Origin of the sequence: Rhodococcus sp. JS3073, assembly GCF_026810085.1 — a bacterium.
Lineage (GTDB): Bacteria > Actinomycetota > Actinomycetes > Mycobacteriales > Mycobacteriaceae > Rhodococcus_F > Rhodococcus_F wratislaviensis.
In genome coordinates, this window is sequence record NZ_CP113952.1 from 807,021 (window position 1) to 862,232 (window position 55,212).

Below are 55,212 nucleotides of genomic sequence, written 5' to 3' on the forward strand. Positions count from 1 at the left end.
AACTCGACGGTGTCCCGCAGCTGGGTCAGCGCCGCACTCCGTATGTCGGACCTGGGGCGTCCTACTGCAGAAACGACCGGATGATGAACTGGCAAGCTATCTGTCTTCATCTGATGACTTTCGATATCAAGCACACGGACGGATTGTCGTTCGATGGCACGGCCGGCTAGCTGAGGAGGGTGCTGTCCGGCAGGGACTCGCCAGCGAGATTCGCAAACTGCATGTGGAGATCACGCGGGGTCAGGCCGACCATCTTCTCCTTGTCGAAATCCAAGAGGATGCGGCCCTCGTGCATCATCAGCAACCTGTCCGCCCGTTCGAGGGCGTGATTCATGTCGTGGGTGACCATCAGCGTGGTGATGTTCTTGGACCGAACCAGTTCCTCGGTGATGTCACTAACTTTTCGAGCACTGTTCGGATCCAACGCAGCTAAATGCTCGTCGAGCAGGAGCACGGCCGGGTCCCCGATGGAGGCCATCGTGATCGCCACAGCTTGGCGTTGACCACCTGACAGGGTGCCGGTCACCGTGGAGAGCCTGTTCTCCAGACCCATTCCCAGCGGCTCGAGCAATTCGGCTGCCTTAGCACGAATCTGCGCACCACCAGCACGACGTAGACGGAAGCGCCTTTCGCGTCGTGCGACCGCGAGCGCAAAGTTGTCCTCGATGGTCAGCGGCGAGAGCATGTTGTGCTCAGGATTCTGGCGCACACGTGCGACGACGTGGACTCGCTTCCATGACGGCGAATAGGTGATGTCCGTTCCGCGCGCGTAGATCTTTCCGCATTCGGGGAGCGACGTTCCAGCGATGAGGGACAACAGACTTGACTTGCCGGCGCCATTGGAACCGAGGATGCCGACAACCACACCACGGTCGACGGAGAGTGACAGATCGTTCACAGCAGTGACCATCTGTTTGCCGGCTCCGACAAATCTCTTCGTACAACCCTCGACGACCAGGTCAGGCATTTCAGATGAGACTAGCAACGCGGTCCTCCTCGTAGAATTGGTTTTGTTCGGCCTGCCGACTCCTGCGCGAGCCACTGCCCGCCTTCTTGAAGCGGTGGAGATTGACTCGGGCTGCAATGATCACGATCACGATCAGGGCGACCAGTGCTTGCAGGTAGTTGGCATTGAGTCCCAGATCGAGCGCTGCGGAGACGACGATTCGGTAGACCAAGATTCCAAGGACCACGCTGATGAGGGTGGGCAGCACGCGACTGGAGTGCACGATGCTTCGTCCGATCATCACGGCGGCAAGGCCGATGACGATAATGCCATTCTGGATGGATACATCCATGAATCCCTGCTGCTGCACGACCAGCCCGCCACTGACACCGGCGAGACCGTTCGCGATCATGAGCCCGACCTTCTGGCGCTGCTCGGTTCGGATGCCGAGGCCGCGTGCAGTCTGGATGTTTTCGCCCGTTGCTCGCAGGGACAGGCCGTACTCTGTCTTGAGGAACCAGTTCAGGCCCAGAGTGATCATGGCGGTGATCAGAAGGCCCATGAGCAGCAAGGCGGTCGAGGACGAGAGGCCGAGATCGTGGGCCCAGGTGAATATCGTGTCCTGACCGAGCAAGGTGATGTTTCCGCTGTTCATAATGATCAGGCAGATCGAGTATGCCGCGGTTGTCATCACCAGTCCGGCGATGAGCACATTGAGCCTGAGCCGGAGATGCAAGAGCGCGGTTGCCAGTCCGGCGAGTGCGCCGCCTACGGCGCCAAGCGCCAGGCTGAGCACCGGAGAGAGCCCCGAGACTATGGACTGTGCGGTAATAGCGCCACCGATTCCGAACGACCCTTGGAGGGTGAGGTCTGGAAGGCTCATCACGCCGATCGCGATGTAGATGCCCAAAGCGAGCGGTGCATACAAAAGCCCTATCTGGGCTCCCACTTGGATGATGTCAAGCATGGTTAAAGTCCTCAGATCAGTACTTCTCGGTGGCTTTTTGCAGGATCGAGTCGGGGATCGTCAGCCCCAAACTCTTCGCCGTTGACAGATTGACCGCGTACCCGCTGATTGGCGGCAGAACGACGGGTGTGGTGGCCGGGTCAGCACCGGCGAGGATCGCGAGCGCGAGGTTGCCCGCCTCTTTACCGACTTCCTTGTAGTCGTATGTGGCGGCGAGGAGAGCACCCGCTTCGACAGCGCCGCTGGTGCCGCCAAACACGGGCAGTTCGATCTCGTTGGCAGCCTTGACCACGCCGCCGGCCGAGCCGATGACCGTCGTATCTCCCGGGATCTGGACAGCATCGGCTTTTCCTTGGAGAGAGCGCACCGCCTGGGTCACGTCAGCGGCGCTTTGGACCTGTGCGTCGACTGATCGAATCCCCTTGCTGTCGAGGTAGCGTTTCGCATCTTGCGATTGGGAATCCCCGGACGCGTCGCCCAGCTTCCAGACGACACCCACGCTCGCTATCGAGGGATCGATCTCGAGCATGGCGTCGATCTCCTCGGTCACCGGCAGTGCGTCGGACACGCCGGTCACATTCCCGCCCGGAGCGCTCGTCGACTCCACGAGACCGGCCTGTACCGGGGTGGACGAACCAGCGAACACCACGGGGATCTCGTCGGTCGCGTTCGCATGCAATTGTGCTGCGGCTGTACCTACAGGGATGAGGACATCACAACTCGAGCTGATGAACTGCTGGACGATGGTCGCCTCCGTTCCCGCGTCCCCCTGAGGGTTCTTCACCTCCAGCTCGAGTCCGTTGCGTGTCGCGTTGCCCAGGGCTTCGCGAAGCCCTTCCACAATTGATTCGGTGGGGGCTGCAGAAACGTACTGATCGACGCAGACCGTCTTGCCCGAGAACTCGCCACTGCCCGTGGTGGTGGAGTCCGTGCAGCCTGCGACGACTAAGGTCAGCGACGAGATACTCGTGGCCGCGATCAGGCGCGTGCTTTTCATGAACGGTACCTCTGGCTTCTAGTTTTTCGCTGAAAGGTTGTTGAGGACTTCGTCGAGAGAGAGCTGGATCGCCTCCACGGTCTGATCCAGCTGAGCTCTCGTGAAGGTGAATATCGGCGTCACACCGAATCGATCGCCCGACAGTCCGTCGCCGTTGTCGGTGAAGGTCGGGTTGACGAGAACGCCGCGCGAGCGGCACGCGGCCGCAAGACGCTTGGAGATCGCCACCTCCTTGGCAAACGGGCGCTTGGTCGTGCGGTCCGCGACCAGTTCGATTCCGAGGTGCATTCCAAGACCGTCGATTTCGCCAACGAGTGGATGCTCACCGAGCTGATCAACCAGGTTCTTCTTCAGGTAGTCACCGTTAGTGGCCGCCTGCTGGACCAGGTCTTGATCTTGGAGGCAACGCAGAACAGCGAGCCCCACTGCGCACGAGAGAGGGTTGCCTCCGTAGGTGAATCCGTGCTCCCATTGCCCGGTTCCCTCGCTCACCGCCTCCCAGATCTTGCGACGAGCAATCACTGCGCCCAGGGGGGTGTACCCGCTGCCGATTCCTTTCCCGCTGGTGATCATGTCCGGGACAACTCCCCAGTGGTCGACAGCGAAGTTGCGTCCGGTCCTGCCCATTCCTGTCATGACCTCGTCGGCGATGAGCAGGATGTCGTGTTTGTCGCAAACCTCGCGTAGGCGCGGCCAGTAGTCCGGGGGTGGCGTTGTGCCCATTGATGCGGCGCCGACGACGGGCTCGGCGATGAACGCTGCGATCGAGTTCGAGCCCTGACTGGCGATCACTGACTCAAGCTCGGCCATTAGGTGATTTGTGCATGTTTCGCCAGCTGCGCATTGTTCGCAGCGGTACCGATACGGGGCGGAGACATGAGGGAACGGCACCAAGAGCGGCTCGTACTCGGTGCGACGCCCTCGATGCCCAGTCGCCGACAGTGCGCCCAGAGTGTTGCCGTGGAAACCACGGTGACGTCCGATCACCTTCCACTTGTCCGGCTTGCCCGCCTCGACGAAGTACTTGCGAGCAAGTTTGATCGCGCTCTCGTTCGCCTCGGACCCACCCGAAGTGAACCGAACGTAGTCCAGGTCCCCAGGAGCAAAGTGGGTCACCTGAAATCCGAGCTCTTCCTGGGGCTGACTTGTGAAAGCGGCGGAGAAGCACGCCTGCGCGGCTTGCTCCTGCATTGCTGCGAGCACGCGCGGCACCGAGTAACCCACATTGACGACAACGGATCCGCCTGCCGTCGCATCCAGGTACTTGTTTCCCTCTGTGTCCCAAATGTATTCGCCAAAGGTTCGATCAACCGAGGGCCATTGATTCTTGAGGTCTCGGTGGAAAACACGGGTCTGGGTCACTCTCGGTGAGATCACGGTCTGTCTCCTCATGGTGGTGATTGGCGCGACGAGCAGCACCGCCAAGTGGTGTACGGAGCGTGTAAACCGGACGCTCCCGCGCTCCAACTCGCCATTGAGGACGAGTGAAGTGGTTCACAATCGCGGAGTCAAGGAGGCCGCATAAAACCCAAGGTTGAAGTTCCGCAATGTGGACTCATGTCGACGGTATGGCGGCCCCGCGCCCCGGCTACGCGCGGGATTTATAGGGCGTATGGTGCATATATTGACAGTGAAAGTCACTAGTAGGGGGTTTCATATTGCGAAATCACGAACTCGATGAAGCTGGGGAGCAGGGAGGCGCTGCCCTGCGTGGATCGCAGAGCGTCCGACGCGCGTTGGATTTACTCTCCCTGCTGGCATCCTGGGATCGATCGGGCGGCCTCTCGTTGTCCGCAATGGCCGACGAGTCGGGCCTGACCAGGCCGACCGTCCACAGGCTGGTAGCGGAACTTGTGAACGCCGGGTATGTGGAACAAGGCGACGACAAGCGGTACCGGTTAGGCACCCAAAGTCACACCGTCGGCAGAGCCGCGGAGCACAGACACGGGCTCAAACAGCAAACCCATGAATCGGTAGTACGGATAGCAAAGCTGTCGGAAGACTCCGCATTTGTATCGGTCCGAAGTGGCACACACTCCGTGTGCCTCCACCGTGAGGAAGGCGCCTGGCCAGTTCGGAGCCACGTGCTGCAGGCCGGCGACCGCCACCCCCTTGGTATCGGCGCTGCGGGACTGGCCTTGTTGGCTGCAGTCCCTCGCAACGTCGCGGCATCGCTGATCGCCGCGAACGAAGCTGAGATCCGACGGAGATACCCGCAAATCACCCGCGCCTACCTGCTCGACAAGTACGACGAGACCCGGCAGAACGGTTTCGCCCTCAACGAAGGCATGGTCGTCCAAGACTCATGGGGCATAGCAGTTGTAGTCCCGGACGCAATGGGAGAACCCACGCTGTCACTGAGTATCGCGGCCGTGGCGTCACGAATGACTCCAGAGCGACAGCCTCGTCTGGTATCGATCTTGCGGGAGGAGGCTCGCCGAATAAACAACCAGATCAAAGCCTGATCCCCGCATAAGCCGTATCCACTTTCCCACCAATCGGCGATCCTGCGGATGCCGAATTGCTTCATGGGGCGTACCTGTCTGGTGCTACGGTCGCTTCGACTGGCGGCTTGCCCCACAGTATCTGCCAGATTTTGGGTGGCGCCTTCGCGCTTCCTCGCACCGAGACGCACGCAGTCCTGCTTCCGTCGCCAGGGTCTAGGCGAGGCGCCCCGGTCGATGACTCTTGGCGGTGGATTCGGCGGTGCTGGCCCGCAGCACTGTGGCGGCGAGGTCGAAGGATGCCGTCGCTCCGGTGACGGGGCCGTAGACCGCGAAGTGGTGCAGTAATTTCTCCGGTCCATGGCACGCCAGGTCGGGACGATCAAGGTCTGGCTGAGCGGGGCGCCGCCGACGAAGGCCGTCGTGATGGCAACCGTGGCGGTGTCGATGGTGCGGGTTGCGTCCAAGAGCCGCTGGTCGACGAGAAAGAGTGATCCGTTTGGAGGCCAGGGCGATGCGGCGACTCCAAATCTGTTGCACCCGAACGGTTTGGGTTGGTGCGGGTGATTGACGATTGGTTCAGATGCTGGCTGCGCTCGGCCGCGGTGGCAATGTCGTCGCCGTGTTGGACGCGACGTTCGGCGAGGAAAACGTTGACGCATTGCTCGGTCCGATCGCTGTCGCGCGAACGCAGCACGTCGGTCGTGTGTTGCCGTATTTGGGTGGCCGCCGACGGCCCCATGACAGTCTATTGCTTCGGCGGCGTTCTCGATCGCGGATGGTGTTCGTGCAGGTCAGGTCGCGGACCAGGACGGGTGGTGCTTATGCTCGATTTCGGGAGTGTCGCCGAGCGAAGAAGAGGTGCAGCAACATGGCCCGAAACAGCGGCAATCGGCCGGTCGGTGGCCCGGAGTTGACGGTCGGTGTCCGGGTGCTGGTCCGCAGGAGCGCCGGGGCCGATCTCACCGGTGAGGTGGTCGAGGATTATGCGGCGGTGACCGATCCCGGCGGTGGTGGGCACGAGTGGCCGCCGGTGCATCGGTGGGCGGTCGCGCTCGACGACGGGCGGCTGGTCTTCGCCGACACGGAAGACCTGACGATCGATCCGGGCTCCTACCACTCCGCCCCGGACCCGAGCTCGGGCCCGGGTTCGGGTTCGGTCGTGTGGACGCCCGGCCGACACCGGGGAGAGTGATCGGCGGCAGCCGCCTCGTGGCAAGTTCTGGGCGGCGTCAGGCATCGTGCGCACGAATTTTGCTAGCAGTCAGTCGATTATATGAATGACGCGGGTGAGGTCGAAGGGGTACGTCGATCGCACCGCATGATTTGTCGGGGATGCCTCAGTCGTGGCATTGCGGCACCGGAGGTGTTTGCGCTGTGGTGTTGTTCGGAACTGATGTTTCGGGCTTACCGTGTCCGGTATGAGAGGTGATGAGGCTCGCGTGGCCCGGGACTTCGCGGGGTGGTTGTCGTCTCAGGGGTGGGTGGTCCGTACCGAGGTGGATTTCGTCGACATCGTGGCCGAGAAGGACGGCCACCTGCTTTACGCTGAGGTCAAGGGTGCGTCGACCGCCGAGCCGGGGTTGGATGTCGATACCGCGATCGGGCAGCTGGTGAGGCGGATGCCGAGCGAGCCGGATCAGGCGGTGTCGTTTGCGTTGGTGGTTCGTGACGAGCGGCGGTCGGTGGAGGCTGCGGTGCGAGCGCCTCAGCGGGTTCTCGATCTGTTGGGGATGGCGCTGTATGCGGTCGACGAGGACGGTGGCGTGCGGCAGATCTTCGGCCGCATCTGAGGCTGTTCCCGGCACAGGCGGGGGCCACCGGCCAGCGGGGTGGGTGGCAGGCAGCATCACCACGCCCCACGATGGTGGGGGTAGTGCCGGGTGATGGGGCGGTAGCTCAGTCGGTGAGAGCCGTGGACTCATCATCGGTTGGTCGCGGGTTCGAGCCCCGCCCGCCCCACCGCGTTCATCGCCAGCGCGCCCGAAAAGTTGAATGAACGCGGTCAGGTCAGCCGTACCGGCAGATCGAGTGTGCGCGAGACGGCGAAGGTTGGTCCTCCGTTCGGGGGGTGGCGCCGGAGGATCGCACCGTGTCTATCGGAAACGTCCGAGTCGTCGGCTGCTCCGGCGTTTTAGGCGCAGTCCCGGCAGATCCGCTGCGCGGGGTCCGCGAGTCGGCTGCGGTGATGGACGAGGAAGCAACTGGTGCAGGTGAATTCGTCCGCCTGCTTGGGGAGGACGCGGACGGTGAGTTCTTCGCCGGACAGGTCGGCGCCGGGCAGTTCGAAGGATTCGGCGGTGTCGGTGTCCTCGACGTCGACAGCGGGGGACTGGGTGTCCTTCCGGCTGGCGGTCAGCTGTTCGAGGGACGCGTCCGTCGACTCATCGGATTCGGTGACTCTCGGGGCGTCGTAGTCGGTGGCCATGCCTGCTGCTTCCTCATGTTCTGGGTTCTCGGACCGCCACCCTAGAGGGTCCGGCGGCGCGACACGCTCTAGGGGTCTGGCGTGCGGTGGACTCAGGCTCCTGGGGGTGCCGGCGGGCACGGTCCACACAGGGAACCGTCCCCGGAGTGTGTCCGGGGACGGCGGGACGGCGAGGTGTTGTGTCACTCGGGGACCGCTTATGAAGCCAACCGTTCGGCTGCCTGCCGGGCTAGCGTCACGACTTCGGCGGTGTCGCCGTCGAGCAGGGCCTGTCTCGGGGTGCGGTCGTCGAATTCCGGTTGTGGACTCGACATCCACGAGGCGATGGTCCAGGCCTGAAGGCGTCGGCGGACGCCCACGCCTTCAGGACGTCTTTGATTCCCACGATCGGGACGTGCGGCGCGGTGTCGGTCAATCCGCCCGACCAGTAGCCGATCGTCCAGTCGGCGGCCTCGAGACGCAGAACCCGGGAGTCCCTGACGGCTTGGCTGAGGGCCTGCTTCGTCCAGTCGGTGGCGTCGACGGCCTGCTTGTGGGTCAAGATCGCGCCGATGTGGTTCTCACAGGCGCGACGGGCCTTGAGGTTCGAGAGCACGTTCTTCACGCCCGCGGCGACGTATTTGGCGTCGACGTCGTCGAGTTGCTCCGCGGCCATCCCACTGGCGGTGAGCTGGTCGTCGACGACCTTCTTCAGTGATGTGCTCATGCCCCCATGACCCTCGGTCAAGCAGGTCAAGTCAAGAGGTCAAGTAAATCGCTGTGCGGCAGGGCCCCAGTGATCTGAGCAGGGAGTTCTTCAGAAACAGCGGGTGGGGGGAGTACGGGCAGGGTGAGGTGCACGCTCAGAAGCGCCGTCCACAAGCACCGTCGCGTCCCTTGCACGGTGGGAGGCTGTTCGTTCCGGCCCACTTCCGCTCCCGCCGTCGTTCACGATCCGTAGGCCTTGCTGATCCGCGCTGAGGGACGAGTCGTCGTCGAGGGTCCATCCGGTGTGACCGATGATCAGTCGATACGGCTCAGTGACCCGTTTGGCCGCGGGGTCGCGTCGACCGGTGTGGAGGGTGACGACCGTGCGGTCGGCGGTTTCGTCGGGCCGGTCGAAGATGCGCAGGGGTGCGTAGAAGACAGGGCGGTGCGAGCAGATGGGAATCCGATCAGGCAGTGTCGGTGGTCTCGGCGCCGATTCCTGCGCCGTGCGTCTGCATTGCGGCGTGGACGGAGATCCGCTGGGGCGGGACGTGCTTCGGCGCTCCGGTGAGCCAGGGTGGTTGGTCTGCGCCTGCCAGGAGCAGGTGTGCGTCCCGTTGTCCCATACAGATTGCGGCGTTGATGAATCCGCGGTCGAAGAGCAGGTAGCTGAGGAGGTCTCCGCGGCGGGCACCGTCGCCACCGAGCAGTCGACCCAGGAGCAGTAGGTCCGGATTGCGAAGCATGCGCCATGCGCCGGCCGGCCACCGGGTCCGGTCGTCGAATGCCTCGGCGGCGAGGGCGCCGAGACAACCGCGCGTCTCCGGGCCGAAGAACAGGTAGGGCACATCGACGTAGTGGTGGTGCCGGCCGGCGCCGGTCCGGCGACCATCGGCGACGAGCTCGTTGATCTTGCCGAGCGTGCGCAGATCCTCGACCATCCGATCGACCAGAGCGGCATCGAGCACCCGCACGACCATGTCGTCGACATCCGGTGGTCCCGGCTCCTCGCCGGTGTTTGGCATTTGGGGGTAGACCGCCGGGTGGGTGGCGACGACGACCAACTTGTGCGCGCCCAGGGACAGCGCCGGTTTGAGTGGGGCGTTGAGCCGGATCCCACCGTCCGCGTACCAGCCTCGCGCATCGTTGGGGGTGGATATCTCGACCGCGGGGAACAGTGCCGGAATCGCGGCGGAGGCCCGGACGTGCTCGGCGGTGACACGCACATCGCGGTAGTCGATCGCGCGGTTGGCGTCCGGCAGCGGGAGCGGGTCGGCACCGTTCCTATCGACGAAGACCACCGTCCGGTTGTTGGCGGCCGAGGTAGTCACCACCGCCAGCGACGTCCGTCGGTCGTCGAGGTTCGCTGCGAGCTGTCGCCAGTCGACCAATCGGTGTGCGGTCCGGGCCAGTGGCGTGGTGTCGACCAGACTCGTCAGGCGAATCCCCGGTATTCCGCAGAGCTGACCGGCCCAGCGTGCGATCGTGGCGGGTCCGCTGTACATCAGTGGCCGGAACACGTCGTCGATGTCCACGCTCCGCCAGACCGCGAGGGCGGCGGCGGCCTGCTCGTCGGCTGGCAGGTGGGCACCGGCGGCGAACAGCGTCGCATTGATCGCTCCGGCGCTGGTGCCGATGAACAGATCCGGTGTGATGCCGCCCGCGCGCAGGAATGGAACGGCGACGGACAGAACGCCGGCCTCGTAGGCTCCGCGCGCTCCGGCACCGGCGACCACCACGGCGACCCGGGACGGATCGGGGCCTGGCCCTGGATTGAGGTTGTGCGGTTCGTGCGGTTCCATCGTCGATCCCCTTCGTCGTGCTGATTGTCCGGTCTGTGCTCGAACGGTCGGTGCGGCGAGGCGCGGCACCGGACGGAGTGGGGCGCCCGGCTGCCTCTGCCGTGTCGGTCTGGCCGTCCGGGTCGGGGATGACCGCTGGGGCGACATTTAAACCCTGACCCGTCCCGGCGGGCCGGCAACACCTTCTCCCTCAGCGCAGCCGATCTCGCCGCGCGGCGGACTCTGTGCGCCACGCAGTTGATTCTGTTAGGTGGCGCGGCCCAGGAAGTTCAGCAGCTGGGTCTGGGCGTCGGCGTTGTCTGTGGGTGCCACCTTGGCCCCGAAGGCGTGGGGGAGCCGGATCCGGTCGTCTTCTGCGACCAGAAAGGTTCGGGCCAGCTCGACTGCCTCGGGATCGAGGTGTTCGTCCTGCCCGGTGGCGCGCGCGAAATCCCAGGTATGTATCAGCGTGTCGGCGCACGCCATCCGCCGGACGAATTGCTCGAATGGCAGGTTGCCGAACTCGGCTCCCAATGCCTGCTGGGCGGTCGCCTTCGACTGAAGGGCGGCCTGTACCTCGGCCGTCGCATCCAGCCATGCGGCCACCACGTCCTCCCCAGCGGTTGGCACCCGGGGGTCATTTCCCGTGAGCCCTGCGCAGGCCCGTCGGTGGTTGCCCACCACATGGGCGGCGACGTCCCAGGCGGTCCAGCCTGGGCAGGGGGAGGCCGAGTTCCAGCGGTCCTGCGGGCAGCCCAGGAGACGATCGGTGAAGTCCTGCGCCACGCGCGCGTACAGACTGGTGATGGGCGATCCCATCCCCACACCGTACGTCAACCGCACCTCACCGAATCTGTGCTGGTAGAGGGCATTCATTGCGCACGCGGCGACCCGCACCGGCCGCCGCTGCGCCTGAACCGGGAGATCTTCCGCTCCCGACACGGGGGCTTCGGGGCCGGGTGCCGAGTCGTGACGATGTGCCCCGAGGCCTTGTCAGCGCTGGAGGGAACAGGTGCGATGGGGGCTGACCGCGGTGTATGTCGGTCTGTTCGTCGGCGCCGTGGTTGCCGAGGGAATACCGCGCGGCCAGGACATCGCACCGGACCTGATCATCCGCACGCGACCGTTGGCCGACAAGTCGTGGACGGAACTGGTGCTCGACGAGGATGTCGAGGTGGCGGTCCTGCGGTGGCCAGCGGAACATCATCGGGCTCGGCCAGGACGCCTAGCTGATGGCGTGCACGTGGGTGGGACTACGCGCTGACCCGCCGAACCGCGACCGACATCGTGACCCGCACGATCGTCGCACGGGGGCCTGCATGACGAGTGCCGGCACGGATGCAATGAACTCGCGCTCATGCTGGTCGACGGACGAAGAACCACCGAGGCTGATGGTGGTGCGGTCGGCGCCGCTCGATGCGGACGGGTGGGCCCGAGAGATGGTGCTCGCCTCGCTCGGTCACGATTGTCGATCTGACATTGGGATAGCGCGGCGACGTACGGGCTGACGCCAGCTGATCGGAGGGAGCTCCCGCGGTTTCTCGGTCGGCGCGCGCCCCACTGTTGTCGCGAGGGGTGGCCGTCCCGGTGCCTGTTGATCGTCGCGGTGTGGTGTCGAGTTGTCTCCGCTCGTGTGCACGGTGCCGCAGTCGGTTTCGGGTGAACTGTGTGTGAGTACGGTGCGGAAGAGAATGATGCCGGCTGTGGGTGACCGCACTCCGAATGTGGTGGCACGGCCACGACGGCGTTCTCCGGGCTGCTGGGGATGTGGCCGGCGCGAGGCCTTCGCGAGGTAAGGTTCGGTGCCGCTGTGGCCCGAGTCCGGGAGGCGCTGCACCGCCGGAATTGCGGCACAGTCTTCGGTGAGCAGGTGGTGGGCCGTCAGGCGCACACCCTGCTCGGCATCGTGAACACCGAATTCGTCAATGTCGACAACTTCAATGCCGCAGCTGCCGAGGCAATTTCGGGATTCCGGTGGAGAATAGGCCCTGTCGGGGTGAGTCGTGCTCGTCCTGCATGAAGCTCGGTGCGATGTGATTTTGGGCTCGAAGAGGATCGTGTGTGGTCTGTCCCCATGGACAATGTGTTGAGACGTTGAATTGTTAGTTCGGTGAGCTTCCTCATTTCCGGGACCAGCCTGCCGTTACTGTGTGCGTTCGACGATTGCCCTGACGTAGAAGGAGAGCACGATGGCGGTATCACCGAGAATTTCCCAAGGTTCGGCGAAGGGGACAACCAAGGAGATCCGCGAGTGGGCGATTGGAGAGGGTCGCGAAGTGTCTCCCCGCGGCCGGATTTCGGCCGAGATCGTGCAAGCTTTCCGTGACGCGCAGGCGACGAAGGCTCAGGCAAAAGCGGCGCCGGCGAAGAAGGTAGTCGCGGGGAAGGCTCCCGCGAAGAAAACGGCCGCCAAGAAGTCTCCGGCGACGACGACAGGGCCGAAGAAGACGGCTGTGAAGAAGGCGGCGGCGGGGAAGTCGCCGACGACGACGGCAGCGGCGAAGTCGACGTCCGCGGAGAAGATAGTCGCCACGAAGGCACCGGCGGTGAGCCAGACTCCGGCGAAGACGACGACCAAGGAGATTCGCGAGTGGGCGATCGGAGAGGGCCGCGAAGTGTCTCCCCGCGGCCGCATCTCGGCCGAGATCAAGCAAGCTTTCCATGACGCTCAGGCAACGAAGGCTCAGGCAAAAACGGTGCCGGCGAAGAAGACGGCCACGAAGGCTCCGGCGAAGACGGCCGGGCCGAAGAAGACGGCTGCGAAGAAGCCGTCTGCAGGGAAGGCTCCGGCGAGGACGGCAGGGGCGAAGTCGACGTCCGCGGAGAAGATTGTCGCCACGAAGGTTCCGGCGGTGGGCAAAGCTCCGGCGAAGACGACGACCAAGGAGATTCGCGAGTGGGCGATCGGCGAGGGTCGGGAAGTGTCTCTTCGAGGCCGGATTTCGGCCGAGATCGAGCAAGCTTTCCATGACGCTCAGGCAACGAAGGCTCAGGCAAAAGCGGCGTCGGCGAAGAAGACTGCCACGAAGAAAATAGTCGCGGGGAAGGCTCCGGCGAAGACGACAGGGCCGAAGAAGACGGCTGCGAAGAAGACGGCTGCGAAGAAGACGGCCGTGGAGAAGGTCGTCGAGAAGGAGGCTCCGGTGAAGGGAGCGGCGGCGGGTACGGCTCCGGCGAAGACGGCCGCGGAGAAGGCTCCGGCGAAGAAGGCGGCTGCGGGGAAGTCGCCGGTGAAGATGGCAGGGGCGAAGTCGACGGCCGCGGAGAAGATTGCTGCCACGAAGGTTCCGGCGGTGGGCAAGGCTCCGGCGGTGTCGACGATCAAGGATATTCGCGAGTGGGCGATCGGAGAGGGTCGCGAAGTGTCTCCCCGCGGCCGGATTTCGGCCGAGATCGAGCAAGCTTTCCATGACGCTCAGGCAACGAAGGCTCAGGCAAAAACGCTGCCGGCGAAGAAGACGGCCACGAAGAAGGCTCCGGCGAAGAAGACGGCCGTGGAGAAGGCTCCGGTGAAGAAGACGGCAGCGGGGAAGACGGCAGGGGCGAGAACGACAGGGGAGACGACGGCCGTGGAGACGACGGCCGCGGAGAAGGTTGTCGAGAAGGAGGCTCCGGTGAAGGGAGCGGCGGCGGGCAGGCTCCGGTGAAGAAGACGGCCAAGGAGATTCGAGAGTGGGCGATCGGGGAGGGCCGTGAAGTGTCCTTCCGCGGTCGGATTTCGGCCGCAATCGTGCGTGCCTTCCATGACGCTGCGGCGAAGTTGCCGGCTGTGGGCGGCTGAATCGAGTGGTGTCCACTCTTGAGCGTGACCCACCGACTCCGGGGTGCCGGGTTCTCTGAATCCGGCGGACGTTCGGTGGACGAACCCTTGCCTGTCTCTTCGAAGCCAGGCTCACCGAAGATGAGCGCGCCGGTGTCACAGCCATGAACGCGGGCGGACGGTCGGTGCGAGTGGTACGGGAGGGTGCATTCACGAGCGCTGGTCGACAGTGTGCACCGAGTGGCCGATGGGAGTTCCGCTGGCACCTGCTGGGTGAGTGTCGGTGCCGAGAACTGTCTCCCGTACCAAAACGGCGACCATCGGTGGCCGAATCGCATTGACGGCGACGACGCTCTGATCGATTCGGTTCTCGGCGCCCCGGGGACTTACCCGTTCCACTGCAAGCTGGAACGTCTCGTCTTGGTCGAGTCCTGAATTAGCCAAAAATACGCCCTGAGCTGCGCAGATGACACGTTCCTCTTTCGGGGATGATTCTCGGCGGTGCAGGCCGGTGACCGGATCGCGGATCTGGGCGTGCGGCTCGGTGTCGAGGCCACGGCCTTGGGGCCGATTTCGGCCTCGGCGCGAGGTTCTCCTGGAGCGGTGTCGAATACCGCACCGCGAATGTCCTTACGGCGCTGAGTGGCTACTTGGGTTTGTCCTCGGACGCCTGGTCGTTGTCGCCGGGCGATCCTGACGCACGGCACTGGTGACCGGGGTCTGGCCTGCGTGGGTCACCTCGCCGCCGCGGGTTGTGCCATGCTGGGAGCACAGAGTCGAAGTCGGGGGACAACATGACTGTTCATACGTTGGTGCGTTCCACAGGCAGGCGCGGCTGGACGTTGCGGTGCGATGTGTGCGAGCACACCTTCGTCGCTGCCGTCGCTAGCAGGCCCGAGGCGGTGGCCTTCGCCGAGACGAACGGGTGGATCGTCGGCGAGCGCACGTGGTGCCCGATGTGCGCGGCGACCCACACCGCCCGCCGCACCGCCTGAATCGCCAATCCACGGCCCCGCCCCGGAACACCGGGTGGGTTGCCGGGCTGTGAGGATGGACTCGAACATTTGTCGTCTTGCGTTGAAGGGAACAGGGTCTGATGGGGGAGCTGGCCGCGGCGAGCAAGGTCCACGTGATGGTGTCGTACTGGTGGAGCCGCGGCGACGGCCTCGCCAACCACCAGCTCGGCCAGATCCTCACCCGCGCAGCAGGTGTGGACCAGGTTAATCTGACCGATTCGCAGTCGATCGACCGGGCCTTACGTGTCGCAACCGCCGATCCCGCGGCGCTGGCCGAGCTGGACCAGTGGTGGCAGATGGTCGAAACCCGGCGGGCCGGCAACAGCACCCGTAAACCGGTTCTGGGCCTGGAGAGGTCGATTCGGTACCTGATGGACCGGCTCGACGCCGCCACCATCACGCCGGAGGCGCTCGGCGAGTGCCGCCGGCAGGTCGCTGCCGTCGATCAGACGATCACCGGTGCGAAGGACCTCCGCGAACTCGCGCACCCGGACGCCGAGATGCTCGACCTCCTCGCCCGCTACCTGGAGGCACGCTCCCGGGTTCTTGCTCTGGCGTGAGCGCACCGGGTGAGCTGGGTTGGCGCGGGTATCCGGAGGAAGCGGAAACGCCGTTCTTGCCTGTAATGCTTGGATGTCTGCCTGTGTTGGTGGGTGCGCCGATCACGCGGGGACGTGTCGTTCCCGCTGGTAGGCGCGGTATTGGGTCGGGTGGTTCAGAGGTTCCAGAGTTGGAGCAGAGCGGTCCGCAGGCTGGGGGAGGCGATGCGGTGGTCGACCTGTAGCCGGGGATTGGGGTGTCCGAGGTCGGCGAGGGTGTGTTCGGCGTCCGGTACCGGGATGGGGGAGAGGTCCGCTCGGCTGCGCAGGAGGTGACCGATGGCGCCGTGGGCGTGGAGGATCGTGATCGCCTCGGAATCCACCACGGCCGGTGGGTAGATCCATTCGTTGTCGGCGGTGACGAAGATCAGGACAAGCCGGTGGAATTGCATCTGATGCAACATTGCGCAACAGGGCGGACACGAGCATCAGCGCTGTTCGAGGCATCGTAGCGCGGTTCTGTCACGAAGAGGATCCGAGTGGTGATCTGCGCGAATTCACGTACGCATCATTGATGCATCTGATACAACAGACTGGTGAACGTGCCACTTCCGGGTTCTGCGCGTCTTGTGTTGGCGGATAACGTTGTCCATTTCGATCCTGAGCCGGCGATCCTGGCGGCGATGTTGGAGGGTTGGCGGCGGCAACAATCCGCTCGGTTTCTGCGAGAAAGCACCATGCTGAGGCGGCGACGATTGATCAGCCGACTTGTCGAGTTCAGCGGTTTGTACCCCTGGCAGTGGACGCCGGCCGAGGGTGAGGCGTTCGTCGACCATCTGCGGAATCTGGACCCGCCGCGTGCGGTGTCGACAGCGCGGAACTACGAGGTCGAGATCAATCTGTTCCTGGAGTTTCTGCTCGATCCCCGTTACGGGTGGGCCAGCGCATGTGAGGAACGATTCGGTGAAGTGCCGCAACAGATTTTCCATGACGGCAACTCAATCGTCCATCGAAGCGAGTACGAGGGCGATCCCCGCCGGCGCCCCCTCACCTACGACGAGATCCAGGCGTTGTTCGACGCCGCCGACGCTCGGCCGGGCAAGATCGTCGGCCGGGGTGTGAAGGGTGGTTTGGGCGTTGCACGGGACGCGGCGGTGCTGAAGTTGGTATATGCGTTCGGCCTGCGGCGTACCGAGGCCTCGAAGCTCGACCTGGTCGATCTGCGTCGCAATCCGAGGATGGCGCAGTTCGGTCGGTTCGGCAGCGTGATGGTGCGCTTCGGCAAGTCGTCGAAGGGATCTGCGCCCAAGCGGCGGTCGGTGTTGCTGGTTCCGGAGATGGACTGGATCATCGAGGTGCTCGAGCAGTGGCTGACCGAGCTGCGGCCGCGGTTCTCGCCAGGTGCGCATCCGGCGCTGTGGGTCACCGAGCGGGTGGGCCGGTTGCAGCCTCGCTCGATCAACGACGCGTTCGTTGCGGCGAAACGGGACGCGGGCTTGGACGAACATCTCGACGTCCATTGCCTGCGTCATTCGGCGGTGACACACTGGACCGAATTCGGCTATCCCGCAAAGTTTTCCCAGGAGCAGGTGGGGCATTCGCATGCGGCGACGACCGCGATCTACACCGGGGTGTCCAACGAATTCCGCAACCAAATGCTGGTGGCTTCACTGAAGGGCCGGCTCGGCACCGACTGGGATGTGACGTGATGAACAAGAAGATGGGTTACCGCTGGCGGCTGCGGGATTTGATGGCCGATCAGCAGATGTTCCAGACCTCGAATCTGGTGCCGCTGCTCGCCGAGCGTGGCATCACCTTGTCCCGAGAACAGGTCTATCGGCTGGTGACTCAGCCTCCGCAACGGCTGAGCATGGATGTGCTGGTCGCGCTCTGCGACATCCTCGGCTGCACGCCGAACGACCTGATCGAACCGGAGGTCGTCAACCAGCAGATCCGTAAAACGGTTGGTGCTGAATCCGATTCGATCAGTATCGAACCACGTCGAAGCGTGATCCGAAGGCCTGGTCGAAAGTGACGCCCCGGTCTACTCGGAGCGGCGAACTGTTGTCCGAAGTTCGGGAGCGCTTGATCTGGGTGCTACGGGAGGTCGCCGGACCGGGTATGTCCGCCGAGATTGCGCAACGTCTGCTGCAGCAGGCTCATGCATGGGAAGTGGCGAACGCCGGCGAGCTGGACGTGTACCTCAGCGAACACCGCGACGCGTTCATCGCACCGTCGCCGCATTGTCCGCTGACGGTGCTGAGGTTGTTGACTCTACTGACCGACAACGGGTTCGGCGACAAGGTGGTCCTGCTCGGATGTGTCCGCTGTGGCCGCACCGACAAGCTCCTCAAACGCCGCACACCCGAGGGCAGGTGCTGTGAGCGGTGCATGGAACGGGTCGAGCGGCGAGCGTGCGCGCGGTGCGGCCAGATCGGCAGGATTGTCGCCCGCCGCCAAGAGGGCCGGATCTGCCGCGCGTGTTACAACCTCGAGCCTGCTCGGCGGAGCGAGTGTTCACGGTGCGGTAAGTCGGCTGAGATCATCAGCCGCAGCGAGGACGGCTCACCGCTGTGCAACCGGTGCACCTCACGTCCGAAAAAGCCGTGCGTGTACTGCGGCCGAGTACGGATTGTCTGTGCCAACACAGACAAGGGACCCGTGTGCAAGAACTGCCACACCAGCGCGCCTCGACTGTGTGGAATCGGTGGACAAGTACGCACGATCGCGCGTCGCGGTGACGGCAAGGGCCGTCCTGATGTGTGCCAGCGCTGTAGTCGCGAGGTCGGCGAATGCGCGGGGTGTGGTCGGCAGCGTTCCGGGGTGCGCTACCGCGGCGGCCCGTTCTACTGCAGCACCTGCTACCCGAAATCGAAGCGATCGTGTGCGATCTGCGATGAGATGAAAACGGTGTCGGCGGTGTGGCCCGTGGGCCCGGTCTGTCAGCGGTGCTACCGAACCCGATTGGAACTACCTGACACCTGCGCAGAGTGCCAGGCCACCCGGATCCTGGTCTGTGTCAACGAGGCCGGTGATGCTGTGTGCACCCGATGTGGTGGAGTCGATCTGAATTTCGCCTGCAGAAGCTGCGGCGAGGAGGGCCCAGGGTTCCGTGACGGCCGATGCGATCGGTGCCTGGTGCTCGCGAAGATCACCACACTCCTCGGCGACGAGGGGTCGGTGCCTGATGCCCGCATGAAGCCGATGTTCGACGCGCTCGCCGCGGTAAGCCCGGGCAGTGTCCATACCTGGGCGGTCAACGACGGGTCGGTGACCGGATTAGCCGAGCTCGTACGAGCGGGCCGCGGTATCACCCACGAGGAGATCGACAAACTCCCGCAGAACGCTCGAACCCACCACATCCGTGCGGCATTCGTCGCCGCCGGAGTTGTGCCGCAGCGCAACGAGGCGTTGGCTCAGCTTCAACTCTGGGTCGATCGCATCGTGCCCACGCTCCCAGCCCAGCATCAGCCCGTCATCCGCGCCTACGCCGAATGGCACATCGTGCGCCGCGCCCGTCTCCGGTCGGCCCGCCGACCCTTCCGCCCGGGCGCGGATGCCGCGAATCGGCAACGGATCCAGTGCGCCATCAACTTCCTGAGCTGGCTCGCCGATGCAGGGTCCTCAATCGGAACCCTGGCCCAGCACCACGTCGATACCTACTTCGCCACCGGCCCCTCCAACGCGAGAGCGTTGGGCACCTTCCTGGCCTGGATGCAGGCACGGCGCCTGATCACGGGGATCGAGATACCTCGCGAGAAGGACGGCCTCCCGCAACGATTCCAGGATTACGAGGACCATGCCGAGCAACTTCGGCGGTGCCTGACCGACGACGAGCTGCCGCTCGAGGTTCGCATCGTCGGCGCTCTGATCCGGCTCTACGCCATGCGGGTGACCCGTATCGTCGAGCTGACCTGTGACCGCTTCCACCGCGACGACACCCACGCCTATCTGGTGATCGAGCAGAACGCGGTCGTTCTTCCCCCGTCGCTGGCCGCCCTGTTCGACGAGCTGATCCGACGAAGGCGATCCGGCGGCCGGGCGTACTCGGGTCCGGGGGTGCCAGCCTGGATGTTTCCCGGCAGGCCGCCGAGTCGACACCGCAACACAACGGCCCTGCAAAGAGACCTGACAAAGTACGGGCTGCCGACGCTGACTGCCCGCAACTCGGCGATGATCGCCAACATCAGCGACCTGGAACCAGTCGTGGTCAGCGATCTGTTCGGTGTGGCTGCGAAGACCGCACACAAATGGGCCCAATTCGCTCAAGCCAGCTGGGCCACCTACCTCGCCGCCCGATCCGCCGACACCCAATCTCGGCGACCGCGGGTCAGCGCTTCCCCCCTCCATCCGCAGTCACCCTGCTGACGGTGTTCGAACACGCCCCGCTAGACACAACGCGCAGAGATAATCCCGGAATAGCGCATCAATTGAATACCTACCCTCCGCCAGATGTCACCACGCTCGAGGCGGCTGTCGGACTTGTCGTGGCGGAACCATTCGAGCTGGTACTTCGCTGCCGGCCCGGCAGGGCCGCGGCGGTGGCGGGCCTCGGCGGCCCAGGCGTGGTGTTCGGTGGGGCCGGGTTGGTAGTCGACGATGTGCCGCAGAAACATCCGGGGGATGGTCGCGGGCAGGAACCCGGGGTCGGCGCGCCCGCGGCTCGTGACCCCGGGCAGTGGTACCGCCCGGCCGATCTGCCATTCGGCGGTGGCGTTGTCGAGGAAGGTCTGATCGACCTCGGTGATCTCGTCGATGTCGTCGATGAACCTGCGGACGGCGGCGACGATGTCGGGGTCGTCGGTGATGACCGCGGCCTCGTCGGCGAGGGTGGAGCTGTGGGAGGCGTTGGCGGAGCCGATGGCAGCCCGCCGGTCGGTGGCGATGACGTTGGCGTGCAGGTTCGGTGACGACAGCACCCGCACCCCGGCGTCGACGTAGTAGGCGAGCGCGATCGGGGAGGTGGCGTGCGCGCGCACGGCGGCGCGGGAGGCGTTGACGATCAGGACGTCCCCGGCCCGCAGCGGCAGCAGGGTGGGCGCGTCCTGGCCGAGGTGGGCGATCGCGGCACGGCGGGGACCGCGCGTGCGGATGGCGCGGGTGATGTGCGGCCACGGACTCGGCCCGTGGAAGGCGGTCCCCATAATCAAATACGGTAGCGGGTAAGAACGCCGGGTTTGGTGGATCCCGAATCGCGGGGCATCGGTGGCCGTCATGTGTGAATGACCGTATGCAGTCGTGTGACATGCGTGTGTGCACGTGCGGATTAACCTGTGCAGCTGTCACGTCCCGGGTCGGCACCTCCCGCGCTGACGGGGCCTCGTTAGTGTGGTGCTACACCCAATATTGAGGGTATGCACTCCGATTTCGATGTCCTCTCGGATTCGCTTCCGAGTCCGGCCACGCCGCGCTCTCCGGGGTTGGCGGGCAAGCTCATGTGATCGCGTGGTTTGGGGGTGTCCCGTCATCGGGGGTACGTGTTCAGTGTTGTTGCGGCAGCGTGGTCGACGATCGCGGGTTGGCATTGTCTTCGAGACCGCGTACCCAGCTCGGGCGATGACACGGGCGCGCTCTACGGGGAAACACCCTCGGAACCACGTCACCAGGCCGGCCACCACGGGTGGTCGGACACACCCCGCAACCGGCCGGCGCCGTCAACCGCACCGAGTGCCACCTGCGCCGTCGCAACCTGGCCAGCCCGCTCTCCGACGTCCGCGGACCGGCCGGGCGCATCCGCGCGATCGCCGCCGCCGTCCACACCGGACTCGCCGGTGGCGGCGATCCCGACAGCATCGAAGAGCGGATCCAGTGTGCCGAAGCGACTGGACTTCCGCTCACCCTCTGGAAACCCTGCAGTGCCATCGCTGCCCATGGGCGTGCGACTCCGGTCCGGCGGATAGTTTCAGCTCACGTCGAGTTCCGTTGCGGTGGCCAGGTATTCGATCTTCTCCAACGTTACCGGGACGGTGACTCCGGCTAGGGGTGGCATTGATGAGACCTGCCGGGTGAAGGGAAGGGTGGTGATCGCGAAGTAGGCGGCTCTCACGCCACACCGATTGGTTGCTCACGCGAGCTGAGAACCGTGGCTCCCGACAGCTGTGCCGTGACCCGGCATTGAGCAACACGTTCGACAGCCCGGGTGGAAGAGTGGGTCTCAGCGCCGCCAGTCGACCGGCTCGGAGTGGAATTCGTACTGGTCCGTGTGGTTGTCGATCGGGATCACGTCGGTTTCGCCGTCTTGATAGACGACGAGCCAGCAGTCGCGGTTCTCCGACGGTACGGTCATCACGATCTGTGCCCATTGTCCGGTGCGGTAGCCGTGCTTGGTGTTTCGGCGGACGAACTGTCCGATGCGCTCTCGGGCGAGGGTGGCGGTCATCTGGGACTCCTTTACCAGGTGGGTGGTCGTACGGTGCTGTCGTGGGTGGGAAGCACCTGTCGGCGACGCGGGGAAGCAGTCGCCGACGGGGCAGTTCAGTGGTTTTCGGAGGCCGTGTGTTGTCGAGGGATGGTGCTGCCGGGTTTGTCGTCCTCAGGGCCATGTCCTGCGGCGACATGGTGCGGCGATCCGGGGTCGCTGGGGGTGCGCAGGACGTAGGTGACCGCGGCCGCCGCGACATACAGTCCGGCGAAGGTCCAGATCAGGACCGGCATGTGTGCTGCCCCGCCGAGCAGTCCGGCGAGTGCGGGGCCGACGAAGGCGGACAATCCTGCGGCCAGTGTGTATACCGCCAGCGCACTGCCGCGGTCGTCGGGGGAGACCATCGAGGGCACTAGTGCGGTCAGCGGTACGAACCCGGCGAGCCCGATCCCGAACACCGCCCAGCACAGGATCACCACCAGCACGTTGGGGCCGACCCACAGTGGCACGTAGTAGAGCAGAACGATGCCCACCGCGCACATGATGCAACCGAACCACGTGACGGTGCGCCGCCAGCCGAAGCGGTCTCCGATGATGCCGAACATCAGGTTCGCGAAGATGTTCGCGGTGTAGACCGCGGTGACGATGGCGAGGTAGGTGCTCTGGGAGAACCCGATCTGGTCTATGAAGAACAGGGGTGCGACGACGAACAGCGCGAAGTTGGGGGCCGTGTTGACGAGCCGGACGAAGGCTCCTGCGGCGACGCGCTTGTCGCGCCAGGCGATGGTGAGCCCCTTGAGCATTTCCCCGCCGGCGCTCTCGGTGCCGGAGGGGCCTGCCCAGGTGCGGTCACGAACCCCGAACAATGCGATCGCGGCGCCGGCCACGACCAGGGCGGTGCCCAGCCAGAACGTCGGATACTCACCGATGAGAGGGATTGCGCCACTGGCGATCAGCGATCCCAAGGTGGGCAGGCCCGCGCCGAAGGCGAACCAGAACCAGCCCACCGAGCTGCCGCGCTGCCGTGCCGGGGTGGCCAGGTTGATCCAGACCAGGAAGGCGTAGGCGAAGAACGGGTAACCGATTCCGCGCAGTGCGTACGCCGAGATGGAGAGCCAGTGATTGTCCATCGCGACGCCCGGGACCAGGAACACGACTTCGAGTGCCACCCAGGTCGCGGCGCCGATCCACATCACTCGGCGGGGGCCGATGATCGCGGACAGGGTGCCGGCGAGCCAGGATCCGACGGTGACGAAGATCCCGTACATGCTGATGGTGAAGGCCGTGGTGGACTCCGAATAGCCCTCGGTGTGAATCAGGAACGGCGAGAGGTAGTTCGATTCGACGCCGTCGCCGATCATGAAAAGCAGCAGTCCGAGGAATCCGAACGCGAGAGACGGTGGCATGCCGAGCCGGTCGACCAGGCGGGCCATTGCACTCTGCCCGGTGATCGTCCCGCTCACAGCGTGTCCTCCGTGATCGTCGCGATAGACCGTGTGAGTGGATGGACGGGTCCGGGGAGGATGCCGCCGGTTAGGGAGGTGGGTGTTGCTTCGGAGGGGACTGCGTGATGCCGGCCGCCGAGTAACACGAGTTGCATTGCGCTACCTCGTTTTCTGCCTGGAGGTGGAGGGACGTCCTATCGGACGGGAGTCGCTGTGACCGACGCTACAACAGTGTGATCGTATCGTCTAGATCATATGTACGGTACGTACAATACTGCGTCGTGGCCGGCTGGTAGTGCCGCTCGGTCGCGTCGCGCAGTTCGGATTCGGGCACTCACCCCAGAGTCCATAGGTTCTGAGAGGAGTGCCGGAACGACAAATCCTGCGTGCCGATGTTCGGATGTCAGGCGGATGAACCTGCGGGGGCCAGGGTTTCGGGGTGCGCGGTGATGCCCAGGGCAATCGCGGGCTCGGCATTCCAGCCGATGGCGTTGGCCGCGAGCAGTGCCGCGGCGGTGGCAGTGACCTGGGGTTCGGGGATGACGGTGATGTCGCGGCCGGTGACGGCCTTCTTGGCCTGCACCCATCCGGGGGATCGCGACCACCCGCCGGCGGCGTAGAGGGGTGGGTGTCCCGGCAGGCAGGCGCCGACGGTGTCCTGGGCGTGGGCGCCGAGGCGGGCGAGCGCTCCCAGGACTGCGGAGGCGCGCGAGAGTGGTGAGGTGGGCGCGTCGGGGGCGTAGCGGGGTGCCACACCACCGCGGCTTCCGGGGATGAACACGCTCTGGTGCAGGTAGGGGTCGGGGGTGGTGTCTCCGGTGATCAGCTCGTGCAGCCTCTCGCCGACGGCGGGGTCCTGGTAGGCCCACTCGACGTTGCGGGCGAGTTCCTCCACCGACAGCACAGTGGTTCCGGGAGAGCGGATTCCGGGTGCCACGTCCAGGTCGGCGTTGCGGGGGATGTCGGCCGCGGGAGCCTGGGCGACGACGACCTCGGCGGTGCCCATCGAATCGAGGACGGCACCGGGATGCATCGCGTGCACCGCCCAGCCGCCGATCGGGTGATCGTGCCCGCCGGCGACGACCACGGCGTCGGGGTCTATGACGCCCGCGGTGGTCAGGCGGCCGCCGACGAAGCTGCCGATGATCTCACCGGCCCGGCGGACCGGTGGCAGCAACGCGGTGGTGCCGATGGTGGCGGCCACCCGGTCGTCGACCCACCCGCGGGTGCGGCCGTTCCAGGCGGCGGTTCGGGCGGCGAGGGTGTCGCTGAAGAACGGGGTGGCGGTCCACACGCTCGCCGGGTAGTCGGTGAGCGCGATCCAGGAGCGGGCGTGGGAGGTATTCGGTTGGTCGAGGGCCCACCGCCAGCCGACGAGGGTGCGGGCGGCGTCGTCGGCGGTGCACAGGCCCTCGTGCGGGTCGATCCGGGTGGTGAGGCCGGCGAACACGTCGCCGCGCCGGGGATCGAACCAGGCCAGCGCTGTCGTGAGCGGGGCAAGGGAGTCGTCGACGAGCACGCCGTCCTCACCGACGCCGGCCACGCTCAGAGCGTGCACCCGGTAGGAGTCGCCGCAGATGTCGAGGATCATCTCTTCGATCGCGAACAACAGGTGCTGCGCGTCGATGGACGGGTCGACCGCTCCCCGGGGAGTGGTGCGTCGTCGTCGGGCGACGACCGCCCCCTGGGGAGTGAGCGCGACGACCTTGGTGTTGGTGCTGCCGATATCGACTCCGCACACCACCGGTGAGCGCTCGCTGCGGTCTCTCGTCATCTGTCCTGTCCTCGTTGTCGTGCCTAGCGGTGGTTTACCCGCTCAGGCGGAGAAGCTCACGTTCCGGGTCAGAGTGCCGATTTCCTTGAGCACCTTTTCGCCTTCGCTGCGCTCGCGCTGCCAGATGTTGCGGCCCACGATGATTCCGCGGGCACCGGCGCGGAGGGTCTGACCGATCGCGTCGACGGTCTCGGAGACGTCACCCGACAGCGGGCCGCCGGCGATGACCAGGGGTACGCCGAGTTCCTCGACCAGACGAGCGGTGCGCTCCTCGCCGGGGAAGGCGATCTTGATGATGTGAGCGCCGAGGTCGTAGGCGATGCGGGCGACCTTCTCCTCCTCGACGATGACCTCTTCGGTGCGGGGTGCGCCCATGATGACCGGCTCGAGCACCAGCGGGATGTCCCACGCGTCGCAGGCGGTGACGACCTTGCCGACTCGGGCGCACATGGCGGCCTGCTCGGAGCGGGAGATGTTCCACGGGAACAGCATCTTCACTGCGTCGACGCCCATCCGGACGGCTTCTTCGACGGTGGTGATCAGCGCGTGGGAGCCGCCGCCGTCGAGGTTGGTGACGTCGTAGTAGGTGTCGATGGTCAGCACCCGGCTCAGGTGCGGGTGCTCGGCGAAGAACTTTTCGGTCTGCTTGACCTGGCCCGGGGTCATCATGAAGCCGGTGACGTCGGACTCGGCCCACTCCGCGAACGGCGCCGAGGGGGTCTCGAGGCCCTTGATGCGATTGAAGATCAGCCCGTGATCGACCGGCATGATGATCGCCGCCCGATCGTTGGGCAGCGTGCGGCGCATCCGGTATTCCATGCTCATCGTCGGTCCACTTTCCTTCGAAGTTCAAATTTTGTTGTACGGACTGTACGTACAACACGTACTATATGGTCTGAGTCACAAAGTGGCAAGCGAGAGTTTCAGATCTCGAAGGAGCAGTGGCGATGAACCAGCAGATCGTGGACGACGGGGCCCAGCCAGGTGGCCGCGGCCGGGGTGCGGCCACCTACCTGGACGATGTACGTACAGGACATATGATCCAGACAGGTGTAACGCCGCGCCGCCCGGCCGCGGGGCATCCGGACAGGGGAGGGAGCCACGTGAGCGTCGAGAGTGCGATCGACCGCCAATCGGAGGTCCCGTACTACCAGCAGCTCGCGCAGGTGCTGGAGCAGCGGATCTCATCCGGGGACATCGCCCGCGGCGCCCGGCTGCCCAGCGAGCAGGACCTGTGCGACGAGTTCGGTCTGTCCCGGGCCACGGTGCGTCAGGCGTTGCAGCATCTCGAATCCCGTGGTGTCGCCCAGCGCATTCCCAAGCGTGGCGTGTTCGCGAGCGAGGCCGTCGACGGTACCGGCTGGGTGATCCAGGGCAAGGAAGGCTTCCTCGAAAACGCGATCGGGCACCAGCACCGGACGGTGAGCACCGAGGTGCTCCGCTCCGGTGCCACTGCGCTGCCGGCGGACGTGTGCCGAGCCCTGCAGGTGCCGGACGGGTCGATCGGTTTCGAGCTGGTCCGGGTGCGTTCCCTCGACGGCAAGCCGGCGCTGTTCAGCACCAACTACAGTCCACCAGTTCTGATTCCGGTGCTGGCCGGGGCGGCCGACGTGCTCACCGGGCACGCGTCACTGAGCACGCTGCTGTCGAGTGCGGGCTTCGCGCTCGGCGGCGCCCACCGGCTCATTCAGGCGAAGCATCCGACGGCGGAGATCGCCGAGGCCCTCGATATCGACGCGGACGAGCCGATGCTGTGCATCCGGTCGACGTCGTGGACAGCCGAGGGGCAACGCTACGACGTGTACGACACCTGGGTACGCAGCGATGTGATCCCACTCGAAGTCAACGTCCGCACAGTCGATCTCGGCTCTCGCTGAGAAAAACCGTTACCGCCGCCCGGGGGTCGAGACCGGGCGGCGGTCACGGTCGGCTTTACCGGGTCCAGGCGGTATCGACCGGACCGTCGTGACCGTCCACCGCGGCGGCGGCGCACTGGATCATCAGCGCCGCGGCGACGGCACCGGGGTCGAGGACGCCGCGGGAGACCTCACCGACGTAGGACGCGCGGCCGCGGCGCGCCACGATGTTCCGGGTGGTCAGGGCGCCGGCCTGCGCGGCCTCGACCGCCGCGGTCAGCGCGAGAGCGGGGTCGACGTTCGCGGCCGCCTGCTCGCTCAGCTTTTGGGCTGCCGGAACCAGGGCGTCGACCATGGTCTTGTGCCCGACCTGCGCTTTGCCGTACCGCTGCACGGTCGCCACCGCCTTGGCGAGTCCGGCGGCGAGTTCGGTCAGGGTCGGGGAGTCGCCGGTGCTACACCGGGCGATGTCGCGAAAGAACATGCCGAACAGTGGCCCGCTGGTGCCTCCGGTGCCCAGGAACCCGCGCGAGACCGCGGTCAGCCAGGAGGCGAACGTCTGGGGCGACGTCGCCTGGATTTCGTCCTGCACCCGGGTGAACGCGGAGGTGAGGTTGGTGCCGAAGTCGCCGTCGCCGGCCTGGCGGTCGAGTTCGCCGAGGGAGGTGGCGGCGCCGCCGCCGGCCGAGGTGCCGAGCACCGTGGTGAGCATTGCCGTCACCCAGCGGGGCGCGAAGGTCGTGGGCAGTGCCGTCGTGGTCGTCGAGGTCATGTGGGGGTCTCCTTACCAGCTCAGTGCGGGGGTGCGCACCGGGGCGTCCCACAGCTTCAACAGATCGGGGTCGGCGGGAACGAGGGTGACCGAGAAGCCGTGCATGTCGAGCGAGGTCACATAGTTTCCGACGAGGGTGCGGGCCACGGTGATTCCGCGGGCGCCCAGCAACTGGTGCACGCGGCGTGCGGCGATCGACAGCTCCAAGGGGTAGGCGCCGCCGAGTCCGTTGACGATTGCCAGTACGGCGGCGCCGCGGCTGAGCCCGAGGTCGTCGACCAGGGGAGTCACCAGCAACTCGGTGAGCTCGTCCGCGGAGGCGAATCGCACGCGGTCGATGCCACGTTCGCCGTGGATACCGACGCCGAGCTCGACCTCGTCGGCGCCGAGGTCGAATGCCGGCCGGTCCTGGCCGGGGTGGGTGCCTGCCTGCAGGGCCAGGCTCATCGTCCGGGAGTTGCGGGCGACGCGGCGGGCGGCATCGGCCACCTCGGTGAGCGAGCCGCCAAGTTCGGCGCGGGCCCCGGCGATCTTCTCAACTGCGACCACCGCCGCGGTGCCGCGGCGGCCGGGGCCGTCCCCGTCGTCGGTGCCGGTGTCGGTGGCGAGGTCGTCGTCGACCAGCACCATCTCGGTGTCGACGGCGTGATCGCCCGCCAGCTCACCGGCGATGGTGAAGTTCAGGACGTCGCCGGTGTAGTTCTTGACGATCTGCAGCACCCCACGGCCGCTGTCGGCGGCCAGGGTGCCCTCATGAACTTGTAGGGCGGTGGGGCTGGCGAACACCGCACCGGGGACGGCGACGTCGAGCATGCCGCGGCCGACGAACCCGGCGTGCAGCGGTTCGTGCCCGGACCCGCCGCCGGAGACGAGGCCGACCTTGTCACGGGCGGGGGTGGCGCGCAGGATCAGCTGTCGGTCGGTGTCGTAGGCCACCAGGTCCGGGTAGCTCAGCTGCATGCCTTCGAGCGCCTCTGTGACAGCGGCGCCGGGATCGTTGATGATCTGCCGTTTCATCGCGGCGGGGCTCCTTCGAGATCGAGAACTTCTGGTCCTGACAGGCGCGACGCTGTGTGCGTGCGACCGTGTCGGGTGGGGTGTGTCGTGGAATGCCGGGCCGCCTCCTGGGCGGAGGCGGCCGGCGGTCTTCGTGGGGACGGCGTCGCCGGGGCTGTTACCGGCTGCCGTCCCGGGCCACCGCGTCGTCGTGGTCGTCGTTGTTGTCGTGGTGGTGGTCGATCACGTGGTGGGTTTCGACGTCCAGATCGCTCAGGCTCAGACCCTTTTCGACGATTTCCTGCGACTCGGGTGGCAGGGTCAGCCAGTGCACGCACAGGGCGGCGATCACGTACAGCGCGGCGAAGATGATGGTCACACCGCCCGCACCGATCAGATCGAGGAAGATCGCGACGATCAGCGGGCCGACGAACGTCGCGGCGCCGGCGCCGAGGTTGAGCACGGCGATCGCGTTGCCCTTCTTCTCCGGGGCCATCAGCGACATCAGCACCGAGATCGGGGTGAAGCCGGCCAGAGTGATGCCGAACAGTGCGGCGCACAGTGCGGCCACCCAGTATGCGCCGAAGGTCTGCGGCAGGAAGTACAGCAGCAGGCTGCTGACCGCGCAGCCGAGGCAGCCGAAGATCCGCAGGGTGCGGTGCCAGCCGATCTTGTCGCTGACGATGCCGAAGATCAGGTTGGCAAAGATGTTGGAGGCGCCGACGATGAACACCAGGCGTAGCCAGCCGCTGGTGCCGAAGCCGAGGTCGTCGGAGAAGATAGTCGGCAGGAACACCAGGAACCCGAACTGGGGTGCTGTGTTGATGATTCGGATGACGCAGCCGAGTCCGACGCGAGGGTTCTGGAAGGCGATCGCGATGCTCGCGACCAGGCTCTGGCCGGTGGTGGTCGAGTGCGGGGCCAACCGGTCACCGCCGGCGGCGCCGCGCAGTCCGAGCAGTGACAGCAGGCCGCCGGCGATCACGATGCCGAGCGAGAGCCACAGGGTCGTGTACTCGCCGATGATCGGCTCGGTGCCGCTGGCGAGCAGCGAACCGAGAGTGGGCAGGCCACCGGTGAAGGCGAAGTAGAACCAGCCGACCGCAGAACCCAGCCGTCGGGCCGGGCTCGCCGCGAGCACCCACACCAGGAAGCCGTACGCGAACAGGGGATATCCCAGTCCGCGGATGCCGTAGCAGATCAGCATCAGCACATAGTTCTCGGTTCCCAGGGCGACGGCGAGGAACAACACCTCGAATACGCCCCAGATGGCCAGGCCGAGCCACATCACCCGGCGTGGCCCCCAGGTTTCCGACAGTGCGCCGGAGAGCCACGAGCCGAGGGTCACCATCAGCCCGTACACGGTGATGATGATTGCGGCGCGCGATTCGCTGCCGGCGCCGTTGTCGGCGAGATACGGGGCGATGTAGCCGGACTCGACGCCGTCGCCGATCATGAAGAACAGCAGGCCCACGAAGCCGAGGAACAACGTCGGGGGAAGACCGATCCGTTCGATGAACGAGGCGAATCTGCCTTCGGAAATCTGGTGTTGCATCGAAGTTTCCGATCAGGAGTGGGGCAGGATATGGACTTTGAGGGCCGAATCGCTGTGCGCGGCGGCGATGGCGTCGCCGTACTCGGCGAGTGAGAATGTGTGCGTGACAAGCTTTTCGGCGGTCTCGGCGATGTCCGGCATCATCGCGACGGCGTCGGCGAAGGAGTTCGCCACAGACTGCGACCCCACCAGGGTCAACTCGCGGTCGAACAGGTCGTAGGGCCGAAGCGGGATCGTCTTCTCCGAGCTGACCACCCCCATCTGCAGCAGGGTTCCGCGTTTGTCGAGCAGATCGATGGCAGCGGAAACCGCGGCCGGGTGCCCGCTGGCCTCGAGGGCGATATCAGCGGTGCGGGGCGGAAGCGTGTCGTCCGGGGCGAATGCGGCATCGGCACCGAGATCGAGGGCGGCCTTCCGGCGGGCGGGGCTGGGTTCGACGACGTGGATGCTGCGGGCTCCGGCGGCGCGGGCGACGACGACCGCGAGCAACCCGATCGATCCGGCACCGAACACCGTGATCCGGCGGTCGGCCAGTGAGGGGGAGCGGCCGAGCCCGTGCAGCACGCACGAGAGGGGTTCGATCAGCGCTCCGGCAGCCATGCTCATTCCGTCGGGGAGCGCATAGACCACCTTGGTCGGCACGCTCACCAACTCCGCGCACGCACCGTCCGAGGTGACCCCGATCGGCACCAGGTAGTCGCAGAGGTTCGGTACACCGGCCAGGCAGTCCGCGCACTTGCCGCACGCCACGTTCGGGTCCACCGCCACATGCTGACCGACCGTGAAGTTCTCCACTCCCGGACCGACCTCGACGATCCGGCCCGCGAATTCGTGACCGGGCACCACCGGGAACCGGCCGGTCGGGTAGTCGCCGATCACCAGGTGCAGGTCCGTTCCGCAGACGCCGACCGCTGCCGGCTCGATGACGACCTCGCCGACCTGGGGAACGGGCACCGGGTTGTCCACCAGTTCGTGGTTTCCTCGTCCGTCGAGCACAACCGCGCGCATGTCGCTTTCTCCTCGCTGCGCCGAACCTGTGCCCGACCGTCGGGCTGACCAGCGCTGTGACGGAGGTTACAACATATCGGTCCATATCGTCTAGCCCATACGTACTGTACGTACAAAATTTCGAACTTTCGAGATTGCGGGACGGCAGTAGGACTGCGTTTCCGCCGCGAAGGAGGCAACAGCGCGATCGTGGAGCCGGTTGCTGCGCGGCCTCACATAACGCTCGGAAGTGCCTGTGCCTCCCGGTGAGTACGGCGTGGGGCCAAAATCCTGCGCGAGGCCCGGCGCGCCGCCGTCGACACCGACGGCGAGGCGACGAAACGGTTCCTCGGATCCTGCTACAAGGGCTATCGGGCGGATGGTCAACCCGGACATGTGGACTGCGAAGCAGATGCACCATCACCACCAATCGCTCTGGCGGGCGGCAATCATCGCGCACTGCCGGTGGCGCGGCCGCCGCAATACGGATCGCCCGCGAGCACGGCCGCATCCGTGAGGATGCCACCGACGCCGACCTGGAGCTGATCTTCTGGTCCATCCGCGGCGTCATCGCGACGACACGCGGCGTTACCGACACAGGTTGGCGTCGGATCATGGCCGTGAGGATCGCGGGATTGCGGCCCGGCGCGGAGAAACTCGATCCACTGCCGATGAACGCCGAGCACGTCGCGCACATCAAGGAACTACTACAGACTCGATAGGTTCGGCCCCTCACTTCCAGCGTGCGGCCATCGACGATGACGCTGCCAGTTGCCCATCCACCTATGCCGGCGAGAGGCGTTCCGATGTGCTCATGGATCACCTGTTGTGTGATCTTGGCAGCTTTCGCCTCTGCCACGTCCTTGCGAGGTCGACGATGTCCGTGACCGATGCCCGCAGCGACCATGTGGGGCGGCTTCCTGCTGCCGATCGTTGCTGCGGGCAAACGGTATCGAGTCTTGATCCGGTTGCGGCGAAATGGGGCTCAGGCGGTGTCCGTCGTGTCCGTGGGCGCGGGCAGGGCGCGGGCGGTTTCGTCGTTGGTTGCCGCCCAGCTGGCGAGTAGTTGCAGTCGTTCGTGCGACGGTGAGCCGGGCGGGGCGGTGTATGCCAGCAGGAGCAGTCCCCGGTCGGTCGTCAGGTCCATGCCTTCGTAGGTGAGGTCGAGGTCTCCCACGATCGGATGATGGATGCGTTTGGTCCCGGTGCGGTGCTCGCGGACATCGTGTGATGCCCAGAGGGTTCGGAACAGTTCGCTGCGGGTGGACACTTCACCGACGAGGTCGGACAGGGCGCGGTCATAGGGTGCACGCCCGGCCTCGGTGCGCAGCAGTGCGACGGTTTGCTGCGCGGCGTCTTCCCAGTCGTGGTAAATCGTTTGGGCCCGGGGATTGAGAAAGACGAAGCGGACGAAGTTGGCGGGACGCTGCGGCTGGGCGTACATCTCCGAGAAGAGGGCGAACCCGAGGCGGTTCGCGGCAACGATGTCGAGTCGCCCGTTCTGCACGATCACCGGCACGCTGAACATCGCGTCGATGGTTTGTTGCACGCCGGGCCGCACCCCCTGCTGTCGGGAGGGTTTCCGCCGCTGCCGCGGCCGGGCGCCCTGGTTGGCGGCCCGGACCAGGTCGTAGAGGTGTAGGTGTTCGGCGTCGTCGAGTTGCAGCGCACGACTGATCCCGTCGAGAACCGTTTCGGACACACCGGTGGCGTTCCCGCGCTCGAGGCGGACGTAGTACTCGACACTCATGCCGGCAAGCAACGCGACTTCCTCGCGCCGCAGTCCCGGAACCCTGCGACGACCCCCGAAGTTCGGCAGCCCTGCCTGCTCCGGCGTCAATCGCGCACGCCGGGTGGTCAGGAACTCACGGATGTCACCTCGGCTGTCCATGCTCTCGAACCTACGACAGAAACAGCTGGGTAGGGGGTAACTGGTGTTACCCCTATAGGCGGGGACTCCCTCGGGCGGGCGGCCTGTTCTTGACTGGGTATCCCGGACCCACACACGCTAGACACCCCAGGGCTGTAGTCGTCAAGCGGCTCGGGCGGTGCGTCGATGGTCCCAGGCAATGTGCTCGTCGTATTGGGTGTGGTGGCCGAGGCAGCCGTGGAGGATGCCGACGAGGCGGTTGCCGAGGGCGCGGAGGGCTTGGTGGTGCAGGTCGCCGGCGTCGCGGCGGTGGTCGTAGAAGTCGCGGGCGCCGGGACTGGACGACAACGCGCAGAACGCCCATTGGTCGATGGCGTCGTAGAGGCGCCGGTTGCGGACGTGGCGGGCGAGTACCGCGCGTTTCTTGCCGGACGCGATCGTTAGCGGGGAGGTGCCGGCGTAGTTTCTGCGAGACTTGGTGGTGGTGTAGCGGTCGGGGTCGTCCCCGAACTCACCGAGCACCCGGGCGCCGAGTACGACACCAAGTCCTGGCAGGGAGCGGTAGATGTCGGCGTCCAGGTGTGACTCAAAATGTGTTGCCAATTCGGCCTCGAGTTCGGTGATCTGCCGGTTCAACTCGACGATGAGGCCGACCGCGGCGCGGGTGGTGGCGGCGAACGCGGCTGCAACCGGCGCCGGCGCGGTCAGGTGCTCGGCCCGCAACCCGTTCTGGATGTCGTGGGCTCGGGTGTCGAGGTTGCGTTGCCGGCCAGCCTTTTTGAGGGCGGATCGAATCGCCGGCAGGGTCAGGTGCGCGGCCTCGGCGGGTGTCGGGGCGCGGCCGAGTACGGCGAGCGTGTCGCGGTCGTGCAGGTCTTCGAACACCTCCAGCGCGGCCGGGTAGTACTCACGCAGCGCCGACCGCAGTGCATTGGTTTGCCGGGTGCGGGCCCAGATCAGGTTCTGGTGTCCGCGGGCGAGGACTTTGATCGCCTCCACGTCCGGGCTGTCGCCGGCGATCGGCCGATGGTTGTGTCGGTCGGTGCGCACCAGGTCCGCGAGCAGCTTCGCGTCACCCGGATCGGACTTCGCGCCCGAGACGTGGTGCCGGTCGCGGTAGCGCGCGACCGCGAGTGGGTTGATCGCGTACACCTGATAGTGGGAGGCGGTCAGCGCCTGTACCCACAGGCCGCGGTCGGTTTCGATGCCGATCACGACCTGAGCTGGGTCTGCAGCGTGCTCGGCTATCAGTTCGTGCAATGTGCGGATGCCGGCCAGTCCTTCCGGCAGCCGACGCGACGACAGTCGCCTTCCCGTGTCATCCATCAAATGGACATCGTGATGTTGTTCGGCCCAGTCGTCTCCGACGAAGATCATCGATCGCCTCCTTTGGTCTCCTATTCTGGATGAAACCTGTTCGAGCCCAGAGGCACCCGGCGGCAACCTAATGGATCAGTGCTCGCGGCACGACACCCCATCAGCGCTATAGGTGACCTCACCGACCGGCCGGGGCACGATCTAGCCCTAGGAATCAACCATCACTCCAGAAGGGAACAGTGCTCACCGGCCGGCGGCTCCAGTGATCAGCCTGCCGTGAACGGGCAGTTACATGCCGAAGGCTCGCTGATCGACTCCCATTAGAAGGAAGTGGACACACCCATGGCTTCGACATTGATCGGTACGGTCGCCCTCGTCACCGGTGCCAGCAGCGGTATCGGTGCTGCGACCGCTCGCCGGTTGGCCGAGCAGGGTGCCGCCGTCGCGCTCGTGGCGCGCCGCAAGGACTGTCTGGATACGCTGGTCGCGGACATCGAGCAGGCCGGCGGCACCGCTCTGGCGGTGGGGGCGGACATCACCGACCGCGGCCAGGCCGAGGCGGCAGTGCAGCAGACCGTCGAGCAACTGGGGCGGCTGGACATATTGGTCAACAATGCCGGTCTGATGCTCCTCGGCCCGGTCGTCGGCGCGGACCCCGAGGAGTGGGACCGGATGATCGCCGTCAACGTCCAGGGCCTGCTCTACACCACCCACGCCGCGCTGCCGCACCTGCTGCAGGCCGCCGAGGAGGACCCCCGCCGGGTCGCCGACATCGTCAACATCAGCTCGATCGCCGGACGCGTCGCCTGGAACGGCTACGGCGTCTATAACGCCACCAAGTTCGGGGTGAACGGATTCACCGAATCCCTGCGTCAGGAGGTCACTCGTCGGCACGTGCGCGTCGGCGTCCTCGAGCCCGGCGGCGTGGACACCGAACTCGGCTCGCACAACAAGCCCGAAATCCGCAAAGAGATGATCGACCCCTTCAACGAGCAAACCGAGGTCCTCGCAGCCGAGGTCCTCGCAGCCGAGGACATCGCCGACGGTGTCACCTACATGGTCACCCGGCCCCGCCACACCGCCATCAGCGAACTGTGGATCATGCCCACCGACCAGGCCTGACCGAGTGCACTCCATGGCACTTGCCTTGTTGGTCGGTTTCGCCACGACCGGTGGTTGGGCCGCGAGACCCATCGATGACGCTTCACGGCTCAGCCAACTGTCAGTTGAAAGGACGCAGCATGCAGATCGGCGTCGTCTATCCACAAACCGAGCTCGGAGGAGATCCGAACGCTGTTGGAAGGTTTGGCAAAGCGGTTGAGGAGTTGGGCTTCGACCATCTCCTGGCCTACGAGCATGTGCTGGGTGCCGTTCACGCGGATCGAACGCCGAAGCTGGTGGGCACCTATACCGACCGCGACCCTTTCCACGACCCCTTTGTGATGTTCGCCTATCTGGCCGGAATCACCGAGCGGATCGGTTTCGCTACCGGCGTCATGGTTCTTCCGCAGCGCCAGACAGGAAGAACAGATCGAATTGCTTCGCCGGTTGTTCACCGAGCCTGTCGTCGACTTCTCGGGCCGCTTCCATCGGGTGGATAGAGCATCGTTGCTGCCGAAGCCGGTGCGGCCCATCCCGATCTGGCTCGGTGGGGCAGGGGAAGCCGCGTTCGATCGGGCGGCGCGGCTCGCTGACGGCTTCATCTTCGGCGGCGGCGCCGACCGTGCCGGCGGTGCGTGGGACCAACTACGTGATCGCGTGGCCGGCTACGGCAGGTCGGTCGACGACTTCGGCGCGGATTATGTGGCGCATCCAATCGGAGGCGTATCCGACGTCACGGCGGATATCGATGCCTGGCGTGAGGCCGGTGGCACCCATGTATCGGTTGTCACGATGGGCCTGGGTTTCGACTCCGTGGACGCACACATCGACTACCTCACCTCGGTAGCAGAGGCTCTCAGCGTGTCCTGACGGGCCGGCCTCCCGGTCTGACTGGCCGGCCTCCTGTGCCTACACGGCCGGCTTGCGGGAGTGCTCAGAACCCGCCCGAGTCGACAACCCCCAGCACTCCAGTCATCCTCGACCTGAGGCACGGCAGCGCGCCCCCGGATTACCTGAATCCCCACCCGTTCCACAACTCCGGTGATACCGACCATCCGGACGCAGCTTCGATGCGCGGCCCAATCGATGCCAGTAACACGGTGTGCGTTGCGGCGTTCAGGTGGCGCTTCGGATCGCGGGCCGAAGAGTTGTTGCGATCACTATCGTCCCCAGTACAAAGACCAGAGCGACGACTGGGATCGTCGCGACGCCGAGGACCTCGATGGTGACGCCTCCAATCGCTGCTCCTGCTGCGAAACCGCCCTGCGCGAGTAGGACTCCGATGCTTGTTGCGGTCTCCGGTGCGCGCCGCCCGGTGATCAGGATGGCTCTTTGATAGATCAGGACCGTTCCGGAGAAACCGACTCCCCAGATTGCGATCGAGGCGAGGACAACTGGGAGGGCGTTTCCGCCGAGAGCCAGGACTGCGAAAGCTGAGGCAACGATCATCGGTGCCGCGATGAGCGCGGTGATGACGGATTTCTTCGCGATCCGGCCGATGACGAACACGCCGATAAGGCCTCCGACGCCAAGGAGGAACAGCGAGACGCTGGTGACGAAGGTAGGCACTCCGAGATCTTCGAGGTAGGCGTCGATGTAGGTGAGGACTACGAAATGTCCGAGCATGAGCAGCGCCCACCCGATGCACACGCGCAGCACACCAGGCAGGCGACCTGCCTCGACAAGCGACACCCGCCGCTCACTGGTGGTTCGGATGTCGGGCACCGTGCGTGACATCAACATCCCGACGACGAGCGCCACCGCGGCAGCTCCGAGGAACGTGATCCTCCAACCAAACGCGTCGCCGGTGAGCGACGCGATAGGTGCGCCGAGGGACATGCCGAGGGTGCTCGCTGCGAACACCAACGTCACCGCCCGAGCGGCGTGTGTGGGACCGGCGATGTGGACAGCGACTGCGGGGAACAGCGCACACACCACGCCGTAGGCGGCGCCACCGACGAATCGGCCGATGTCAGCGACCAAGATCGAGGGTGCGAGACCGACGACGATGTTGCTGACTACGAAGACCATCATGACGGTGACAAGGGCTGTGCGCCGAGCGAATCGGAGCGACAGCGCGGTCAACGGCAGCACCAGAAGGGCATTGCCGAGAGCGAAGAAGGTCGTCAACGTCCCCACCGCTGTAACGCTCACGTCAAGTTCGTCGGCGATGCCACCGAGCATTCCGGCCGGGCTGAGCTCGACGGCCACACCCAGGAACCAGGCAAAGCCGAGGACGAGCAGAGGCCACCATGGGAATCGATCCGGGGCGACGTCGCTCGGGGTTGAGTGTTCCGACGTCTGGGAGGTCATTCGTGCCTTTCAGAAGAAATAATCGGGCAGTATCGAGTCAGCGCGGAGCGATGCGCACCGTCGACGCACGCGGGCCTGCGCCCTGCATGATCGGAACCGCCGGACTACCCGGGTATTTCGCCTCGTAGGCCGTGTCGATGGCTTCCTCGACATCCCCCCCGGCCGTCTCGAAGGTCACGTCGAAGAACTTGCCGGCAACGCGGACGCGACCGGCCTTCTGGCTGATGGCGGCCTGGTACCAGCTCGACTGCTGACCGTTGGCGGCGCGGACGTAGACCTCGTCCCCGACGACAAGCGCCCAGGTCTGAGTTGGCGTGCCGTAGCTCTTGCCGTCCTCACGGAAAGGCGAGACGAACAGGTCCGGGCTCTCGCGGATCGTTCGGAGGTCTTCGTAACTCCACACGATGGTTTCGCTTTCTGTTGTCGCAAAGGGGGAGCGCGGCGCACAATCGCGCCGCGCCCGGGAAGGCGTGGTGGTCGGAAGTAAGTCGGCTCGCGCAGTGTGTCGTGGTCTTCGAGTGCCGTGACTTCTTCCGGGATTCATCGCCGAAGCTCATGGCACCCAGGGCGATCCGACTGCACTTCAGACCGGAAACTCAGATTTGTGCCGCACTTTCGCTCCTTCGTGTTCGGTCGCCGGAGGGGACGACGACCGGTGTCGATGTCGGCGAAGCCCGCTGCAGTGACGGGCAATGCAGGAGGGCGCCTGCACGCGTTGGCGGACCAGGGAGCGGAGACGGCGGCAGTCTCAGATGTTGTCCAGATAGGTCAGGGCGGCGAGAAGCGCGATCAGTGCGCCAAAGATGATCGCTTCCCTAGGGTCGAACCCCGGTGGCGGCCGGTCCTGCGGGTCATCTACGTCCTTGTCGGTGCCCATACGCCGCTCACCGCCCGGATCGCCACTGCGCTGCCAAAGCAAGTCGCAACCTGAATGGCCGGCCGGGAAAATCCACGAGTTCGCGCTGGAGGCGACGGCGCGCCGCGACTTCCATACATCCTTCGCGTCCAAGCTGTTCTGCGAGGGTACGCGTGGCTCAGCGGTCGATGCTCGCCATATTTACTTCGTTGTGACGCGCCCCAGCGGCGGGTGTCAGGTTGTTCAGCCGATCGATCTGATCTGCGCTGAGTTCGATGCCGTCGGCGGCCGTGTTCTCCTCCACCCGCACCACTCGTTTCGTGCCGGGGATCGGGGCGATGTCCTCGCCCTGGACCAGCAGCCATGCCAGGGCGATCTGCGCCGGCGTGGCGCCGGCCTGTGCCGCGATGGCCTGGACCTCATCCACGATGCGCAGATTCCGCTGAAAATTCTCCCCGAGGAATCGTGGATTGTCCTTACGCCAGTCGTCGTCCGCGAAATCGTCGACGGTGCGGATCTGCCCGGTAAGGAAACCGTGTCCGAGCGGCGAGTAGGGGACGAACCCGATTCCGAGTTCGCGCAGCAGCGGCAGGAGTTCGGCTTCTGGGTCACGAGTCCACAGCGAATACTCGGTCTGCAGCGCGGCCACCGGGTGCACTGCATGGGCGCGGCGGATGGTATCGGGACCTGCCTCCGATAGGCCGATGTGGCGAACCTTCCCCTCGGCGACCAGCTCGCCAAGGGCACCGACGGTGTCCTCGATCGGAGTGTTCGGGTCCACGCGGTGCTGGTAGTAGAGATCGATACGGTCGGTACCCAGACGCTGCAATGAGCCTTCGACCGCGGCACGAACATTCGCCGGACTGCTGTCGATGACACCGGGTCCACCACCGGAGTGCGAGACAAGACCGAACTTGGTGGCGATCACCACCTCGTCGCGGCGATCCTTGATCGCCCGACCGACCACGTCCTCGCTGTGGAAGGGACCGTAGATCTCGGCGGTGTCGATGTGCGTGACGCCCAGGTCGAGGGCGCGGTGGATGGCACGGATCGATTCGGCGTCGTCGATGCCGCCGCCGGTGGTGTAGGTGCCGGCCATGGTCATGGCTCCGAGACCGATTCGGGAGACGTCCAGTCCACCCAGAGTGATGTGCTTCATCAGATAGTTCCTTGGTTGGTTGTGGCCTGACAGGCCTGGCCGGTGGGCATGATCCACAGTTCGCTGGAGGCGGTGTGGCGGGGCCGGGTGACTGTGTAGGTGACACCGTCGGCGAGGGTCCTCGGGTGCGAGGACCTCGGTGCGCTCGGGGAAGGGGACGATCGTCTCTCAGGCGTTGACGTCGTCGTGGGCCAGCGACGACGACAGCTCGCGGTGCGCGGCGACCTGCTCGAGCAGCAGATGAGCCTTCTGCTCCGCGGCCTCGACGGCGTCGCCGCCGGCGACCCAGCGCAGCGGCGGCTGTTCGGAGTCGGCGAGACCGACCAACGCCGCAGCCAGCTTGGCTGGATCCCCACCCTGGGCGCCGTTCATGCTCTTCCAGGCGACGATAGTGGCGTTGGTGCGCTCGTCGTAATCGGCGATCGAGAGCTCCGGCCAGATCGACGAGGCGCCCTCAACGAGGAGTTCGGTGCGGAAGAAGCCGGGTTCGACCAGCGTGGTGGTGATTCCGTACGGTGCGACGTCGTAGCGGAGGGACTCCATCCAGCCCTCGAGAGCGAACTTCGACGCTGCGTACGCGGCGCAGAACTCCTGCCCCACCAGTCCCGCGGTGGAACTGACGGTGATCACGTGACCGCTGCGCCGTTTACGCATCACCGGCAGGATCGCGCGGGTCACGTTCAGTGGGCCGAAAAAGTTCGTCTCCATCTGAGCGCGGAACTGCGCGGGGCTGATCACCTCGAAGAAGCCGGCGTAGAAGTTGCCGGCGTTGTTTACCAGTACGTCGATGCTGCCGAACCGCTCCACGGCCGCTTCCGCCGCGGCGTTGGCGGCGTCCGGGTCGGTGATGTCCAGCGCGACCGTGAGGAGGTCGTCGTGCTCACCGATCGCGTCGCGGACCCGGTCCGCGTTCCGGCCGGTCGCGACGACCGCGTGTCCGGCGGCGAGCGCCGCCTTGACGATGTCGCTTCCCATGCCGCGGCCCGCGCCGGTGACGAACCACACCTTCTTGTCAGACATGTCCTGTGTCCCTTTCGTTCGGTGACCCCAGTCAAGACCAGTCCGCGCGCCCGAGGGAGACCCCGTTTATAGGGGTAACACCAGTGACCCCCAACCCAGCTGTTTCGGTCGTAGGTCCGAAAGCATGGACAGTCGACGAACCGCCCGTCGGCGTCGGCATCGACGAACGAGTCAAATGTGTGGCAACGCAGCATGATTGGGGCCACGTAAAGGCGATGCGGCCGCCCCGGTTCGGCGGACCCGAACTACTGCCCGGGGTCGAGTTGCCCCGCTCCTGAGCCCGGCGGGGGACAGGTAGGTGTCCGGGTGCCGGCGGCGACGGTCAATCCCACCGACTTCGTGCGCGTTCCCGAGTCCTGGCAGACGAGACGCACGGGGCACGCAGAACCTACGTAATTGGCACCGCTAGCAGGTCAGATGTCACACTGTGCGGTCGACAATCTGCATGTTCGCGTCATCCATGCGTTCTCCGTACACGGTGATCGTCGAGAGCTGGTTGTCGATCTCTCGAAGATCTCCGGGCGTCAGCTGAACATCGAGTGCTCCCATGTTCTCGTTCAGGTGATCAGTGCTGCGTGTACCTGGGATGGGAACGATGAATGACTTCTGCGCCATCAGCCATGCCAGTGCAACCTGGGCGGGTGTCGCGTTCTTCGCTTCTGCAAACCGTTTCAGCAGATCGATAATCGGCGTGTTCGCTGCCAGGTTCTGGGGAGTAAAGCGTGGGAACCGCGATCGAAGGTCCGTTGCCGGGTCGAACTGGGAGCGAGCGTCGATCTTGCCGGTCAGATAGCCCTCTCCCAGCGGAGCCCACGGGACGAAGCCGATTCCCAACTCCTCACACGCGCCGAGTACGCCGTTCTGTTCGACATCTCGCGTCCAGACCGAGTACTCACTCTGAACTGCCGTCACCGGTTGCACAGCGTGCGCGCGGCGGATCGTTCGTGCGCTCGCCTCCGAGAGACCGAAGTGCAGAACCTTTCCCTCGCCGATGAGGTCCGCTCCCACCGAGGATCTGACCTGACCTCTGATGATTCCCGTCTTGCCGATGCGCTGAGACCGCCGCCCGCGGGATCGGGAAAAGGGCTGCGGATTTCGCTGGGGGTGGTGCGCGGGTCTGCTGTTGGGGTTCTTCTGCTATCTGCTGGCGGGTTTGCTGTGGCAGCACTACGGGGATGTTCCGCAGCCGCGGGTGTATCCGAATGGCTCGTTCACCTCGTTCGGGTCTGATCCGCTGCCGGCCTCGTATTGGGTGAGCTGGGCGGGACCAGCCGTTGTGGTGGTGGCGTGCGGTGTGATGACGGTTCCCTGGCGTGCCGGCCGCCAGTTCGCGCTGCCGTTGGTGTGCGCGTTCGTGCCGATGGTGGCGTGGTTCATGATCGGGATGGAGCTGTTCTTCACCCCCCACTGAACGTGCTATTCGGGTGGGTCGAGCGCGTCGGTGATGCGGTCGTGGACCGGAGGCTTCGAGGTTCTGGCCGGCGGTGTGGGCGGCAGCGTGGGCGAGGGTGTATTCGTCGTCGCTGAGCCGGATGGGGATGCGGTGGGCGGGGCCTGGGGTGGGTGTTGTGCGAGTTCGCGTCTGAGGTGCTCGCGCATTTCGCTGAGGCGCAGGGGTGCGAGGTCGGGGAGGATCTGAGTGCCGGTGGAGGCAGGGGCGTTGATCAGGGCCCGCTGGTGACGGATACGCATCGCAGGGGGCGATCTCGAAGGGATCCGCGGCGGCCCGGGCATACAGACGGCCCACTTCACCGCATCCGATGATCGCCAACTTCATGGTCTTCTGCTACCTCACTACGAGTACAAAATATGAGCGATAGTCCGATAACGGCCTGTCAACTACCTGATCGGATCTCTATGATGGCAGGGAGTGTTCTGATAATGTACTTTTCTGTCGGATCGGTTACCAGGTGCCACCGCACCCGGGAACAGTGGAAGCCCTCGTCCTCCGGCGCCGGTGACCCGCGCCGACCGCGCAGCACCGGAGCGCCTCCACAGATCCGCAGCTCCGCCCCCTGACCGCCGGTCCGTAGTCCGCCGGTCACACCTCACATCTGCAGAGCCGCAACATCTTCGGGCAGACCGAGCACCACAGTCGCGGTGACACGACCGCGCAGAAACAGGAGAACACCATGAGCACTCGACCCACCGACGAGCAACTCGCCCGCCTCCGCGAGCTGGGTGCCGCCACCATCTACGAGGCCCAGGGGCAGCGCGGCTCCATCGATGCGGTGATCAAGCCGATCGACCCGTCGATGAAGCTTGCCGGTCCCGCGCTCACAGTGGACGCCGGTCCTGCCGACAACCTGATGCTGCACGCCGCCCTGCAGCACGCCCGCCCCGGCGACATCCTCGTCGCCGACGCGCGCGGCTTCCTCGACGCCGGAGCCTGGGGTGACGTGCTCACCGCCGCAGCGCAGAAGGCCGGGATCGTCGGCCTGGTCATCCACGGCGCGGTCCGCGACGCCGAGGAGATCATCGACATGAAGTTCCCGCTCTTCGCGAAGGGCCTGTCGATCCGGGGCACGACCAAGGCCTACAAGGGCAGCGTCGGCCAACCCGTCGACATCGCGGGCACCACCGTCCACAACGGCGACATCATCGTCGGGGACCGCGACGGCCTGGTCGTGGTCCGCGCTGGCGAGGTCGAATCCGCCCTCGAGCTCGCCCAGGCCCGCGAGGACAAGGAAACCAAGTTCCGCGAACAGATCGCCGAGGGCGCCTCCACCGTCGAACTCCTCGGTCTGACCGGGACCCTGAGCAGCTACTTCCCGAACTGACCTCGAGCGGACCGAACTGGCCGGGACGATGCCTCACTCAGCCTGACGCCGCGCCTACCCCCGCCCTGTACTCAGCTCTGGGACTGGCAGATGCACGCTCGGTGCCGGTACACCGGCGCCGAGCTGTTCTTCGCCCACGACGACGAAGGACGAGGCGCGCGCATCCGCCGCGAACGGCAGGCGAAAGCCGTCTGCGCCACCTGCCCTGTGCAACGCGAGTGCCACACCCCCGCGATTACCGTGGGCGAACCCTACGGCGTCTGGGGTGGCACCTCCGAAGCAGACCAGCGATGGCACGATCCCGACTCGCCACCACGCCGCACAACCACGCGGAACGGCTAGAAGCGACCATTGCGGATTTCCTCGAAACACTCGGCGCCCGGGCATAACCCGGTGCGGCAAACACAGCCCTGAGGGCGACTCACAGCCACTACCTAGCCGTTGTGCTGCTGCTGGCGGCCTTCGGGAGGTCGAACGGTCCGGAGCTGGTCACAGCAATGGCTGCGGGGTGCGCGGCTGTCAATCGCATCGGATTCGTCGCGGCCGTGGCGAGGGCGTGAAGGAGCGTTGATGCGATCGATGCGCAATCCCTGGTACCGCGCCTCGGTGCGCCGAGCGAGCATTGGCTGACCACCGGCAGCCGGGGGTTATGAGGCATGACCGGTGAGCCTGTAGAACTCAGCGACACCGAGGCGGCTGCCGTCCTCGCCGCCCTGGTCGAAACCACCGGCGGCCGGTGGCCGGCTCAGCGCGTATCGCTTGCACGCTCCGCCGGCTCGGCATCGACGGCAACACCGAGATGGCCGCCGCATCACCGCGCTGGTAAGCGACCCGGACTGGCCCCACCGCGCCCGCGAGATCACGTCCAGCGCATCGGAATGGTAAGCCGGATCGGCTCATCACCTGGGAGATGACACATTCCCATCGTGGCAGGGCTGAGGAGGATCCAACGTGCAGACGTGAGCATGCGCTGGCGAGGCATGACGCGATGACCGCTTTGGTGATCAACCTGGCCCGAGATGGTTCGTCGTGGCGGGCGTTAGCTCCACTGAGTTGCCTTCTCGCTGAGGCTTTCCCGGAGGTGGATGTCTTAACGACACTCGCAGCCTCCGGGTCGGGTTAGTGTACTTTCGCGTAGCCTCCGGCTCGGGTAAGAGGTAGCGCCGCTCCGCTTCGGACGTGCCGCCCCACACGCCGTATGCCTCTCTCGCGGTGAGGGCGTGCTGTCGGCATTCGCGGTGAACCGGGCATTCGGTGCAGATCCGTTTCGCTGTTTTCTCGCGACGGAGGCGTGCGGTGCGTCCTTCGACTTCCGGCGAGAAAAAGATGTCGGCCTCCACGTCGCGGCAGCGGGCCTGTAGTTGCCAGTCCCAGTACGGGGTGAGGGGCTGGAGGTGGGCGATGGAGTGCGTGAGCGAGGACATCGTTCCGTCTCGTCGGTGGTCAGTTCGGGAAGTAGGTGTGCAGGCCGAGGACTTCCACGGTCGTGACACCCTGCGTGATCTGCTTCCGAACCTTGTGCTTCGTAGATGGTGGCCGCACCGAGTGCGCGCAGTCGAGCAAGTTGTTCGGCTGTGGGCGGTCGGTCATCGTGATGTCTCCTGTTCTCGGCTTCCGGGGTTGGTAGCTGCCGACGACTCCGGGTTGCCCTTGAGGTCCGAGGTGAGGTGTTCAGCTCGCGTTGCCGTGGCTGGCCGGTTCCCTCGAGGTGGCGAAGATGTCGGCGAGGCGGCGGATGGTGCGGGCGCGGGAGAGGGTGGGGAGGTCGCTACCTTTGGTGACGTTGCCTCCGTCGGGGCCGAGCCGATCGATCACGTCCTCCGCCCAGGTCACGTCGGCGGTGGTGGGGCTGAGTTCGCGGTTGATGTGCTCCACATGCTGCTCGGTCAGGCAGAGCTTTCCGGTCATCCCCATCGACTGGGTGACGTCGAGCGCTTCGCGGAGGACTGAGTCGTCGGACGTCAGGGTCGGCCCGTCAATCGGCCCGGGAAGACCAGCAGCCTTACTGGCCACCACCAGTCGCCCGCGCGCATAGCCCAGTGCCGCAGAGTCCGCACCGGCGCCGGTGTCACGGCGGAAGTCGCCGCTGCCGAATGCCAACCGGGCGGTGGCGCCAGCCGAGGCGATGTCGTACGCGAACTCGATGCCGCGGGCGGATTCGATCAGCGCGACGATGGGCAGCCGTCGACTGAGACGGTCGGCGGTGGCATCGATTTCGTAGGGCGCTTCACATTTGGCGAGAATGATTCCGCGGAGTCCGGGAAGGCCGCGGAGGGCTTCGAGGTCGTGATTCCACTCGTCAGTGAAGCGGGCATTGATCCGGACCCAGCCGTGGGCATCCTCGGACGAGAGCAACCTCGCAAGATTTTGACGTGCGTGGTCCTTGTGTGCGGGGATGACCCCGTCTTCGAGGTCGTAGACCACCACGTCGGCGGCACAGTCGCGGGAAGTGGCATGCAGGTCCGGTTGGGCGGCCGAGACCAGCAGCCACGAGCGCGCGTAGGTAAGGCGGATGTGGCGGGTCATCGATGACCGCTGACGACGGGATTGTCGAGTGTGCCGATCCCCTCGACGGTGACCTGTACCCGTTGGCCGGGGGAGAGTTCGCCGACGCCCTTCGGCGTTCCGGTGAGGATGACGTCACCGGGCAGCAAGGTCATGGCCTCGCTGATCCATTCGATGATGCGGGGAATCGTGTGCAGCAGAAGTGAAGTGCTGCTGTCCTGACGTACCTGTCCGTCGACGGTGGTGACGATGGACAGACTCGACGCGTCGAGGTCGGTCTCGATCCACGGTCCGAGTGGGCAGAAGGTGTCATGTCCTTTTCCTCGTGTCCACTGGCCGTCGTGTCGCTGCTGATCTCGGGAGACCACGTCGTTGCCGATCGTGTAGCCGAACACGTACTTCAGGGCGTCCTCTGCCGGGACCTGGAACGCTGGCGCGCCGATCACGACGGCCAGTTCGCCCTCGTAGTGGACCTCGGTAGCGCTGCGCGGCAACATGATCGGCTGCCCGGAGGCGATCACCGCGGTTGACGGTTTCATGAAAATCACCGGATCCGCCGGTGCCTCGGCACCCATCTCGGCGGCGTGGTCGGCGTAGTTCTTCCCGATGCACAGCACCTTCGACGGGGTCACCGGGGCGAGGAGTTCGACGTCGTTCAGGCCCCAGGAGTTGCCGGTGAACGACACCTCGCCGAACGGGGTACCGGCGATCTCGCGGACCTGGTGCTGGCGGGCCTGGGGGTCGATGCCGACGAAGGTGGTACCTGCCGGGGTTGTTGCTCTGCCGATCTTCATGGTTTCGCGTTGCCTTTCGTCGAAAGTTGCCTGCTTGCGGAGCCGTGCTCGCCGACCTCGGTTGTTCGCATCAAAATTGATCCGACAAAAAAGTACATTATCAGAACAATCCGTGTCATGATGGAGGAAACAACCACTTCAGTTGGGGCAAAGGGAGACCATCGCTCTTATTTTGTACCCACATGTTTGACTCAGGAGAGATCATGAAGCTAGCGATCATCGGGTGCGGCGAAGTCGGTCGCCTGTACGCGCGGGCGGCGTCCGCTCACTTCGAGGTCGTGCTGTGCGACTCGCGTCCGGCTCCGGCGGCGCGCGAGCTCGCCGCCGAACTCGGACTCCCCCTGCACGAGTCCGCGGGGGAGTGGCTCGGCACCGTGGACCGGGTGTGGTCATGTGTGACCGGGGACGTCTCGGCGACCGTCGCCGACCAGGCCGGCGCCCACCTTCCCGCCGGTGCCACGTTCGTGGACATGAGCACCGCCACCCCCGCCGACAAGTTGCGCTCCGCCGAGAACCTCAGTGGCCGCGGCATCGAGTACGCCGACGCGGTGATCATGGGTGCGATCGGCCTGACCGGTCTGGACACCGCCCTGCTGGTCTCGGGTGCTGCCGCCGCGGTCGCGGTGAAGGACTTCGCCGCGATCGGCGCCCCGGCCCGCGCACTCGACGGTGGCCGCCCCGGCGATGCCGCCGCGCTCAAACTGTTGCGCACCGTGCTGACCAAGGGGCTCGAGGCCCTCGGCGTCGAATGCCTGGTCGCCGCGGAGAAGCAGGGAGTACGCGACGAGCTCTACCGAGTACTCGCCGACATCGACACCCAGGGGCTGACCTCGTTCCTCAACGCCGTGGTCCGCACCCACCTCCTGCACGCCGAGCGCCGCTCCCACGAGGTCGAGCGGGCCGTCGCCCAGCTCGACGAGGCGCAGCTGCCGTCGTCGGTGCTCGCCGGCTCGTACGGCCTCTACGAACGGACCGTGGCGTCTCTCGCCCAGAATCCCCCGGAGCCCGGCACGGCCGACTCGATCGACTCCGCGGTCACCTGGCTGCTGAGCGTGTCCGACACCGACACCACGGTCGCCGTCTAACCCACCTCGAGAAGCTTTTAACCGCAACCTGTTTCAGGAGAAGAACAACTATGGATCTCGGAATTTCCGGAAAGACCGCGCTCGTCCTCGGCGGCGGCGGCGGACTCGGCGGCGCGATCGCCCGCGAACTGGCGGCGGAGGGCGCCAAGGTGGCGGTCGCCGACATCAGCCCCGAATACGCCCAGAAGACCGCCGATGAAATCAACGGCACCGGCGGTGTCGCGCAGGCCTTCACCTGGGATCTCGCCGACGTCTCCCAGATCGACCCGCAGGTCGAGGCGATCGAGAAAACCCTGGGACCGGTCGACATCCTCGTCAACAACACCGGCGGCCCCGCCCCCTCACCGGTGTCCGGGCAGTCGACGCAGCTGTGGGCCGACCAGTTCCAGGGCATGGTGCTCTCGGTCGTCGCGCTGACCGACCGGATCCTTCCCGGCATGCGCGAACGCGGCTGGGGACGAATCGTCACCAGCACCAGCTCCGGCGTCATCTCCCCGATCCCGAACCTGGGCCTGTCCAACGCCCTGCGCAGCACCCTGCTGGGCTGGTCGAAAACCCTCGCCGCCGAGGTCGGCCGGGACGGCATCACCTCGAACATCGTGCTCCCCGGCCGGGTCGCCACCGGGCGCATCAAATTCCTCGACGAGGCCAAGGCCAAGCGCGAGAACCGACCCGTCGACGAGGTCACCGCGGAGAGCGTGAGCTCGATCCCGGTCGGCCGCTACGGAGAGCCGGAAGAGTACGGCAAGGTCGTGACCTTCCTCGCCAGCCAGGCCGCGTCCTACGTCACCGGCTCGGTCATCCGCATCGACGGCGGCTACGTGTCCTCGATCTGACCCGTCCTCTGCCACACCCACGACTTTCAGGAGACCCCCATGACCATCTCCCGCACCGAGAACGGTGTCTACTCGATCGCCCCGACCCCGTTCACCCCCGACGGATCCGTCGACTACACCTCCATCGACCGCATGGTCGACTTCTACACCCAGGCCGGCGTCACCGGCCTGACCGTGCTCGGGGTCCTCGGTGAAGCCCCGAAGCTCACCCAGGAAGAATCCGTCGAGATCGCCTCCCGCATCATCACACGCGCCGACTTCCCCGTCATCGTGGGCGTGTCCGCTCCCGGCTTCGCAGCCATGAAGTCCCTCAGCGGCGCCGTCATGGATGCCGGTGCCGCCGGCGTGATGATCGCCCCGCTGCGCACGCTCCGCACCGACGACCAGATCACGAACTACTACCGCAACGCCAGCCAGGCCGTCGGCACGGACACCCCGTTTGTCATCCAGGACTTCCCACTGACGTTCTCGGTTGAAATGAGCGTCTCGGTTATCGCGCGTATCGCCAACGAGAACGCCAACGCCGTAATGCTCAAGCACGAGGACTGGCCCGGTCTCGAGAAGATCAGTGCCCTGCGCGCCCTCGAGGAAGACGGCGCGATGCCGCGCCTGTCGATCCTGTGCGGCAACGGCGGATCGTTCCTGGACTTCGAAACCGAGCGCGGCGCCGACGGCGCCATGACCGGGTACTGCTTCCCCGACACCCTGGTCGAGCTCGTCGGCTTGGCCGGTAAGGGGGAGCGCGACGCCGCCCACGACCTGTTCGACGCCCACCTGCCGTTGCTGCGCTACGAGCAGCAGCCCGGTGTCGGACTTGCTGTGCGCAAGTACGTCTTCCAGCGCCGCGGCGTCCTCGACTACGACGCGCAGCGCGCACCGGCGGGCAAGCTCACCGACACCGCACGCCAGGAAGTCGACTACCTGCTCGACCGGCTCGCCCGCCGCGACAGCAGGGCAGCGAACCTGCCCAAGTAGCGCTCGACGGCACAACAGACTTGCCGGCCCAGGGTGTGCATCCCGTACCCGATCGCCCTGGGTCGGCAATCCCACAACCTCATCGGCCTGCGTGAACCGATCACCCGTTCACGAGCGCCGCCAGCGTGCCCGCAGGCACCGCCCGGCCCTCCCCGCTGATAAGACCCGATAGAGGAGCACACGATGCCCGTCAGCGTCGCCCTTGCTCAATTCGTCATCGCACAAGCGCAGCGTCGCGCATCGATTCTCGAGATCCCAGTAGCAATCGCCCTGGCCGACCCGGCAGCCGAACTCATCGGCTGCCTCCGCTCCGACGGGGCCTCCGCCGACCTCCTCGACCGGGCGATGCACTCGGTGCAATCCGCCGCCAGAGGCCACTTCACGCGCTCCGGGTGCCGACATCCGCTCGGCCACGGGATCGCACTGCTGCCGGCGTGGCGGTCCGAGCCTTCCGCTCCCACGTCCTACCAGGCGATCCTCGCAGTGACCGCCGAGGACCCCCACGCCGCAGACGCCATCGCCTCCGGAGCGCTGTGCGATGTCGAAGCATTCGCCGAACGACACCGCCACCAACTCTCCGACGACTGAGACCCCGACCCGCACGTTCCCGGTGCGGACCGCTGAGCCCCGGTGAATCACCCACCCGGGGCCTGCCGTCGTTCGCCAGTCCATCACCGGCCGAGCCCGCAGCTACGTGCGACGGGTACCCCGAGCCAGACCATCATCGGCCGCGCTCTTCACGCTCGCTACCGGCTCTGCGGGCTTCGCCTCAGTGCTCGCGCCGCATCGGCTCCCGTGACCACCTCGCGTCGCCCGCATCCCGTGGATCCGCATGAACAATTCGGAGCACAAACATGCCGATTACAGCCAATTGACTCCGGCTATTGCGATTATTGTTCGATGATTGTATCTTCGAGAGAAGCCCAATGTGGTGCACAGCACACAGTCCGCAGGGCCCCGCACACGTCACCACCACGAACTCGGAGAGATTCCGCCGGTCGAAGCAGACCCGCACTCGAAGCGCATGCTGGTACTCAGCGCGCTGCTCACCGTTCCCGCCTTGCCACGAAGGAGTTCCCATGTCCAGCGATCTCGATCAGCCGCCGGGCGCATACCGCGACACCGTGATTCGCAAGATCAAGATTCGTGTACTGCCGTTCCTGGTGGTGCTGTACATCATGGCCTTCATCGATCGCGCCAACGTCGGCTACGCCGCGCTGGAGATGAACGCCGACCTCGGGATCACCAAAGCCCAGTTCGGATTGATCGCGGGATTGTTCTCGATCGGCTACTTCCTGTTCGAAGTGCCCAGCAACATGCTGATGCGCAAGGTGGGGGCACGTAAATGGATAGCCCGGATCCTCTTCAGCTGGGGCGCCGTGGCTGTCGCCACCGGTTTCGTGCACGACTTCACCCAGCTCGCGATCGCGCGAACGGTGCTCGGTATCGCCGAGGCAGGGTTCTTTCCCTGCGTGCTGCTGTACCTGACGCTGTGGTTCCCCGAACGTGAACGCGCCCGCGTCGTCGCCCAATTCATGATCGCGCTCCCCGTCGCCACCCTGATCGCCGGCCCGCTCTCGGGAATGATCCTCGACCACGTGCACTGGTTCGGGGTCTCGAGCTGGCGCTGGGTGTTCATCCTCGAGGGCATCCCGGCCGTGTTGCTGGGCATCGTCACCCTGTTCGTACTCGTCGACGGCCCGCACAAAGCCAAGTGGCTCACCCGCGAGGAAGCGGACTGGCTGACCGACACCATCGAGGCGGAGAACCGAGCGAAGCTCGCACACCATGGCAAGGTCTCGTTCCTGCGCAGCCTGGCCGGGATCCGCACCCTGTCACTGTCATTCATCTACTACAGCAAGTCCGTCGCCATCTACGTGCTCGCGTTCTTCACCCCCAGCATCATCTCCGGCCTCGGCGACCGGCTCAGCAACACCGCGGTCGGCTTCATCACCGCGATCCCGTACGCCGCTGCCGCGATCTTCATGGTCTGGTGGGCCCGGCACTCGGACCGAGGCGGTGAACGCCGCTGGCACGTCGGCATCCCGCTGCTCGTGGCTTCCGCCGGCTTGGTGTCGATGGTCTTCGTCCAGGACAGCCTGTGGTTCTCGGTGGTCCTGCTGGTCGTCATCACCGTCGCCGTCTACGCCACCTACGGACCGTTCTGGGCGCTGCCCTCGCTGTTCCTGACCGGACCCGCTGCGGCCGTCGGCCTCGCCTCGATCAACTCCCTCGCCAACCTGGGCGGCTTCGTCGGACCGTTCGGCTTCGGCGCCCTCGAAACCGCCACCGGAAGCATCTACTGGGGCCTGACCGCGGTCAGTATCACGCTGGTCATCGCCGCCGGCCTGGTCACCCGACTCCGGTTCGTGCGCGAGGCGGAGGCCAACGCTCGGGCCTTGGCCAACGCCGAGTTATCGGAAGCGAACAAGCAGGTCGAAGAAGTGTCCTAGCCGGACACGACGCACCCGAAGAACATCTCGGTCGGGTCGGGGCGGCACCAACGCGGTGTCGCCCCGACCCGTGTCCGGGGATCTTCGCCTCGGCAGCACGAAGAAGTACAACTGAAGTACAATCCGTGTAAGGCGTTGGGCAACTGGCACCGCGCGAGCACGGTTCGAAGTCGGATATCGAGAAGGAGTACCCGGTGGCGCAAACGAGTTCGGCCGTCTACGACCTGGTGCGCAGCCGAATCATGGCCGGCCATTACGGACCCGGCACCCACCTCACCGAGGGACAGCTCTGCCAGGAACTCGACGTCAGCCGAACACCCGTGCGTGCAGCCCTGCGTCGACTCGGCGACGAAGGTCTCATCCAGACGGAACCGAACCGGGGTGCCTTCGTCGCACAGTGGACCCAATCCGATATCGATGAAGTGTTCGATCTGCGATGCGTGCTCGAAGCCCGCGGCGCCAGCCTCGCCGCCCAGCGGCGCTCCTCCGACGAATGCGCAGACCTGCGCAAATCGGTCAAGGAAATGTCACGGATCGCCGAAGCCAAAAAGCCGACGTACAAGGACGATCTGCACCACAACAACCGCGAGTTCCACCTGCTCGTCCTGTCCGCGGCACGGTCACCGAGGCTGTACAAGATCACCGAACAACTCACCGCTACCTCTGTCACCCTCGGGACATTCTTCTACTATTCCGAGACCGACATCGCCCGCAGCATCCAGTTCCATCACGACATCGTCGACGCCATCGAACAACACAACTCCAGCGTCGCCGAATCACTGATGTCCGCACACATCGGCGTCGCACACGTCGCATTCGCAGCCGAGCGGTTCCGCGAATCCACAGAGGGCTGAGACTCGGAATCGGATCCTGGTGTCGCCTTCTCCTCATTCGCGGAAATACAAGCCGTGATGACATTACACGGCTCCGCGCTCGGTGATTGGCGTTGAGACGCGGGCCGTTCGGTGGCGTTGGCTTCCGAGGACCTGCTGATGGCTCCGCTCGCAGGTGCGTTTACGCGTCCCCTCCCCCTTTCCCGGTGAGCGGCCTGACCTGGGCAGCGGCCCAGGGCCTGGAGTCAGTTGTTCGTCCCGAAGCGGCGTAGGAGCGCCGCGGTGGTGGAGAGGAGCACGATGACGGTGCCGTACCAGTAGGTGGTGGTTGCGATTCCGAGGTGCGGGACGAGAAGGCCGGCAACGACGGCGGGTATGCCGAAGGCGGTGTAGCTGACGACGAAGATTGCGGCGAGCACCTCGGCGCGGTTCTCGGGTCGGGTGAGGGGAGTGATGGATCGTAGGACTCCGGAAAATGCGGTGCCGAAACCGGTTCCGGCGATCATGACGGCGAGATAGTACAGCGGGAGGGATTCGTGCGCGAGGGCGCCGAGCGTGCACGCGCTGCCAACAGCGAGCGCAGTGGTGCCGTACAGCGTGATGGTACGAGGGGTGCGGCGGCGGATCAGGTAGCCGGCCAGTGCACCCGCCCCGGCCAATAAAGTCACCACCAGGCTTTGCGGCAGGTGTGAGCTTCGCTGAAATTGGGTTGCCACGATGGCCGGTCCGAGCGAGAGATAGAGCCCCCCGGTCGCCCATCCGGCGAAGACTGCGGGTGCGCCCTGCAGGAACGTCGTCCGTATCTCCTTGGGTAGGTAGGCGCTGGGGCGCAGCGACGCCCACACCCCGTGGTGGCGTGGGGCTGTTTCGGGCAGGTACCAGATCCCCACTGCCATGAGGAGATACAGCCCAGCGAAGACGCCGAAGACTGCCGTGGACGTATCGTCGCCGACACTGTCGAGGACGATTCCGGCAATCAGTGCCCCGCTTGCGAGCCCGGTCATCGCGGTCACCGAGTTCCAGGCCGCGGCCGATCCCGGCCGGTTCCGAGGTTCGAGGTCGACCACCGTCGCAGCGAGCGTGGATAGCAGGAGACCGCTGGTGATGCCCTGCAGGATGCGGGCGGTGATGAACCCGGCGGCACTGTCCGCGTGCGAGAACAGCATGACGCTAAGTGCGAGCAGTCCGAACCCGACCGAGATCAAAGGCCGTCGGCCCACGTGGTCGGAGAGCGAACCGGCGACGAGCAACGCGGCCAACAGGGCGACCGCGTAGACGGCAAAAACGGTGGTGGTCATGACCGGGGTGAATCCGAGTTCGGCCTGAATCACCGGGTAGAAGGGGGAGGGGGCGCTCGCCCCGGCCATCATGGCCGTGGTTGCGGCCAGTACGAAAGGGAATCCCCTGCGCCCACGTGGACTGGCATCGGCCGCGGGAATGAGTGTTGGCACTGGAGGATTCGGTGCGTCGACCAGAAGGTTCGACTTATTTGGAACCATTAGCAAAGATTATAATATCTGGCGAAATGGTTCAACTATTATCGAACTATGACTGAGTCGACAACTCTTCCGCACCCGGATCGTGGGGCCATCGAACTCACGGCCGTGCTGTTTGCGCTCAGTGACAGAGCGCGGTTGGAGCTGGTGTGGCAGCTGTCGGACGGTCCTGTAGATATGGTTGACTGCTCGGCTCTCGGCGCGGACACACCGAAGTCCACGCGCTCGCATCATGTGAAGGTGCTGCGGGAGGCGGGTGTGATCATCAGTGAGTTGTGTGGGCGTAACCGTCGGCTGACGCTGCGCCGCGCCGATCTCGATGATCGATTTCCGGGGCTTCTCGGTGCGGTCTTATCGGCGCATCACCAGGGCTGATGTTGCTCGACGGGTTCGGCGGTCCCGCCCCGGTAGCGGGTCGAGCGCAGGCTCCACTCGCTACCGGGCCGTTTCGCACCGTCAGGAAAGGCGTTCGATGATGAGCGCCATGCCTTGACCGCCACCGACGCAC

Annotated in this window: 56 protein-coding genes, 1 tRNA gene and 8 pseudogenes (2 of these 65 running past the window's edge); 28 read left to right on the plus strand and 37 right to left on the minus strand. The window is 65.6% G+C overall.

Annotation, left to right across the window (positions count from 1 at the left end):
• The 5 genes in view from OYT95_RS41565 to OYT95_RS41585 are tightly spaced (at most 56 nt apart) and all read right to left on the minus strand, a layout consistent with a single transcriptional unit that may run on beyond the window.
• Positions 1–110 carry the 5' portion of a Glu/Leu/Phe/Val family dehydrogenase gene (locus OYT95_RS41565; RefSeq protein WP_442972584.1) on the minus strand. The gene continues 1,192 nt to the left of window position 1, outside the view, so 110 of the gene's 1,302 nt are visible here — the first part of the coding sequence; it begins with the start codon at positions 108–110; its stop codon lies off the left edge, out of view.
• A 56-nt stretch (positions 111–166) separates the two neighbouring features.
• Positions 167–967, minus strand: coding sequence for an ABC transporter ATP-binding protein (locus tag OYT95_RS41570; protein WP_095869738.1), 801 nt, complete (start codon positions 965–967; stop codon positions 167–169).
• A 1-nt stretch (position 968) separates the two neighbouring features.
• Positions 969–1,913 (minus strand): ABC transporter permease, encoded by a 945-nt coding sequence (locus OYT95_RS41575; protein ID WP_268792430.1) that lies wholly within the window; start codon positions 1,911–1,913, stop codon positions 969–971.
• 16 nt (positions 1,914–1,929) lie between these two features.
• Complete coding sequence (locus tag OYT95_RS41580; protein WP_268792431.1) at positions 1,930–2,910, minus strand: ABC transporter substrate-binding protein; 981 nt, start codon at positions 2,908–2,910, stop codon at positions 1,930–1,932.
• Between the two features lie 18 nt (positions 2,911–2,928).
• Complete coding sequence (locus OYT95_RS41585) at positions 2,929–4,329, minus strand: aminotransferase family protein (RefSeq protein WP_268792432.1); 1,401 nt, start codon at positions 4,327–4,329, stop codon at positions 2,929–2,931.
• 239 nt (positions 4,330–4,568) lie between these two features.
• Here OYT95_RS41585 and OYT95_RS44925 point away from each other — a divergent pair, with 239 nt between their 5' ends.
• The 4 genes from OYT95_RS44925 (at position 4,569) to OYT95_RS41610 (ending at position 7,316) form a co-directional block, all read left to right on the plus strand.
• Positions 4,569–5,375: an IclR family transcriptional regulator gene (locus OYT95_RS44925; protein WP_442972585.1), complete on the plus strand. Its 807-nt coding sequence runs from the start codon at positions 4,569–4,571 to the stop codon at positions 5,373–5,375.
• 850 nt (positions 5,376–6,225) lie between these two features.
• Positions 6,226–6,549, plus strand: a complete 324-nt coding sequence (locus tag OYT95_RS41600) for a hypothetical protein (protein ID WP_268792433.1) — start codon at positions 6,226–6,228, stop codon at positions 6,547–6,549.
• Between the two features lie 247 nt (positions 6,550–6,796).
• Positions 6,797–7,147 carry a hypothetical protein gene (locus OYT95_RS41605; RefSeq protein ID WP_268793292.1) on the plus strand — a complete coding sequence of 117 codons (351 nt, stop codon included), beginning with the start codon at positions 6,797–6,799 and terminating at the stop codon, positions 7,145–7,147.
• Positions 7,148–7,242: 95 nt separating this feature from the next.
• Positions 7,243–7,316: transfer RNA gene (locus tag OYT95_RS41610), tRNA-Ile, on the plus strand.
• Positions 7,317–7,488: 172 nt separating this feature from the next.
• On the opposite strand, the gene OYT95_RS41615 is transcribed toward OYT95_RS41610, so the two are convergent.
• From OYT95_RS41615 to OYT95_RS41630, 4 genes are all read right to left on the minus strand, one after another.
• Positions 7,489–7,782 (minus strand): DUF4193 domain-containing protein, encoded by a 294-nt coding sequence (locus OYT95_RS41615; protein ID WP_268792434.1) that lies wholly within the window; start codon positions 7,780–7,782, stop codon positions 7,489–7,491.
• A 235-nt stretch (positions 7,783–8,017) separates the two neighbouring features.
• Positions 8,018–8,488 carry a hypothetical protein gene (locus OYT95_RS41620; protein WP_268792435.1) on the minus strand — a complete coding sequence of 157 codons (471 nt, stop codon included), beginning with the start codon at positions 8,486–8,488 and terminating at the stop codon, positions 8,018–8,020.
• Positions 8,489–8,936: 448 nt separating this feature from the next.
• Positions 8,937–10,271 carry a patatin-like phospholipase family protein gene (locus OYT95_RS41625; RefSeq protein WP_268792436.1) on the minus strand — a complete coding sequence of 445 codons (1,335 nt, stop codon included), beginning with the start codon at positions 10,269–10,271 and terminating at the stop codon, positions 8,937–8,939.
• Positions 10,272–10,517: 246 nt separating this feature from the next.
• Positions 10,518–11,069: a TIGR03086 family metal-binding protein gene (locus OYT95_RS41630; RefSeq protein ID WP_268792437.1), complete on the minus strand. Its 552-nt coding sequence runs from the start codon at positions 11,067–11,069 to the stop codon at positions 10,518–10,520.
• A 193-nt stretch (positions 11,070–11,262) separates the two neighbouring features.
• Between OYT95_RS41630 and OYT95_RS41635 the strand changes: the two genes are divergently transcribed.
• Complete coding sequence (locus OYT95_RS41635; protein ID WP_268792438.1) at positions 11,263–11,514, plus strand: hypothetical protein; 252 nt, start codon at positions 11,263–11,265, stop codon at positions 11,512–11,514.
• A 925-nt stretch (positions 11,515–12,439) separates the two neighbouring features.
• Positions 12,440–12,532: pseudogene (locus OYT95_RS41640) on the plus strand (hypothetical protein); the annotation flags it as partial.
• 62 nt (positions 12,533–12,594) lie between these two features.
• Here OYT95_RS41640 and OYT95_RS41645 read toward each other — a convergent pair.
• A complete protein-coding gene (locus tag OYT95_RS41645) occupies positions 12,595–12,828 on the minus strand; it encodes a hypothetical protein (RefSeq protein WP_268793293.1) in 234 nt (77 codons plus the stop codon).
• Here OYT95_RS41645 and OYT95_RS41650 point away from each other — a divergent pair.
• Positions 12,797–13,174: pseudogene (locus OYT95_RS41650) on the plus strand (Lsr2 family DNA-binding protein); the annotation flags it as partial. The gene OYT95_RS41645 and the pseudogene OYT95_RS41650 overlap by 32 nt on opposite strands.
• 65 nt (positions 13,175–13,239) lie before the next feature.
• Here OYT95_RS41650 and OYT95_RS41655 read toward each other — a convergent pair.
• The gene (locus OYT95_RS41655) at positions 13,240–13,575 is read right to left on the minus strand and encodes a hypothetical protein (RefSeq protein WP_268792439.1); all 336 of its coding nucleotides are present in this window, start codon (positions 13,573–13,575) and stop codon (positions 13,240–13,242) included.
• 40 nt (positions 13,576–13,615) lie between these two features.
• Here OYT95_RS41655 and OYT95_RS44930 point away from each other — a divergent pair.
• From OYT95_RS44930 to OYT95_RS41670, 4 genes and pseudogenes are all read left to right on the plus strand, one after another.
• A pseudogene (locus OYT95_RS44930) lies at positions 13,616–13,897 on the plus strand (Lsr2 family DNA-binding protein); the annotation flags it as partial.
• Between the two features lie 50 nt (positions 13,898–13,947).
• Positions 13,948–14,031 (plus strand): hypothetical protein, encoded by an 84-nt coding sequence (locus tag OYT95_RS44935; protein WP_442972613.1) that lies wholly within the window; start codon positions 13,948–13,950, stop codon positions 14,029–14,031.
• Between the two features lie 773 nt (positions 14,032–14,804).
• Entirely contained in the window at positions 14,805–15,005 is a 201-nt protein-coding gene (locus OYT95_RS41665; RefSeq protein WP_268792441.1) for a hypothetical protein, read from the plus strand.
• Positions 15,006–15,106: 101 nt separating this feature from the next.
• A complete protein-coding gene (locus OYT95_RS41670) occupies positions 15,107–15,586 on the plus strand; it encodes a hypothetical protein (RefSeq protein ID WP_268792442.1) in 480 nt (159 codons plus the stop codon).
• Between the two features lie 155 nt (positions 15,587–15,741).
• On the opposite strand, the pseudogene OYT95_RS41675 reads toward OYT95_RS41670, so the two are convergent.
• Positions 15,742–15,999, minus strand: a pseudogene (locus tag OYT95_RS41675) (phosphatidylserine/phosphatidylglycerophosphate/cardiolipin synthase family protein); the annotation flags it as partial.
• A gap of 195 nt (positions 16,000–16,194) precedes the next feature.
• Between OYT95_RS41675 and OYT95_RS41680 the strand changes: the two are divergent.
• The 3 genes from OYT95_RS41680 to OYT95_RS41690 all read left to right on the plus strand — a co-directional run bounded on the left by OYT95_RS41680 (position 16,195) and on the right by OYT95_RS41690 (position 19,933).
• Positions 16,195–17,274, plus strand: coding sequence for a tyrosine-type recombinase/integrase (locus OYT95_RS41680; RefSeq protein ID WP_268793294.1), 1,080 nt, complete (start codon positions 16,195–16,197; stop codon positions 17,272–17,274).
• The gene (locus OYT95_RS41685; protein WP_169695589.1) at positions 17,274–17,600 is read left to right on the plus strand and encodes a helix-turn-helix domain-containing protein; all 327 of its coding nucleotides are present in this window, start codon (positions 17,274–17,276) and stop codon (positions 17,598–17,600) included. The genes OYT95_RS41680 and OYT95_RS41685 overlap by 1 nt, the downstream gene beginning before the upstream one ends.
• Positions 17,601–18,703: 1,103 nt before the next feature.
• Positions 18,704–19,933: a hypothetical protein gene (locus OYT95_RS41690; RefSeq protein ID WP_169695582.1), complete on the plus strand. Its 1,230-nt coding sequence runs from the start codon at positions 18,704–18,706 to the stop codon at positions 19,931–19,933.
• An 83-nt stretch (positions 19,934–20,016) separates the two neighbouring features.
• Here the strand turns inward: OYT95_RS41690 and OYT95_RS41695 are convergent.
• The 7 genes and pseudogenes from OYT95_RS41695 to OYT95_RS41725 form a co-directional block, all read right to left on the minus strand.
• A pseudogene (locus OYT95_RS41695) lies at positions 20,017–20,709 on the minus strand (phosphatidylserine/phosphatidylglycerophosphate/cardiolipin synthase family protein); the annotation flags it as partial.
• Positions 20,710–21,164: 455 nt separating this feature from the next.
• Positions 21,165–21,437, minus strand: coding sequence for a hypothetical protein (locus OYT95_RS44575; protein ID WP_328286574.1), 273 nt, complete (start codon positions 21,435–21,437; stop codon positions 21,165–21,167).
• 30 nt (positions 21,438–21,467) lie between these two features.
• Positions 21,468–21,611 (minus strand): hypothetical protein, encoded by a 144-nt coding sequence (locus OYT95_RS41705; RefSeq protein WP_268793302.1) that lies wholly within the window; start codon positions 21,609–21,611, stop codon positions 21,468–21,470.
• Positions 21,612–21,719: 108 nt separating this feature from the next.
• Positions 21,720–21,944, minus strand: a complete 225-nt coding sequence (locus OYT95_RS41710; protein ID WP_268792443.1) for a hypothetical protein — start codon at positions 21,942–21,944, stop codon at positions 21,720–21,722.
• A gap of 95 nt (positions 21,945–22,039) precedes the next feature.
• Positions 22,040–23,389 carry an MFS transporter gene (locus OYT95_RS41715; RefSeq protein WP_268792444.1) on the minus strand — a complete coding sequence of 450 codons (1,350 nt, stop codon included), beginning with the start codon at positions 23,387–23,389 and terminating at the stop codon, positions 22,040–22,042.
• Positions 23,390–23,774: 385 nt separating this feature from the next.
• Positions 23,775–25,145: an FGGY family carbohydrate kinase gene (locus tag OYT95_RS41720; protein ID WP_268792445.1), complete on the minus strand. Its 1,371-nt coding sequence runs from the start codon at positions 25,143–25,145 to the stop codon at positions 23,775–23,777.
• Between the two features lie 42 nt (positions 25,146–25,187).
• Positions 25,188–25,970 (minus strand): class I fructose-bisphosphate aldolase, encoded by a 783-nt coding sequence (locus OYT95_RS41725; RefSeq protein ID WP_268792446.1) that lies wholly within the window; start codon positions 25,968–25,970, stop codon positions 25,188–25,190.
• A 278-nt stretch (positions 25,971–26,248) separates the two neighbouring features.
• Here OYT95_RS41725 and OYT95_RS41730 point away from each other — a divergent pair, with 278 nt between their 5' ends.
• Complete coding sequence (locus tag OYT95_RS41730) at positions 26,249–27,022, plus strand: GntR family transcriptional regulator (protein ID WP_268792447.1); 774 nt, start codon at positions 26,249–26,251, stop codon at positions 27,020–27,022.
• A 55-nt stretch (positions 27,023–27,077) separates the two neighbouring features.
• On the opposite strand, the gene dhaL is transcribed toward OYT95_RS41730, so the two are convergent.
• The 4 genes from dhaL to OYT95_RS41750 form a co-directional block, all read right to left on the minus strand.
• A complete protein-coding gene (dhaL, locus tag OYT95_RS41735) occupies positions 27,078–27,773 on the minus strand; it encodes a dihydroxyacetone kinase subunit DhaL (RefSeq protein WP_268792448.1) in 696 nt (231 codons plus the stop codon).
• Positions 27,774–27,785: 12 nt separating this feature from the next.
• Positions 27,786–28,790, minus strand: a complete 1,005-nt coding sequence (locus tag OYT95_RS41740) for a dihydroxyacetone kinase subunit DhaK (protein ID WP_268792449.1) — start codon at positions 28,788–28,790, stop codon at positions 27,786–27,788.
• A 157-nt stretch (positions 28,791–28,947) separates the two neighbouring features.
• Positions 28,948–30,324, minus strand: coding sequence for an MFS transporter (locus OYT95_RS41745; RefSeq protein WP_268792450.1), 1,377 nt, complete (start codon positions 30,322–30,324; stop codon positions 28,948–28,950).
• A 12-nt stretch (positions 30,325–30,336) separates the two neighbouring features.
• The gene (locus tag OYT95_RS41750) at positions 30,337–31,332 is read right to left on the minus strand and encodes an alcohol dehydrogenase catalytic domain-containing protein (protein WP_268792451.1); all 996 of its coding nucleotides are present in this window, start codon (positions 31,330–31,332) and stop codon (positions 30,337–30,339) included.
• A 261-nt stretch (positions 31,333–31,593) separates the two neighbouring features.
• On the opposite strand from OYT95_RS41750, the pseudogene OYT95_RS41755 reads away from it, so the two are divergent.
• Positions 31,594–31,820: pseudogene (locus OYT95_RS41755) on the plus strand (hypothetical protein); the annotation flags it as partial.
• Between the two features lie 476 nt (positions 31,821–32,296).
• Here OYT95_RS41755 and OYT95_RS41760 read toward each other — a convergent pair.
• Complete coding sequence (locus tag OYT95_RS41760; RefSeq protein ID WP_268792452.1) at positions 32,297–33,202, minus strand: helix-turn-helix domain-containing protein; 906 nt, start codon at positions 33,200–33,202, stop codon at positions 32,297–32,299.
• Between the two features lie 141 nt (positions 33,203–33,343).
• Positions 33,344–34,558, minus strand: a complete 1,215-nt coding sequence (locus tag OYT95_RS41765) for an IS110 family transposase (protein WP_268792453.1) — start codon at positions 34,556–34,558, stop codon at positions 33,344–33,346.
• Between the two features lie 282 nt (positions 34,559–34,840).
• On the opposite strand from OYT95_RS41765, the gene OYT95_RS41770 reads away from it, so the two are divergent.
• Entirely contained in the window at positions 34,841–35,620 is a 780-nt protein-coding gene (locus OYT95_RS41770) for an SDR family NAD(P)-dependent oxidoreductase (protein WP_268792454.1), read from the plus strand.
• Between the two features lie 119 nt (positions 35,621–35,739).
• Positions 35,740–36,469, plus strand: a pseudogene (locus OYT95_RS41775) (LLM class flavin-dependent oxidoreductase).
• A gap of 246 nt (positions 36,470–36,715) precedes the next feature.
• Here OYT95_RS41775 and OYT95_RS41780 read toward each other — a convergent pair.
• The 6 genes and pseudogenes from OYT95_RS41780 to OYT95_RS41805 all read right to left on the minus strand — a co-directional run.
• Positions 36,716–37,912: an MFS transporter gene (locus tag OYT95_RS41780; RefSeq protein ID WP_268792455.1), complete on the minus strand. Its 1,197-nt coding sequence runs from the start codon at positions 37,910–37,912 to the stop codon at positions 36,716–36,718.
• Between the two features lie 37 nt (positions 37,913–37,949).
• Positions 37,950–38,315 carry a DUF2255 family protein gene (locus OYT95_RS41785; protein ID WP_268792456.1) on the minus strand — a complete coding sequence of 122 codons (366 nt, stop codon included), beginning with the start codon at positions 38,313–38,315 and terminating at the stop codon, positions 37,950–37,952.
• 345 nt (positions 38,316–38,660) lie between these two features.
• A complete protein-coding gene (locus OYT95_RS41790; RefSeq protein WP_268792457.1) occupies positions 38,661–38,921 on the minus strand; it encodes a hypothetical protein in 261 nt (86 codons plus the stop codon).
• Positions 38,922–38,946: 25 nt separating this feature from the next.
• A complete protein-coding gene (locus OYT95_RS41795) occupies positions 38,947–39,927 on the minus strand; it encodes an aldo/keto reductase (protein ID WP_268792458.1) in 981 nt (326 codons plus the stop codon).
• 168 nt (positions 39,928–40,095) lie between these two features.
• Positions 40,096–40,947 (minus strand): SDR family oxidoreductase, encoded by an 852-nt coding sequence (locus OYT95_RS41800; RefSeq protein WP_268792459.1) that lies wholly within the window; start codon positions 40,945–40,947, stop codon positions 40,096–40,098.
• Positions 40,948–41,367: 420 nt separating this feature from the next.
• Positions 41,368–41,946: pseudogene (locus OYT95_RS41805) on the minus strand (aldo/keto reductase); the annotation flags it as partial.
• 124 nt (positions 41,947–42,070) lie between these two features.
• Here OYT95_RS41805 and OYT95_RS41810 point away from each other — a divergent pair.
• From OYT95_RS41810 to OYT95_RS41820, 3 genes are all read left to right on the plus strand, one after another.
• The gene (locus tag OYT95_RS41810) at positions 42,071–42,358 is read left to right on the plus strand and encodes a hypothetical protein (protein ID WP_268792460.1); all 288 of its coding nucleotides are present in this window, start codon (positions 42,071–42,073) and stop codon (positions 42,356–42,358) included.
• Between the two features lie 721 nt (positions 42,359–43,079).
• Positions 43,080–43,727, plus strand: a complete 648-nt coding sequence (locus OYT95_RS41815) for a 4-carboxy-4-hydroxy-2-oxoadipate aldolase/oxaloacetate decarboxylase (protein ID WP_037235801.1) — start codon at positions 43,080–43,082, stop codon at positions 43,725–43,727.
• A gap of 90 nt (positions 43,728–43,817) precedes the next feature.
• Entirely contained in the window at positions 43,818–44,069 is a 252-nt protein-coding gene (locus tag OYT95_RS41820; protein WP_268792461.1) for a WhiB family transcriptional regulator, read from the plus strand.
• A gap of 662 nt (positions 44,070–44,731) precedes the next feature.
• Here the strand turns inward: OYT95_RS41820 and OYT95_RS41825 are convergent.
• The 4 genes from OYT95_RS41825 to OYT95_RS41840 form a co-directional block, all read right to left on the minus strand.
• On the minus strand, positions 44,732–45,151 hold the full coding sequence (locus OYT95_RS41825; protein WP_037235798.1) for a WhiB family transcriptional regulator: 420 nt from the start codon (positions 45,149–45,151) through the stop codon (positions 44,732–44,734).
• Between the two features lie 19 nt (positions 45,152–45,170).
• On the minus strand, positions 45,171–45,317 hold the full coding sequence (locus OYT95_RS41830; protein ID WP_268792462.1) for a hypothetical protein: 147 nt from the start codon (positions 45,315–45,317) through the stop codon (positions 45,171–45,173).
• 81 nt (positions 45,318–45,398) lie between these two features.
• Positions 45,399–46,253 carry an HpcH/HpaI aldolase/citrate lyase family protein gene (locus OYT95_RS41835; RefSeq protein ID WP_268792463.1) on the minus strand — a complete coding sequence of 285 codons (855 nt, stop codon included), beginning with the start codon at positions 46,251–46,253 and terminating at the stop codon, positions 45,399–45,401.
• Entirely contained in the window at positions 46,250–47,026 is a 777-nt protein-coding gene (locus OYT95_RS41840) for a fumarylacetoacetate hydrolase family protein (RefSeq protein ID WP_037235792.1), read from the minus strand. The genes OYT95_RS41835 and OYT95_RS41840 overlap by 4 nt, the downstream gene beginning before the upstream one ends.
• A gap of 203 nt (positions 47,027–47,229) precedes the next feature.
• Here OYT95_RS41840 and OYT95_RS41845 point away from each other — a divergent pair, with 203 nt between their 5' ends.
• The 6 genes from OYT95_RS41845 (at position 47,230) to OYT95_RS41870 (ending at position 53,229) form a co-directional block, all read left to right on the plus strand.
• Positions 47,230–48,111: an NAD(P)-dependent oxidoreductase gene (locus tag OYT95_RS41845; protein WP_037235790.1), complete on the plus strand. Its 882-nt coding sequence runs from the start codon at positions 47,230–47,232 to the stop codon at positions 48,109–48,111.
• Between the two features lie 50 nt (positions 48,112–48,161).
• Positions 48,162–48,947: an SDR family oxidoreductase gene (locus OYT95_RS41850; RefSeq protein WP_037235787.1), complete on the plus strand. Its 786-nt coding sequence runs from the start codon at positions 48,162–48,164 to the stop codon at positions 48,945–48,947.
• Between the two features lie 39 nt (positions 48,948–48,986).
• The gene (locus OYT95_RS41855) at positions 48,987–49,922 is read left to right on the plus strand and encodes a dihydrodipicolinate synthase family protein (protein ID WP_037235784.1); all 936 of its coding nucleotides are present in this window, start codon (positions 48,987–48,989) and stop codon (positions 49,920–49,922) included.
• Between the two features lie 183 nt (positions 49,923–50,105).
• Complete coding sequence (locus OYT95_RS41860; protein WP_037235781.1) at positions 50,106–50,510, plus strand: hypothetical protein; 405 nt, start codon at positions 50,106–50,108, stop codon at positions 50,508–50,510.
• A gap of 491 nt (positions 50,511–51,001) precedes the next feature.
• Positions 51,002–52,375 carry an MFS transporter gene (locus tag OYT95_RS41865; protein WP_037235779.1) on the plus strand — a complete coding sequence of 458 codons (1,374 nt, stop codon included), beginning with the start codon at positions 51,002–51,004 and terminating at the stop codon, positions 52,373–52,375.
• Between the two features lie 194 nt (positions 52,376–52,569).
• The gene (locus OYT95_RS41870; RefSeq protein ID WP_037235777.1) at positions 52,570–53,229 is read left to right on the plus strand and encodes a GntR family transcriptional regulator; all 660 of its coding nucleotides are present in this window, start codon (positions 52,570–52,572) and stop codon (positions 53,227–53,229) included.
• A 224-nt stretch (positions 53,230–53,453) separates the two neighbouring features.
• On the opposite strand, the gene OYT95_RS41875 is transcribed toward OYT95_RS41870, so the two are convergent.
• On the minus strand, positions 53,454–54,659 hold the full coding sequence (locus OYT95_RS41875) for an MFS transporter (protein ID WP_268792464.1): 1,206 nt from the start codon (positions 54,657–54,659) through the stop codon (positions 53,454–53,456).
• 96 nt (positions 54,660–54,755) lie between these two features.
• On the opposite strand from OYT95_RS41875, the gene OYT95_RS41880 reads away from it, so the two are divergent.
• Positions 54,756–55,079: an ArsR/SmtB family transcription factor gene (locus OYT95_RS41880; protein ID WP_037235774.1), complete on the plus strand. Its 324-nt coding sequence runs from the start codon at positions 54,756–54,758 to the stop codon at positions 55,077–55,079.
• Between the two features lie 81 nt (positions 55,080–55,160).
• Here the strand turns inward: OYT95_RS41880 and OYT95_RS41885 are convergent, their stop codons facing one another.
• Positions 55,161–55,212: the final stretch of an acetyl-CoA C-acetyltransferase gene (locus tag OYT95_RS41885; protein ID WP_268792465.1), read on the minus strand. It continues 1,172 nt past the right edge of the window; the window shows 52 of its 1,224 coding nt (coding positions 1,173–1,224); its start codon lies beyond the right edge, outside the window; the stop codon is at positions 55,161–55,163.

What these genes read in the sequence shown, in the direction of transcription:
- OYT95_RS41835 (WP_268792463.1), bottom strand. Translation starts at nt 46,253, where the DNA reads ATGACCCGCCACATCCGCCTTACCTACGCGCGCTCGTGGCTGCTGGTC.
- OYT95_RS41625 (WP_268792436.1), bottom strand. Translation starts at nt 10,271, where the DNA reads ATGGAACCGCACGAACCGCACAACCTCAATCCAGGGCCAGGCCCCGAT.
- OYT95_RS41720 (WP_268792445.1), bottom strand. Translation starts at nt 25,145, where the DNA reads ATGACGAGAGACCGCAGCGAGCGCTCACCGGTGGTGTGCGGAGTCGAT.
- OYT95_RS41575 (WP_268792430.1), bottom strand. Translation starts at nt 1,913, where the DNA reads ATGCTTGACATCATCCAAGTGGGAGCCCAGATAGGGCTTTTGTATGCA.
- OYT95_RS41765 (WP_268792453.1), bottom strand. Translation starts at nt 34,558, where the DNA reads ATGATCTTCGTCGGAGACGACTGGGCCGAACAACATCACGATGTCCAT.
- OYT95_RS41750 (WP_268792451.1), bottom strand. Translation starts at nt 31,332, where the DNA reads ATGCGCGCGGTTGTGCTCGACGGACGAGGAAACCACGAACTGGTGGAC.
- OYT95_RS41745 (WP_268792450.1), bottom strand. Translation starts at nt 30,324, where the DNA reads ATGCAACACCAGATTTCCGAAGGCAGATTCGCCTCGTTCATCGAACGG.
- OYT95_RS44575 (WP_328286574.1), bottom strand. Translation starts at nt 21,437, where the DNA reads ATGGGCAGCGATGGCACTGCAGGGTTTCCAGAGGGTGAGCGGAAGTCC.
- OYT95_RS41760 (WP_268792452.1), bottom strand. Translation starts at nt 33,202, where the DNA reads ATGGACAGCCGAGGTGACATCCGTGAGTTCCTGACCACCCGGCGTGCG.
- OYT95_RS41600 (WP_268792433.1), top strand. Translation starts at nt 6,226, where the DNA reads ATGGCCCGAAACAGCGGCAATCGGCCGGTCGGTGGCCCGGAGTTGACG.
- OYT95_RS41850 (WP_037235787.1), top strand. Translation starts at nt 48,162, where the DNA reads ATGGATCTCGGAATTTCCGGAAAGACCGCGCTCGTCCTCGGCGGCGGC.
- OYT95_RS41845 (WP_037235790.1), top strand. Translation starts at nt 47,230, where the DNA reads ATGAAGCTAGCGATCATCGGGTGCGGCGAAGTCGGTCGCCTGTACGCG.
- OYT95_RS41710 (WP_268792443.1), bottom strand. Translation starts at nt 21,944, where the DNA reads ATGACCGCCACCCTCGCCCGAGAGCGCATCGGACAGTTCGTCCGCCGA.
- OYT95_RS41820 (WP_268792461.1), top strand. Translation starts at nt 43,818, where the DNA reads ATGCACGCTCGGTGCCGGTACACCGGCGCCGAGCTGTTCTTCGCCCAC.
- OYT95_RS41840 (WP_037235792.1), bottom strand. Translation starts at nt 47,026, where the DNA reads ATGAAGATCGGCAGAGCAACAACCCCGGCAGGTACCACCTTCGTCGGC.
- OYT95_RS41800 (WP_268792459.1), bottom strand. Translation starts at nt 40,947, where the DNA reads ATGTCTGACAAGAAGGTGTGGTTCGTCACCGGCGCGGGCCGCGGCATG.
- OYT95_RS41780 (WP_268792455.1), bottom strand. Translation starts at nt 37,912, where the DNA reads ATGACCTCCCAGACGTCGGAACACTCAACCCCGAGCGACGTCGCCCCG.
- OYT95_RS41795 (WP_268792458.1), bottom strand. Translation starts at nt 39,927, where the DNA reads ATGAAGCACATCACTCTGGGTGGACTGGACGTCTCCCGAATCGGTCTC.
- OYT95_RS41615 (WP_268792434.1), bottom strand. Translation starts at nt 7,782, where the DNA reads ATGGCCACCGACTACGACGCCCCGAGAGTCACCGAATCCGATGAGTCG.
- OYT95_RS41665 (WP_268792441.1), top strand. Translation starts at nt 14,805, where the DNA reads ATGACTGTTCATACGTTGGTGCGTTCCACAGGCAGGCGCGGCTGGACG.
- OYT95_RS41740 (WP_268792449.1), bottom strand. Translation starts at nt 28,790, where the DNA reads ATGAAACGGCAGATCATCAACGATCCCGGCGCCGCTGTCACAGAGGCG.
- OYT95_RS41855 (WP_037235784.1), top strand. Translation starts at nt 48,987, where the DNA reads ATGACCATCTCCCGCACCGAGAACGGTGTCTACTCGATCGCCCCGACC.
- OYT95_RS41865 (WP_037235779.1), top strand. Translation starts at nt 51,002, where the DNA reads ATGTCCAGCGATCTCGATCAGCCGCCGGGCGCATACCGCGACACCGTG.
- OYT95_RS41830 (WP_268792462.1), bottom strand. Translation starts at nt 45,317, where the DNA reads ATGACCGACCGCCCACAGCCGAACAACTTGCTCGACTGCGCGCACTCG.
- OYT95_RS41880 (WP_037235774.1), top strand. Translation starts at nt 54,756, where the DNA reads ATGACTGAGTCGACAACTCTTCCGCACCCGGATCGTGGGGCCATCGAA.
- OYT95_RS41860 (WP_037235781.1), top strand. Translation starts at nt 50,106, where the DNA reads ATGCCCGTCAGCGTCGCCCTTGCTCAATTCGTCATCGCACAAGCGCAG.
- OYT95_RS41580 (WP_268792431.1), bottom strand. Translation starts at nt 2,910, where the DNA reads ATGAAAAGCACGCGCCTGATCGCGGCCACGAGTATCTCGTCGCTGACC.
- OYT95_RS41670 (WP_268792442.1), top strand. Translation starts at nt 15,107, where the DNA reads ATGGGGGAGCTGGCCGCGGCGAGCAAGGTCCACGTGATGGTGTCGTAC.
- OYT95_RS41725 (WP_268792446.1), bottom strand. Translation starts at nt 25,970, where the DNA reads ATGAGCATGGAATACCGGATGCGCCGCACGCTGCCCAACGATCGGGCG.
- OYT95_RS41630 (WP_268792437.1), bottom strand. Translation starts at nt 11,069, where the DNA reads ATGGGATCGCCCATCACCAGTCTGTACGCGCGCGTGGCGCAGGACTTC.
- OYT95_RS41685 (WP_169695589.1), top strand. Translation starts at nt 17,274, where the DNA reads ATGAACAAGAAGATGGGTTACCGCTGGCGGCTGCGGGATTTGATGGCC.
- OYT95_RS41815 (WP_037235801.1), top strand. Translation starts at nt 43,080, where the DNA reads ATGAGCACTCGACCCACCGACGAGCAACTCGCCCGCCTCCGCGAGCTG.
- OYT95_RS41570 (WP_095869738.1), bottom strand. Translation starts at nt 967, where the DNA reads ATGCCTGACCTGGTCGTCGAGGGTTGTACGAAGAGATTTGTCGGAGCC.
- dhaL (WP_268792448.1), bottom strand. Translation starts at nt 27,773, where the DNA reads ATGACCTCGACGACCACGACGGCACTGCCCACGACCTTCGCGCCCCGC.
- OYT95_RS41770 (WP_268792454.1), top strand. Translation starts at nt 34,841, where the DNA reads ATGGCTTCGACATTGATCGGTACGGTCGCCCTCGTCACCGGTGCCAGC.
- OYT95_RS41620 (WP_268792435.1), bottom strand. Translation starts at nt 8,488, where the DNA reads ATGAGCACATCACTGAAGAAGGTCGTCGACGACCAGCTCACCGCCAGT.
- OYT95_RS41825 (WP_037235798.1), bottom strand. Translation starts at nt 45,151, where the DNA reads ATGTCCTCGCTCACGCACTCCATCGCCCACCTCCAGCCCCTCACCCCG.